Here is a 54,947-nt window from a genome sequence, read left to right as displayed (position 1 = left end):
GCGGCTGCTCGACGAGCGGATGATCACCCTGCAGCGGCAGGGGCGCATCGGCTTCTACGTCGGCTCCATCGGCGAGGAGGCCACCGTCTTCGGGACCGCCGCCGCCATGGCGCCGCAGGACTGGATCTTCCCCTCCTACCGCGAGCACGGCGCCGCCTTCCTGCGCGGCCTGCCGCTGGCCACCTTCATGTGCGGCCTCTTCGGCAACGCCGGCGACGCGGTCAAGGGGCGGCAGATGCCCTGCCACGAGAGCTGGGCGCCCGGCCACTTCGTCTCCATCAGCTCGCCCATCGCCACCCAGGTGCCGCAGGCGGTGGGGGCGGCCTGGGCGGCCCGCATCCAGGGGCACGACATGGTGCCGCTCTGCTTCTTCGGCGACGGCTCCACCAGCGCCAACGACTTCCACACCGGGCTGAACTTCGCCGCGGTGCAGCGGCTGCCGGTGGTCTTCGCCTGCCGCAACAACGGCTGGGCCATCAGCGTGCCGCGCGAGGCCCAGACCGCCTCCGAGACCATCGCCCAGAAGGCCATCGGCTACGGCATGCGCGGCGAGCGGGTGGACGGCAACGACCTGCTGGCGGTCTACAACGCCACCCGGCGGGCCCGGGCGCGCGCCGCCGCCGGCGAGGGGCCCACCCTGCTGGAGTGCGTCACCTACCGGATGGAGGGGCACTCCACCTCCGACGACCCGCGGGCCTACCGGCCGGCCAGCGTGGTGGAGCCCTGGAAGCAGCGCGACCCGCTGCTGCGCATCCGGCGGCTGCTGGGGCGCCGCGGGGTGCTCGACGAGGCCGGCGACCTGGCGCTGCGCGACGAGCTGCGCCGGCAGCTCCTGGCGGCGCTGCTGGAGGCCGAGGCCCAGCCGGCCAAGCCGCCGGTGGCGAGCCTCTTCGAGGACGTCTACGCCGCGCCGCTGCGGCAGCAGCGCGAGCAGCTGGCCGAGCTCACGGCCGCCCTGGCCGCCGACCCCCGCCTCGCCAACCCGCGCCACTCGGAAGGCTGAGGGAGCCCCCGCCATGCCGGTGATGAACGTCATCCAGGCGGTCAACGACGCCCTCCGGCTGGAGATGCGGCGGGACCCCTCGGTGGTGGTGCTGGGGGAGGACGTGGGCCGCTTCGGCGGGGTGTTCCGCGCCACCGCCGGCCTGCAGCAGGAGTTCGGGGAGGGGCGGGTCATCGACACGCCGCTGGCCGAGGGCGGCATCATCGGCGCGGCGGTGGGCATGGCGCTCTACGGCCTCCGGCCGGTCCCGGAGATCCAGTTCGCCGACTTCATCTACCCGGCCTTCGACCAGATCGTGAACGAGGTGGCCAAGTACCGCTACCGCTCCGGCGGGCAGTACCCGTGCCCCATCACCATCCGCACCCCCTACGGCGGGGGCATCAAGGGCGGCCACTACCACTCGCAGTCACCCGAGGCGCTCTTCATCCAGGTGCCCGGCCTCAAGGTGGTCTGCCCGGCCACCCCCCGCGACGCCAAGGGGCTGCTGACCGCCGCCATCCGCGACCCGGATCCGGTGCTCTTCCTGGAGCCGAAGCGGGTCTACCGGGCCGCCAAGGGCGAGGTGCCGGAGGGCGAGCTGGTGCTGCCGCTGGGGCAGGCGGCGGTGACCCGGCCGGGCGGCCAGGTGACGCTGATCGCCTGGGGCGCCATGTGGCACGAGGCCGACCAGGCGGCCCGCGAGGCCGAGGCCGAGGGGATCGACTGCGAGGTGCTGGACCTGCGCTCGCTGCAGCCGCTCGACCTCGAGGCCATCGTGGCCTCGGTGCGGAAGACCGGGAGGGCGGTGGTGGTGCACGAGGCGCCGCTCACCTGCGGCTTCGGGGCCGAGCTGTCGGCGCTCATCCAGGAGCGCTGCTTCCTCTCGCTGGAGGCCCCGGTGGCGCGGGTGACCGGCTGGGACACGCCCTTCCCCTACACCCTCGAGAACGAGTACCTGCCGCGCGCGCCGCGCATCCTCAAGGCGCTGCGCGAGACCGTGGCGTACTGAGTCGAGGGGACCCCCATGGCCTACCAGCTCGAGCTGCCCGACATCGGTGAAGGCGTGGTGGAGGCCGAGGTCCAGAAGTGGTTCGTGGCCGAGGGGGACCTGGTGTCCGAGGACCAGCCCCTGGTCGAGGTGATGACCGACAAGGCCACGGTGGTGATCCCGTCGCCGAAGCGGGGGCGGGTGCTGCGGCGGTTCTGGAAGGAGGGGCAGATCGCGCCGGTGCACTCGCCGCTCATCGAGCTCGACCTGGAGGTGGGGGATGGGCCGACCCCGACCTCGACCCCGACCTCGACCCCGACCTCGACCTCGACCTCGACCTCGACCTCGACCACGACCTCGACCACGACCCCGACCCCGACCCCGACCCCGACCCCGACCCCGGGTTCCGCTCTCCCTCTCCCCCCCGGGGAGAGGGCAGGGGCGAAGGGAAGTGCGCCTCGCAAGGCCCTCGCCACCCCGGCCGTCCGGGCCCTGGCCCGCGAGCTGGGGGTCGACCTCCAGCAGGTGGCCGGCACCGGCCCGGGGGGCCGGGTCAGCAAGGCCGACCTGGCGGCGCACCAGGCCGGCGGCACCGCAGACCCGCTGCACGCGCCGGGCGCCGCCGCACCCGCCGCCCGCCCCGACGAGCGGCTCCCGTTCCGCGGCCTGCGCCGCAAGATCGCCGAGAAGATGGCGCTGTCCACGCGCACCGCGGCCCACTTCACCTTCGTGGAGCAGTGCGACGCGACCGAGCTGGTGCGCCTCAAGGCGGCCATGGCGCCGGCCGCCCTGGCCGAGGGCGTCAAGCTGACCTTCCTGCCCTTCGTGGTGAAGGCGGTGGTGGCCGCCCTGAAGCGCCACCCCAAGCTCAACTCCATGCTCGACGAGGCGGCCGGCGAGCTGGTGCTGCGACGCCGCTACGATCTCGGCATCGCCTCCGCCACCGAGGGCGGGCTGCTGGTGCCGGTGGTGCGCGGCGCCGACGGCCGCTCGCTGCTCGACCTGGCCCGCGAGATCGAGCGGCTCTCGGCCGAGGCCAGGGCCGGCCGGGCCCGGCCGCAGGACCAGGGCGGCTCCACCTTCACCATCACCAGCCTCGGGGCGCTGGGAGGGCTGTTCGCCACGCCGGTGCTCAACCACCCGGAGGTGGGCATCCTGGGCGTGAACCGCATCCGGCCCACGCCGGTGGTGCGCGACGGCCAGGTGGTGGTGCGCGACGTGATGCACCTCTCGATCACCAGCGACCACCGGGTGGTGGACGGCCACGAGGCCGCCGCCTTCTGCCACGAGGTGATCCGCCTCCTGGAAGACCCCAACCAGCTGTTCATGCGGATGGTCTGATCCGCCCGTGATCGACACCCACTGCCACCTCGACGCGGCGGCCTTCGACGCCGACCGGGGGGCCGTGCTGGCCAGGGCCTGGGCCGCCGGGGTCACCGACGTGCTGGTGCCGGCGGTGCAGCCCGCCGGCTGGGGTCCGCTGGTCGAGCTGGTGCGCGCCACCCCCGGCCTGCACGCCGGGCTGGGCATCCACCCCCAGTTCCTGCCCGGGCTCGATCCGCGCGACGACGACCGCCACCTGGCCGACCTGGGCGCGGCCCTGGCCCGGGGCGGGGCCGTGATGGTCGGCGAGTGCGGCCTGGACGGCCCCACCGCCGCGGGCGGCGCCCCGCTCGACCGGCAGCTGGCGGTGCTGGCGGGCCACCTGGCCCTGGCGCGTGCCCACCACCTGCCGGTCTCGCTGCACGCCTTCCGGACCCTCGGCCCGCTGCTGGCGCTGCTCGAGCGGGACGGGCTGCCGGACGGCGGGGTGCTCCACTCCTTCAGCGGCTCGGCCGAGCAGGTGGCGCCCTACGTCCGCCTCGGGCTGCACTTCGCCTTCGCCGGCCCGCTCACCTGGGAGCGGGCGCGCAAGCCCCTGCTGGCGGCCCGGGCCGTCCCGGGGGACCGGCTCCTCCTGGAGACCGACGCGCCCGACCAGACCCCGCGGCCGCACCACGGCCGCTGCGAGCCGGCCCACCTGGCGGAGGTCTGCGCCGGGCTGGCCGCCGCCACGGGCCGGACCCCCGCCGAGGTGGACGCCCTCACCAGCGCCAGCGCCCGCCGGCTGTTCCGGCTGCCGGTGCGGGAGGCGGGACCGTGAGGCGCCGCCCGACCCCGACCTCGACCTCGACCTCGACCCCGACCTCGACCTCGACCTCGACCCCGACCTCGACCCCGACCTCGACCCCGACCTCGACCCCGACCCCGACCCCCCCCGACCTCGACCTCGACCTCGACCCCGACCCCGACCCCGACCCCGACCCCGACCTCGACCTCGACCTCGACCCCGACCCGGGGTTCCGCGCGCCCTCTCCCCTCGGGGGAGAGGGCCGGGGCGAGGAGGCCCGGGGCCACAGGCGCGCTCAGCCCCCGCCTCGACCGCAACGCCCGGCTCCTCGGCCTGGAGGGGGTGGCCCGGCTGCAGGCGGCGCACGTGGTGGTGCTCGGCCTGGGGGGCGTCGGCTCCTACGCCGCCGAGGCGCTGGCGCGCGCCGGGGTGGGGCGGCTCACCCTGGTGGACGGCGAGCGGATCGACGAGACCAACGTCAACCGGCAGCTCCACGCCCTCGACGGCGAGCTGGGGCGCCCCAAGGCCGAGGTCATGGCCGAGCGGCTCGGGCGCATCGCGCCGACGGCCGCCCTGGCGCCGTGCTTCGGCCGCTACGACGAGGGCTCTGCGGCGCGCCTGGTGCCGGCGGCCGGGGTGGACTTCGTGCTGGACGCCATGGACACGGTGGTGGCCAAGCTGCACGTCATCGACCGCTGCCTCACGCTCGGCGTGCCGGTGGTCACGGCGCTGGGCGCGGCGCGCCGGCTCGACCCCACCGCCATCCAGGTCACCGACCTCTGCGAGACCCACACGGACCAGCTCGCCAAGGACGTGCGCAAGTACCTGCGCAAGCGCTTCGGGGTGGCCGCCACCGCGCCCACCGGCGTGCTGGCGGTCTGGTCCGTGGAGCCGCCGCGCCCGGCGCGCCGCCTGCCGGGCGACGAGGAGGGCCCGCCAGGCGCCCGGGCGGCCGCCGCGGGGGCGAGGCGGCGCGAGCCCAGGTGCCACGGCTCGGTGGCCTTCGTCACCGCCGCCTTCGGGCTGGCGGCGGCCGCGGCCGTGGTGCAGCGGCTCTCCGGCCAGCTCCCGGCCACCCCGCGGGTCCTCGACCCGGTCGAGGCCCGCCGCCGCCTCAAGCGGCCAGCCCGCTGAGCGCCGCCCCGGGGCCCACGCGCCGGCGGGGCGCCCTGGAGGGGAGCGCCGGCACACCTGCTTGTGGGGGGCCCGCCTCGCCACTAGAGTCCCCGCGTCCTTCACGCGGAGACACCATGACCACCATCACCTTCGACGCCGTCGTCATCGGGGCGGGCCCCGGCGGCTACGTCGCCGCCATCCGGCTGGCCCAGCTCGGGAAGCGGACCGCCCTGGTGGAGAAGGAGTCGCTGGGCGGGGTCTGCCTCAACTGGGGCTGCATCCCGTCCAAGGCCCTCATCTCGGCCGCCAACCTGGTGGAGGACGTGCGCGGCGCGGCCGAGCGCGGGGTGCTGGTGGACGACCCCCGCATCGACGTGGCCAAGCTGCGCGCCTACAAGGACGCGGTGGTGAAGAAGCTGGTGGGCGGGGTCGGGCAGCTGGAGAAGGGGAACGGCGTGGAGGTGCTGAAGGGCACCGCCACCTTCGTGGCACCCGGCGCCATCGAGGTGGTCGGCGCCTCCGGCACCACCCGGGTGGAGGCCGGCGCCTTCATCGTGGCCACCGGCGCGCGGCCGGTGCAGATCCCCGGGTTCACCTTCGACGGCGTGGACGTCTGGAGCGCCCGCGAGGCGGTGAACCTGCCCGAGGTGCCGGGGCGCCTGCTGGTGGTGGGCGGCGGGGTCATCGGCCTGGAGCTCGGCACGGTGTACGCCAAGCTCGGCTCGAAGGTGACCTTCCTCGAGGCCCTGCCGCAGATCCTCACCGGCATCGACCCCGAGGCGGTGCGCCTGGTGCAGAAGGGGCTGCGGCAGCGCGGCGCCACCGTCAACGTCGGGGCCAAGGCCAAGGGCTGGGAGCGGCGCGGCGCGGCGCTGGTGGTCAAGGCCGAGATCGACGGCGTCGAGGTCGACCTGGACTGCGACCGGATCCTGGTGGCGGTGGGCATGCGCCCCAACTCCGACGGCCTCGGGCTGGCCGAGGTGGGCGTGACCATCGGCCCCAAGGGCTTCGTCGAGGTGGACCCGCAGTACCGGACCAGCGTCCCCTCCATCTTCGCCATCGGCGACCTGGCCGGCCCGCCGCTGCTGGCCCACAAGGCCTCCAAGGAGGGCGAGATCGCCGCCGAGGCCATCGCCGGCCACAAGGTGGCGCGCGACTGGGTGGCCATGCCGGGCGCCATCTTCACCGACCCGGAGGTGGCCGCGGTGGGGCTCTCCGAGGAGCAGGCGCGCGCCGCCGGCTACGAGCCCATCATCGGCAAGTTCGCCTTCGCCGCGCTGGGGCGTGCCATCGCCATCGACCACACCGAGGGGTTCGTCAAGGTGGTGGGCGACAAGGCCTCCAAGCTCCTGCTGGGCGTCACCATCTGCGGCCCGGAGGCCAGCGACCTCATCGCCGAGGCGGCCCTGGCGCTGGAGATGGGGGCCTACCTGGAGGACGTGGCCCTGACCGTCCACGCCCACCCGACGCTGCCCGAGGCCTTCATGGAGGCCTGCAAGGCGGCGCTGGGCGAGGCCATCCACGCCCTCAACAAGCCGGAGCGGCCTCGCCGCGAGGCCAAGGCCTGACGCTCCCCGGCCGGCCGCCGGCCCGCGCCGCCGCCCAGGGCACCGGGGCGGGGCCGGTCGCCGCGGCGGCTCGAGGCCCCCGGGACGCCGATGCGCACGCTGCTGGTCCACCACCTCGGCCGGGTCGAGTACCAGGACGGCCTGGAGCTGATGCGCCTGGCCGGCCAGGCCGTGCGCGGCGCGCTGCCGCCCGGCACCGACCACCTCTTCCTGGTGGAGCACCCGCCGGTGCTCACCCTGGGGCGCTCGGCCGGGCGGGGCAACATCGTGGCGGCGCCGGAGTGGCTGGCCCGCCAGGGCTTCGAGCTCCACGAGACCGACCGCGGGGGCGACGTCACCTACCACGGCCCGGGGCAGCTGGTGGGCTACCCGGTGGTCGATCTGAGCGACCGCCCGGACGTGAAGAAGTACGTGGCGGCGCTGGAGGAGGCCATGATCCGCACCTGCGCCGACCACGGCGTGGTGGCCGGCCGCCACCCCGAGCACCGCGGGGCCTGGGTGGGCCGCCGCAAGATCGGGGCGGTGGGGGTCCACCTGGCCCGCTGGATCACCAGCCACGGGCTGGCCCTCAACGTGGCCCCAGACCTGGAGCACTTCCAGGTCATCGTGCCCTGCGGCATCGCCGATCCGCGGCTGGGGGTGACCAGCCTGGCCCAGGAGCTGGCCGCCCGGGGCCGCGTCGCCCCGCCGCTGCCCGAGGTGGCCGCGGCGCTGGCCGCGCACCTGGCCGGGGCGCTGGGGCGCAGCGCGGCGCCGGCCGCCGCGCCGCTCAGGACCGTCTCGGTGGTGGCCCTGGCCGAGGACGGCCGGGTGCTGCTGCTGCGCCGCACCCCGGCGCGCGGCGGCTTCTGGCAGCCTGTGACCGGGCGGCTCGAGCCGGGCGAGACGCCGCAGGAGGCGGCCCGGCGCGAGCTGCGGGAGGAGACCGGCGCCGACGTGCCGGTGGCGCCGCTCGGCTACCGCCACGGCTTCGGGATCGACCCAGCGGTGCTGGGCCTGCCTCCCGGGGCGCTGCGCACCGCCGACGAGGAGGCCTTCGTGGCCCGGCTGCCGGCCGGGTTCACGCCGAGGCTCTCGGAGGAGCACGTGGAGCTGGCGTTCCTGCCCGCGGCCGAGGCCGCGGAGGCGCTGCGGTTCGCGGGGCTCCGCCGGGCCGTCAGGCTCGCGGCTGGACTCGCGCCGGCGCAGGGCTGAGCCAGCCGAGCCCGCTCTCGGACGCCCCGCGCCGCGCCAGGCCGTCCGGCTCCGGCCAGAGTCGCTGGTTGGCCAGGGACCGGGCGCGAAGCCACCAGGTGATGGGCATGGCGCAGGCCAGCGAGATCGCCGTCCAGGCCAGCAGGAACTGGCCGACCGACAGGAGGAGGTCGAGGACGACGGTCATGGGAGCACCTGGGGGAGACGTCCAGTCGGTGTAGCGAGGGACAGAGGCGCGCGCCACGACAAGGTCAAGCTGGCTGCCACCGGGAGCGGGGTCACTCCGCGCAGGGACACTCGATCGTCGCAACCATCACGCATGGAGCCCCCCGAGCAGTACGACCCGTCACACCCGTAAGCCCACCTGACTTGCCCCCGAACCACAGCACACCCAGCGACAATAGGCACCTTTCATGCCGTCCGGAAGTGGGGCTCAGTCGGGGCGAACAGGCCACCCCATCCGGAGGTCGATCGAGCAATGACAGCTGGTTGCGCGATCGACGGGAGGACTGCCACGGCCGGTCGGTGGGTCGCCGCAGCCACCCGGCCACCGCGCTGACCCACCCTCCAGGTCCGCCCGCTGGCAGGTCGCGGCGCCCCGAACGGCGCGCGGGCGCAGGCGCACGCGCGTCCAATCGCCCTGGGTGAGGGTGTCACCAGGGAGCGTCGAAGGCCCAGACCACGTCGACCAGCGGCAGCGGCACCGAGAGCCGCTCCCCGTACGGGAACTGGCACCAGGACCACATGGCCCCGGCCCGCACCAGCAGCGTGGCGCGGGGCCGCCAGGTGGCGAGCAGGGCCCACTCGGCCGCCTGCTCCCCGTCGAGGCCGGGCATCAGGAAGCCGTCCAGCTCGACGCGGTAGCCGAGGGTCCGCCACAGCGGCCCCTCCGCGGCCAGGCCGGCGTCCACGCTCCAGCCGGTGAACCAGGCGGCGGTGCGCGGCCGGACCAGGTGCCACTCGACCTCGCTCCAGAAGCGCGGCCCGTCGAAGCGGGTCAGGTTCCAGGCCAGCCGCCCGCCGGCCCGGAGCGTCAGCAGGTGCCGGCCGGTCGGCCGGGAGGCGAGCAGGTGGTGGCTGGTGGCGAGGAGGTGCGGGTAGGTGACGTCGTGTGGGACCACGCCGCCGGTCCCCTCGCGGGAGAGGAGGCGCATGAGCGGCGTCGGGTAGAGCAGCCCGTGGCGGGAGGCCAGCTCCAGGCCGAGCGCCTCGCCCCAGGCCACGGTGGCGTCGAGGTGCGGGGCCACCAGGGCCAGCGCCGGGTGCAGCGAGAGCTCGACCTGCCCGGTGAGCCCCAGCCGCAGCGGGGCGAAGACGCCGAGCTCGGCCCGGCCCGGCGCCACGGTGCGGGCGGTGCCCGGCTGGAGCACGCCGTGCACCGGGCGGGCCGGGGAGGGGAGGAGCGCCAGGCCGGCCACCAGCAGGAGGAGCGCCGGGCGGGGGCGCGGGGGCGAGGCGGGCGCCACGATCAGGCCACGCGGCCACCCCCTCACGGCGCCACCTGGTAGTCGGCCACCAGCGGGACGTGGTCGGACAGCAGCCAGGCGGGCGCCTGCCCGGCCGGCAGCGGCCCCAGGTCCTGCAGCGCCCGCGCCGAGCCCTCCACCCATTGGCCGTTGGTGAACAGGTGGTCGAGCTTGCGGTTGAGCGGGAAGCGCTCGTCGCCCACGAAGGTGAACCACGGCGCGGGGTCGGCGGCGAAGGCCGCGGGCGTCACGTCGGGCCGGTAGGAGGCGTAGAGCCGGTCGAGCCAGGCCTCCTCGCCCAGGTAGCTGTCCGGCTCGAAGCGGCCGGTGGTGCAGCCCTGGTCCTCCGGGAAGCCCTGGCGGAGCGGCGAGCCCGGGGGGATGGCGTTGAGGTCGCCGCCGGCCACCACCCGCCGGCCCTCGGCCGAGAGGCCGTCCAGGACGTCGGCGAACCGCTCCAGGTGGAGCCGCTTGGTGCCGTCGGAGGAGAAGGCCTCGGCGTGCACGTTCACCACCACCACCTCGCCCAGGCCGGGCACCATCACGTGCGCCTCGAGCACGTTGCGGTGCAGGTAGAAGTACCGCTCCAGCGCCGACGACTCGGCCTTGAGCGGCAGGGCGTGGCGGGTGGCCGAGGTGATGGGCCAGCGAGACAGCACCGCGTTGCCGGAGTCCACCGGCCCGAGGCCGTCGGAGGGCACGTAGTCGGCGCGCCACTGCGAGGCGTAGGCCGCGTAGCCCAGCCCGGTGCGCCGGAGCAGGCCCTCCACCTGGTCGAGGTAGGCGGAGCGCTTGGAGCGCCAGGTGTCCACCTCCTGGAGCAGCACCAGGTCGGGGTCGTGGCGCCGGATCCGCTCCGCCAGGCCGTCCAGGTTCCCCTCCACCTCCGCCTCGGTCATCAGGGTGCGGGCGCCGTCGCACTCCCAGAAGAAGCGCAGCCGCGCCCCGGCGTACTTCACGTTCCAGGTCATCACCCGCAGGGCGCCGGCGGGCGTCGGCCCCGGCGGCGCGGCGGCGTTGCGGTAGAGGGCCGCGGCCTCCAGGTCGGGGAAGCCGGTGTTGAACGGGTCGCAGGAGGCCAGTCCGACCAGCGCCCCCAGGGCGGCGCAGGTCGCCAGCGCGGCGGCTCGAGCGGTGCGTGCCATGGCCCCCTCCTCCGGTCAGTCGTCCAGGTCCAGCGCCCCGTCGTCCACCAGGCGGCAGACCGCGGCGATGTCCCGCCCCAGCTCCCGGTCGCCGTCCAGGGTGGGCACCACGGCGCGCAGCCGGGCGTGGGCCTCGGCCACCCGGGCCGAGGGCTTGAGCGGCGCCGCCAGGTCGATGGCCTGGGCCGCCACCATCAGCTCGATGGCCAGGCAGGTGGAGACGTTCTCGACCACCTGGCGGGCCTTGAGCGCCGCCGTCATGCCCATGCTGACGTGGTCCTCGCGCCCGGCCGAGGAGGGGATGGAGTCCACGCTGGCCGGGTGGCACAGCACCTTGTTCTCGGAGACCAGGGCGGCGCTGGTGACCTGCACCATCATGAACCCCGAGTCGAGCCCGGGGTCCTTGGCCAGGAAGGGCGGCAGGTGGGAGAGGGAGGGGTTCACCAGCTGCTCCACCCGCCGCTCCGAGATGGTGGCCAGGTGCGAGGTGGCGATGGCCAGCACGTCGAGCGCCAGCGACACCGGCTGCCCGTGGAAGTTGCCGCCCGAGACGATCTCGCCCAGGTCCGGGAAGACCAGCGGGTTGTCGGTGGCGGCGTTGATCTCCCGCGCCAGCACCCCGCGGCAGAAGCCGACGCCGTCGCGGGCCGCGCCGTGCACCTGCGGCATGCAGCGCAGCGAGTAGGGGTCCTGCACCCTGTGGCAGCCCGGCCCCTGGTGGGCGGCGTTGATCTCGGAGCCGGCCAGCAGGGCGCGCAGCCGGGCCGCGCTGGCCACCTGGCCGGGCTGGCCGCGGGCCGCCTGGATCTCGGCGGCGAAGGGTCGGTGCGAGCCGGAGAGCCCCTCCAGCGTCATGGCGCCCGCCAGGTCGGCCAGGGCGCAGAGCCGCTCGGCCCGCCGCAGCGTCAGCGCGCCCACGGCCGACATGGCCTGCGTGCCGTTCACCAGGGCCAGCCCTTCCTTGGGCTCCAGCACCACCGGCGCCAGGCCGGCCCGCGCCAGCGCCTCCCGCCCCGGCAGGCGCTGGCCCTCCACCGTGGCCTGGCCCTCGCCGATCAGCACCAGCGCCAGGTGGGCCAGCGGCGCCAGGTCGCCCGAGGCGCCCACCGAGCCGCGCTCCGGCACCACCGGCACCACGCCGCGGTCGAGGCACGCCAGCAGGAGCTCCAGCGTCTCCAGCCGGATGCCCGAGAGCCCCTTGGCCATGCAGGCGGCCCTGAGCAGCATGAGCGCCCGCACCTCGGCGGCGGGCAGCGGATCGCCCACGCCCACCGAGTGGGACAGCACCAGGTTGCGCTGCAGGCGGCGCAGCGCGTCGCGCGGGATGCGCACCTCGGCCAGGGTGCCGAAGCCGGTGTTGATGCCGTAGTGGGCCTCGCCGTCGTCGAGGCGGGCCTCCACCAGGGCGCGGGCCCGCGCCACCTGGAGGCGCGCCGCCGGGGCCAGCCCGGCGCGGGCCCGGCCGCGGGCCACCAGCTCCACCTCCTCCAGGGTCAGCGTGGCGCCGTCGAGGAGCACGTGCTGCACGGTTCACCTCCGGCCCGGTGGCCGGTCGCGAGGGGCGGCGGCGCGCCGCGCCGGATCAGGCGCGGGCGCCCTGCAGGCAGAGCGCCTGGTTGAGCGCCGCGATGGCCTTCTTGTAGTCGGCCCGCTCGATGACGAACTGCATGTTGATCTGGCGGAGCGACTGGGAGACGCAGTTGACGTTGACGCCGTTCTCGGCGAGCACCTGCGCCGCGCGGGCCAGCACGCCCGGGATGGCGATGTTGGAGCCGATGACGCAGACCACCGCGGCGTTCTTCACCGTCACCTGCTCGTAGGTGTTCTCCAGCTCCTCGATGAAGGCGCTGGTGGCGGCCTTCTCCCAGATGACGTGGGTGATGGAGTTGGCGTTGGTGGCCTTGAGGATGTAGCTGATGCCGTAGCGCTTGAAGATCTCCATCAGGCCGAGGTCGAAGCCCACCGTCCCCACCATGTTGGGGTCGTGGATCTCCACGATGGTCACGCTGGGCGTGCCGGCGATGACCTCGATGCGCGCCTGCGTGCCCACGTGGTCCTTGGTGATGAGGGTGCCGGGGTGGGCCGGCTCGAAGGTGTTCTTGAGCCGGATGGCGATGCCCGCCAGCTCCATGGGCTTGGCGGCCTTGGGGTGGATGGCCTCCATGCCCACGTCGGCGAGCTGGTCGGCCACGTCGTAGTTGGTCTGGCCCACCACCACGGTGTTGCCGGCGCCCACGATGGCCGGGTCGGCCGAGGAGAGGTGGAACTCCTTGTGGATGACCGCCTCGTCGGCCTTGAGCTCCACCGCCACCTTGCTGAAGGTGACCTCCGAGTAGCCGCGGTCGAACTCCCGCATGATGCCCTCGACGCCCTTGGTGTAGCCCGTCACCACCACCACCATCTTGTGGGGGTCGACCCCCTTGAAGGACTCGTGGATGCGCTCGTCGATGGTGAGCGGCTCGTCGTCGTCGAAGCCGGACAGGTCCAGCAGGCGGGCGGTCACGCCCCTGGCCCGGAGGATCTCCACGCTGTTGAAGGCGCTGTGGGCCTCGCCGATGGCGGCCAGCATCTCGCGGCCGGCCAGCAGCACGCTCTCCCGCTTCAGGTAGCCGGAGGCCAGCACGTGGTGCATCGAGTCGAGGTAGGCCTTGAGCTCGGCCATGCGCTTCTCGATGAAGGCGTCCGCCGCGGCCAGCGGCAGGCCCAGCCCCGCGAAGCCCTGGTTGAGCGCCTTGAGCTTGACGGTCAGGCCGTCGAGCTGCTCGGCGTAGGCCCCGCCGGCGGCGAAGGTGGCGTAGACGCCCTTCTCCCCGGTCTTCTTGTGCTCCAGGAGCCAGTTGGTGACGCCGGCGTAGGCCGACACCACGTAGACGCGGCCGTAGATGCGGTCCGGCTCGCGCAGCATGATGTTGGCGAGGACCTCGCCGAACTGCGACATCGAGGTGCCGCCGATCTTCTCTACCGTGAGCATGAGGTGATCCCGTGGGGTGAGGTGGGGGCGTGCGGGGGAACTGAAGAAACCACATCTTCCGTGGGCTCGCCACCAGGCGATCCGCCGCGCCCGCTTCTTGCTTTCCCGCCCCGGGTGGCCCCCCGCCTCGCCCTGCTCGCGCTCCTGGCCGCCCTGGCGGCGCCCCCGCTGCTCAGGGCCACCGTGGCCCGCCCGCCGCCGCTCCACGCCTGCGCCCAGGAGGGGCGGGGGAGCCCCCCGCGCCACTGGCTGGGCTGCGCCGCGGACCCCGGTGCGCGGCGCGACCTGGCCGACGAGGAGCGGCTGCTGCTCGGCCTGCCGCTCGACCCCAACCTCGCCGGGGCGCGGGCGCTGGCCTTCGTGCCCGGGCTCTCCCGGCGGCTGGCCGAGGCGGTGGTGCGCGACCGGGCCGCGCGGGGCCCCTTCGGCACGGTGGAGGAGCTGGCGCGGGTGGACGGCATCGGCGAGCGGCGGCTGGCGCGAGCCCGGCCGGCGCTGCAGGTGAACGGTCCCGGCGAGTCCAGCGACGTGGCGCCAGGCCACCGCACGCGGTAACCTCCGCCGCGGGGGCGGGAGGCGCACCACGTGATCATTCGCTGTGAGCGGTGCTCGACGCTCTACGAGCTCGAGGAGACGCTCCTCGCGCCGGAGGGCTCGCAGGTCCAGTGCACCCGCTGCCAGGCGGTCTTCACCGCCGTCCCGCCGCGCTCGCAGGCCAGGCCCCTGGCGACCCCGCCGGGCGCGGCGACGCCGGCGGTGGTCCTGGCCCAGCCCGAGCACCCGACGGCCCAGGCCCGCGCCCCGGGCGGCGCGTCGTCCGAGCCTCCCGCAGCCGACCCGGTCCCCGCCTGGCCCCACGCCGCGCCGGCGCCCGCGCCGGAGGAGCCGGCGCTGGTGCACCAGGCCTCCCCACCGGAGGACCCGCCGGCCCACGGCAGGGCGGTCGAGGCGCCCCTCGCCGGTGGGCGCGCCGGCGGTCCGGCCGGTCCAGCCGCGTCGGCGGGCGCCCCTCGGTCGGGCGGCTCGGGCGCCTCCATCGCGCCCCGCCCCACCCGCACCGGCCCGAACGTCTACCGCCGCCCGGCCCCTTCGGGGCTGCCGATGGGCGGGGCCACCCGGCCAGCCGGCGCCGTCCGGCGCGGCACGGTGGGCGCCTTCGAGGCCCGGGCCCAGCTCTCCACGCTCTGGAAGAAGCTCCTCCTGCCGGCCCTGGGGCTGGCCCTGGCCGGGCTGGTGGTCGGCGCCTTCCTGCTGTGGCGCTCGCGCCCGGACCCGGAGGCGCTGCGGCTGCGCGCCGAGGCCAGCGCCCGCCTGGCCCAGGACGACGCCGAGAGCCTGGCCCGCGGCGTCCGGATCCTGGACGAGCTCCTGTCCCGCGGTCCGTCGGAGCCGGGGCTGGAGGTGGAGCGGGCCCTCGGCCGCCTGCTCCAGGCGGCGGCCCAGCTCGAGGAGGCCGAGCCCTTCGAGGCCCAGGCCACCGCGGCGGGCGCCGAGCGGGGCCGGCTGCTCCTGGAGCAGCCGCCCGGCTTCGAGGACGGGGCGCGGCTGCTGGCGGTGGAGGGCGCCCGGCTGGACGCCGAGGTGGCCCCGCGCCGCAAGGCGGCGGCCGCGCTGACCGCGCAGGCCACCGCCGAGCTCCAGCGCCTGGCCTCAGCGCCTGGCGGGGAGGCGCCGGCGGCCGGGGCCAGGGCCGTGGCCGCCGCCCTGGCGGGCGATCCCGCCGAGGTGGCGCGCCTGGCCGGCCTGGCGCGGCTCGCGGGCGGCGACCCCTGGGCCGAGCTGGCCGAGGGCTGGGTGGAGCTGCGGCCGGAGGGGGCGCGCGATCAGGCGCTGGCCCGCCTGGGCGCGCTGGCCCGGGCCCGCCCAGAGCTGCTGCGAGCCCGCTTCCTGCTGGCGCGCGCCCAGGCCGCCCAGGGGCGGCGGGAGGAGGCGCTCACCACGCTGGGCGGGCTGCTGGCGGCCAACCCGCGCCACGAGCGGGCCCAGCGGTTCAAGTCCCGGCTGGCCTCTCCCCCCCCGGCGCCGCCTCCGGCCGCGGCCGCTCCCGCTGCGCCGGTCCGCTCGCCGGTGCCGCGCCCCGCCGGCGCCGGCGCCGGCCAGGCCGTGACGCCGCGGCCCGCTGCGGACACCCCGCCGCCACCCGCGGCCGCCGCGGCCGCGGCCCCCGCGCCGGCGGCGCCGGCGGCGCCCACGCCTGAGCCCTCGGGGCTGGCGCCGCTGCCCGAGCCGACGCGCATCGTGATGCCGCCGCCCGGGCCGCCCAGACCGGCGCCGAGGGCGCCGGAGACGCCGGGCGGGGGCTGACGGCGAGGGAGCGCGGACGCGCGGGGGTCAGAGCAGGCTGGCGAAGGCCACCAGCAGGCGCCCCACCGGGACCCGGCCGCCGCCCACCACCAGCACGTCGTTGAGGATCTTCCCGTCGTCGCCGCGGGCCTTCCAGGGCTGGCCGGCGTTGACGCGCAGGCGCACCACCCCGCGCCCGGTGCGGTGGAACACGGTGGCGGTGCCGCCCTCGGTCACCCGCTCCACGATCCCCACGTGCTCGGGCGCACCGCCGGGGCGGTCCGCCAGGAACACCAGGTCGCCGGGCGCCGGCTTGCCCTTGCGCAGCGCCTTCTCGCGCCTGGCCAGGGCGTGCAGGGCGGCCACGTCGTCCACCCCGGCGGGCAGGGGCCGGCCGGCCTGCTGGTAGGCGGCGCGCACCAGCGCCGCGCAGCCGTCGCCGAAGCGGACCCCGTCCACCACGATGTCGCGCCGCCCCACCAGGCTGCGGGCGGAGTCGAGGGCCCGCTGCACCGCGGCGTCGCGGCCGCCGCGCGGCGGCGGACCGGGCGGGGGCGAGACAGCCACCGGGCCGGCACCCCGTTGGAGGGTGCCGGCCCGGCTCTCCCGGGCGGGCGGGGGCAGGTGGGTGGCGGCTGGCCTCGGCGCTCCTGTCGCGCAGCCAGCGGCGAGCGCGGCCACGACGAGGAGCTTCCGGTGCGGCGCCATCGGCAGGGGATGCTACCGGCGAACGGCGCGGCGTCCATTTTCCGGCCGCGCCGGCCCGCGCCCCGGCCGCCGCCCGGGCCTTGCGGGGTCGCGGCGCAGCCGGTATGACCTCGCGCCCTATGGTCCGAGATCGCGTGATGGAGCTGGTCCGCGCCGCGCTGGCCCGCGGCGCCGCGGAGGGGCGCTGGCCCGACGCGCCGGTGGCCTTCAGCGTCGATGCGCCGCGCGATCCCAGGCACGGCGACTTCGCGCTCAACGCCGCCATGGTGCTGGCCAAGGCGGCCGGGCAGCCGCCGCGCCAGCTGGCCGCCGCCATCGTGGAGCTGCTCCGCGCCGTGGACGTGGGCGGCGACCTCACCTCGCTGGAGATCGCCGGCCCCGGCTTCATCAACCTGCGGCTGGCGCCCGACCTGTGGCTGCGGGCCCTGGAGCGGGCCGTGGCCGAGGGGCCGGCCTACGGGCGCACCGCGGTGGGGCAGGGGAAGAAGGTCATCGTCGAGTACGTCTCGGCCAACCCGACCGGCCCCATGCACGTGGGCCACGGGCGCAACGCCGTGACCGGCGATGGGGTGCAGAGCCTGCTGCGGTGGGCCGGCTTCGACGTGACCCGCGAGTACTACGTCAACGACTACGGCGCCCAGGTGCAGACCCTGGCCCGCTCGGTCCACCTGCGCTACCAGGAGGCGCTGGGGCGCCAGGTGGTCTTCCCGCCCAAGGCCTACCCTGGCGAGTACGTGAAGGAGATCGCCGCCGGCCTGGCGGCCGAGCAGGGCGACCGCTGGCTCGACGCGCCCGAGGCCGCCTGGCTGGACCTGTTCCGCGATCGCGCCGTGGAGCACGTGCTCGGCATGATCCGGGGCGACCTGGCCGCCGTGGACATCACCTTCGACCGCTGGTCCAGCGAGAAGGCGCTCTACCAGTCCGGCACGGTGGACCGCTTCGTCAAGGACCTGGAGGCGCGCGACCTGGTGTACGTGGGCAAGCTGCCGCCCCCCAAGTCGAAGAAGGGGGCCCCCCCGCCGCCGCCGCAGCCCGAGGAGGACGGCGTCACCGTCGAGGACGACCTGACCCTGTTCCGCTCCTCCGCCTACGGCGACGAGGTGGACCGGCCGGTCAAGAAGGCCGACGGCACGCCCACCTACTTCTGCGCCGACATCGCCTACCACTGGGAGAAGCGGCAGCGCGCCGAGCTGCTCATCGACGTGCTGGGCGCCGACCACGGCGGCTACGTGCCGCGCCTGCACGCGGCGCTGCAGGCGCTGGGCTACGCCCGCACCGACCTGCACGTGGTGCTGATCCAGATGGTCAACCTGACCCGCGGCGGCGAGGCCGTGAAGATGGGCAAGCGGGCCGGCAACGTGGTCTGGCTGCGCGAGGTGCTCGACGAGGTGGGGCGCGACGCCACCCGCTTCGGCTTCTTCACCCGCCGCTCCGACGCGCCGCTGGACTTCGATCTGGACCTGATGAAGCAGCAGACCATGGACAACCCGGTCTACTACGTCCAGTACGGCCACGCCCGCCTGCACGCCATCTTCCGCAAGGCCGCGGAGTCCTCGGTGGCGCTGCCCGCCTTCGACCTCGGCGACGCCCGCGCGCTCGACTCGCCGGAGGAGCAGGACCTGATCCGGCGCATCGCCGCCTTCCCCGACCTGCTGGCCGGCGCGGCGCTGGCCTTCGAGCCGCACCGGGTGGCCTTCTACCTCCAGGAGACCATCGCGGCCTTCCACTCCTGGTACACGCACGGCGCCCGCACCGGCGAGAAGGTGGTGGGGTCCGACCCGGTCCGCACCAGGGCCCGCCTCTTCCTGTGCCGGGCCCTGGCCCAGGTGCTGGCCAACGGCCTGGCCGTGCTGGGCGTCTCGGCCCCCGAGCGGATGGACAGTCAGGAAACTGGCGATATCACCGCCGACGCCTAGACTCGCCGCAGCGCGCGGCCGGGGGCTGAGGGGCCCTTCCAGGGCCGCGGGATCGGTGGGGTCATGGACGGCGACAACGTGAAGGTCAGGGACCGGGTCGAGCTGGCGCTGGACGGCCGGCAGATCGCCTCGGTGGTGGTCGGGGCGCTGGTGCTGCTGGGCGTGGTGTTCGTGCTGGGCCTCAACATCGGCCGGCAGCTGGCGGTCAAGCAGCTGGAGGCCACCCGCGGAGACGCCCTGGCGGCGCTCGACGAGCCGCCGGCCACGCCGGCCGGGCGCGAGGACGCGCTCACCTTCCACGACCGGCTCACCAGGGATCGCGTCCCGCCGCCCGAGGAGCCCGTCCAGCAGGCCGCCCCGCCGGCGCCGGCCGCGGTGGCAGTGGCCGCGGTGGCGATGGCCCAGCCGGCCCCCGCGGCGGTCGAGCCCGCGCCGGCCGGCCCGCCGGCCGCGACGGCCGCCGCCCCGGCGGTGGCCAGCCCGGCCTCCAGGCCCGCGGCGCGGGGCGCCTTCGCCGTGCAGGTGGTGGCCACCCCGAGCAAGGTGGAGGCCGACCGCCTGGCCGGCAAGCTCAAGGCCTGGTCGCCGCGCGTCGAGGCCGCCGAGATCTCCGGCAAGGGGCGCCTCTACCGGGTCCGCGTCGGCGGCGCCTTCACCACCAAGCCCGAGGCCGAGAGGTTCCTCAAGGGCTTCACCGCCAGGAGCGGCGCCAAGGGGTTGGTGGTGGCCTCCCGCTAGGCTACAGTCCGCCGCCGCATGAGCACCTTCGACCAGCCGAAGCGCGTCGAGAAGCCCTGGGGCTACGAGCTGTGGTGGGCCCAGTCGGAGAAGTACGTGGGCAAGCTGCTCCACGTGAAGGCCGGCTTCCAGCTCTCGCTCCAGTACCACGTGCAGAAGGACGAGACGATCCACCTGGCCTCGGGCCAGATGGTGCTGGTGCTGCAGCAGGACGGCCGCCTGGTGGACCACCCCTGGCAGCCGGGCCAGAGCTTCCGGGTCCGGCCCGGCACCATCCACCGGATGCGCGCGGTCACCGACTGCGACGTCTGGGAGGTCTCCACCCCCGAGGTGGAGGACGTGGTGCGGGTGCAGGACGACTACGGCCGCTAGGCCGCCAGGACCTCACGGCCCCCGCGCCAGCCGCAGCAGCGCCAGCGCCGCCACCAGCGTGACGGCGGCGAAGAGCACCGCCACCACCCAGCGCAGGTCGCGGGTCCGCTGCCGCCCCCGGGTGGCGCCGAGCGCGGCCAGGTCGGCCACCCGCTCCCACCGGGCGGAGGTCTCGCGGCGCACCAGGTCCTCGTCGCCGAGGAACCCCTGGCGGTGCAGCGCGGCCAGGTCGGCCAGGGAGGGGACGGTGAGCTCGCGCCCGTCGCGATCGCGGACCAGGTAGCGCACCGTCGCCCTCAGGCCGGCCCGAGCTCGGCGCCGATGGCCTCGGCCACCCGCAGCCCGTCCACCGCCGAGGAGACGATGCCGCCGGCGTAGCCCGCCCCCTCGCCGCACGGGTAGACGCCGGGCAGGCCAGGCGAGACCAGGTCCTCGCCGCGCAGCAGGCGGCAGGGCGCGCTGGTGCGCGACTCGATGCCGATCAGCACCGCCTCGTCGGTGACGTAGCCGCGCATGCGCCGGTCGAAGGCGCGCAGCCCGGCCTTGAGCGCGTCGCGCACCGCCGCAGGGTAGAGCGGCGAGAGGTCGGCGTGGGTCAGGCCGGGCCGGTAGCTCGAGCGGCCCGGGGGCGCGCCCGGCGTGCCGGCCAGGTAGGCGGCCAGCCGCTGGGCCGGGGCCCGGAAGCCGCCGCCGCCCAGGGCGAAGGCGGCCCGCTCCCACTTGCGCTGCCACGCCAGGCCGGCCAGCGGGCCGGTGAAGCCCTCGGCGGCGTAGTCGGCCGGCGAGACCGCCACCACCACCCCGGCGTTGGCCAGGGGCGAGGAGCGGTGGCTGTTGGACATGCCGTTGGTGCAGAGCATGCCGGCCTCGGTGGGGGTGGGCACCACCACGCCGCCGGGGCACATGCAGAAGGAGAAGACCCCGCGGGCCCCGCCGTCCACCACCGGGTTGTCGGCCAGCTTGTAGTCGGCCGGCGGCAGGGTCTTCGGCCGCTCGGAGAGGCCGTACTGGATCCGGTCGATGAGCGGCTGGGGGTGTTCGGCGCGGAAGCCCACCGCGAAGGGCTTGGCCTCCAGCGGCCAGCCGCGCTCGGCGAAGAGCTCGAAGAGCTCGCGGGCGCTGTTGCCCGGCGCCAGCACCAGCCGGTCGGAGTCGAGGGTGCGGCCGTCGGCCAGGCGCAGGCCGGTGAAGCGCCCCTGGCGCAGCTCCAGGTCCACCGCCCGGGCGCCCCACAGGAACTCGCAGCCGCCGGCGGTCAGCTCCGCCACCATGGCCGAGATGGCCGACGGCAGGAGATCGGACCCCACGTGCGGCTTGCCCTCGGCCAGGATGCGCCCCACCCCGCCGAAGCGGGCGAACAGCTCCACCACCGTGCGCACCGCCGGGTGGTGGATGCGGGTGCCCAGCTTGCCGTCGGTGTAGGCGCCGGCGCCCCCCTCCCCGAAGTTCATGTTGGACTCGGGGTCGAGCGTGCCGTCGCGCATCAGGGCGGCCACGTCGCGGCGCCGCGGCGACACCTGCCGGCCGCGGTCGACCACCAGCGAGGGCACGCCGCGCTGAAGGAGCCCCCAGGCGCAGAAGAGCCCGGCCGGACCGGCGCCCAGGATGATGGGACGGGCCGCCGGGGGCCGGACCCGGGCCGGGGCGGGAGTCGCGGGGGGGGCCGGCACCACGTCGGCGGGCGCGCCGCGGACCGGCCCGGCCAGCGTCACCTCCAGGTTCACCAGCCAGCGAGGCCGGCCCTTCTTGCGGGCGTCGAGCGAGCGGCGCACCACCTGCGCCTCCGAGAGCGCGCCCGCCGCGACGCCCAGCCGCTCGGCGGCGCGGCGCACCAGCAGCGCCTCGTCCTCCTCCAGCCAGAGCGGGATGTTCTGCACTCGGTACCGCATGGCGATCAGCTCTCCGCTCTCCTGGTTACCGGCCGCGGCGCGGCTGCGCCCCGCTCCGGCCCTATCCCCCGTCGGCCTCGCCGGGGGCGCGAACCCAGGTACGCACCAGCCCGGCCGCACGGGCCATTCGCGAACCCGCCTACGCACCTCGACGCCTGCCCGCACGGCGGGCAATCCGGCTCAACTGCCTGCAACGCCTGGCGATATCGCCCCTGGGCCAGGATTGGCCCCCCGCTTGCTGTCCTCCGGACCACCGACAGAGCGGCCCACGCTTCACCGCCCCGGGGGAGAAACCCAATGGTACCAGCCATGCTCGACGTCAAGGGAACCAAGATCCTCGCCAAGTCGCTCTTCAAGGAGCTGCGCGGCAGCGGCTACACGCCGAACCAGATCTTGAGCCTCTCCACCGAGCTCATCGACCTCGTCACCCAGGACCTCAAGGCCGGGCACGATCTGCCGCCCGCGGCCGCCTCGCGAGGCGGCGACGCCGGCGGCTGGCGGGCCGCCCTGTAGGGCCGGACCCTTCGCAGCGCGCAGCACCGAGAGGAGGACGGCGCCCACCCGCGGCGCCGTCCTTTTTTTCCCTTTCGGGACGGGACCTTTCGTCACGTTGACACCCCCGTCCTCTGCAAGTAGTTTCTGGCCCCATTTCACCACCATCACCTGGGGAGGAGCCACCATGGCGCGCATTGCTATCAACGGTTTCGGTCGGATCGGGCGCTGCGTCCTTCGCGCCGCCATCAAGCGGGCGGAGAAGGACCTCGAGTTCGTCTCCATCAACGACCTCACCGACACCAAGACCCTGGCGCACCTCCTCAAGTACGACTCGGTGCACGGCGTCCTCGACGCCGAGGTGAAGGCCACCGCCACCGGCATCCTGGTGAACGGCAAGGAGATCCAGGTCACCGCCATCAAGAACCCGGCCGAGCTCCCCCACGCCGCCAACAAGGTGGACCTGGTGATGGAGTGCACCGGCCTGTTCACGGCGCGCGAGAAGGCCGAGACCCACCTGGCCGCCGGCGCGCCGCGGGTGCTGATCTCCGCCCCCGCCACCGGCCCGGACATCACGGTGGCCTTCGGCATCAACCACACCAGCATCGACAAGGCGAAGCACAAGATCATCAGCAACGCCTCCTGCACCACCAACTGCCTGACCCCGGTGGCCAAGGTCCTGCTCGAGAACTTCGGCATCAAGCAGGGGCTGATGACCACCATCCACAGCTACACCAACGACCAGAACCTGCTCGACCTGCCGCACAAGGACCTGCGCCGGGCCCGCGCCGCCGCGCTGTCGATGATCCCGTCCTCCACCGGCGCCGCCAAGGCCGTGGCCGAGGTCATCCCGGCGCTCAAGGGCAAGCTCAACGGCTGCGCCGTGCGCGTGCCGACGCCCAACGTGTCGCTGGTGGACCTGACCGTGCAGCTGGAGAAGGCCACCACGGTGGAGGCCATCAACGCCGCCTTCAAGGCCGCCGCCGCCGGCCCGCTCAAGGGCGTGCTGCTCTACTCGGAGGAGCCGACCGTCTCCATCGACTACAACGGCAACCCCCACAGCTCGATCTTCGACGCCACCAACACCGCCGTCATCGGCGACGGGACGCTGGCCAAGGTCTTCGCCTGGTACGACAACGAGTGGGGCTTCTCGAACCGCATGCTCGACGTGGCCAAGTACCTGCTGTAGTCCGCGCCGCCAGGGGGAGGGGACGGCCATGCCCATCAAGACCATCGACACCTTGCAGCTCGCGGGGAAGCGGGTCTTCATCCGCGTGGACTTCAACGTCCCGCTCGACGAGCAGGGGCGGGTCACCGACGACGCGCGCATCCGCGCGGCGCTGCCGACCATCCAGTTCGCCATGGCCGCCAAGGCCAAGGTGATCCTGGCCTCCCACCTGGGCCGCCCCAAGGGCAAGCCGGAGGACAAGGAGAAGTTCACCCTCGAGCCGGCGGCCGTCCGGCTCTCCGAGCTCCTCTCCCAGGACGTCATCCTGGCCGACGACTGCGTCGGCGACGGGGTGAAGAAGCTGGTCAAGGACCTCAAGGAGGGCGGCGTCCTGCTGCTCGAGAACCTCCGCTTCCACCCCGAGGAGGAGAAGAACGACGAGGCCTTCTGCAAGGAGCTGGCGTCGCTCTGCGACGTCTGGGTCAACGACGCCTTCGGCACGGCCCACCGGGCCCACGCCTCGACGGCGGGCATGGCCCGCTTCGTCAAGGAGAAGGCGGCCGGCTTCCTCATCCAGAAGGAGGTCGAGTACCTCGGCAAGGCCCTCGGCAACCCCAAGCCGCCCTTCGTGGCGCTGGTGGGCGGCGCCAAGGTGTCCGACAAGATCAAGGTGCTCGAGAACCTGATGGCCAAGGCCAGCTGCATCTGCATCGGCGGCGCCATGGCCTACACCTTCCTGAAGGCCATGGAGATCCCGGTCGGCAAGAGCCTGGTGGAGGCCGACAAGCTGGAGCTGGCCCGCCAGATCATGGACAAGGCCAAGGCCAGGAAGGTCGACCTGCTCCTGCCGGTGGACCACGTCTGCGGCGCCGAGCCCAAGGAGTCGGCGCAGCGGGTGGTGGTGGCCGAGCGGGCCATCCCCGACGGCCTGATGGGGCTCGACATCGGCCCCCGGACCCTGGACGTCTACCGGCAGCGGGTCCTCTCGGCCGGCACGGTCTTCTGGAACGGCCCCATGGGGCTCTTCGAGCAGAAGCCCTGGTCGGAGGGGACCTTCGGCATCGCCCAGGCCATGGCCAAGAGCCCGGCCATCACCGTGGTGGGCGGCGGCGACAGCGCCGCGGCGGTGGAGCAGGCCGGGCTGGTCGATCAGATGAAGCACGTGTCCACCGGCGGCGGCGCCTCCCTCGAGTTCATCGAGGGCAAGGAGCTCCCCGGCGTGAAGGCTTGCGAGGAGTGACCGTGGCCCGTCAGAAGTTCGTCTGCGGCAACTGGAAGATGCACAAGACGGTGGCCGAGGCCACCGCCCTGGCGAGGGAGCTGGCCGAGGGGCTGGCCGGGGAGAGCCGCGTCCAGGTCGCGGTGGCGCCCACCTTCACCTCGCTGGGCCCGGTGGCGGCCGCGCTGCGCGGCACCCCCGTCGAGGTGGCGGCCCAGGACGTCCACTGGGAGGTCCAGGGGGCCTTCACCGGCGAGGTGTCGGCGGCCATGCTGGCCGACGTCGGCGTCCGGCACGGCATCGTGGGGCACAGCGAGCGGCGCCAGTTCTTCGGCGAGACCGACGAGTCGGTGCGCAAGAAGGTGGGCGCCCTGCTGGCGGCCGGCCTCGCGCCCATCGTCTGCGTCGGCGAGCTGCTGGCCGAGCGCGAGGCGGGCCGCACGCTGGAGGTGGTCGGCCGCCAGGTGCGCGGCGGCCTGGCCGGCCTGGGCGCCGAGGCGCTGGGCTCGCTCACGCTGGCCTACGAGCCGGTCTGGGCCATCGGCACCGGCAAGACCGCCACCACCGCCCAGGCGCAGGAGGTCCACGCGGCCATCCGCGCCATCCTGCGGGAGCTCGGCGGGCCGGTGGCCGAGGCCATCCGCATCCAGTACGGCGGCTCGGTGAAGCCCGAGAACGCCGCAGAGCTGCTCTCCCAGCCCGACGTCGACGGCGCGCTCGTCGGCGGGGCCAGCCTCAAGGCGAAGGACTTCATCGCCATCGTGAAAGGTGCACTCCGTTGATCACGCTCGTCACCATCCTCCACGTCTTCGTCTGCATCTTCCTGATCCTCGTCATCCTGCTGCAGGCCGGCAAGGGTGGCGGCATGGGCGCCGGCCTCGGCGGGGCCGGCTCGCAGACCGTCTTCGGCGGCCGCGGCGCCCAGACCTTCCTGGGCAAGGTCACCAGCGTGAGCGCCGGCATCTTCATGCTCACCTCGCTGACGCTGGCCTACAACTCGTCGCACTCCCAGTCGGTGGTGGACGCCCACCAGCCGGAGGCGCCGGCGGTGCCGCTCCAGCAGGGCACGCCGTTCGCGCCGCCCGCCCCGGGCCAGGCCGCGCCGGCCTCCACGCCCCCGGCGCCGGCGCCCGCGCCCGCGAAGTAGCGGGCTCGGCCTGGTCGCGCCCCACCGGGCCGACCGGGCGCGGCGGCGCCCATGGCTGGGCCGCCCTCCCGGGTGGCCCGGACCGGGCCGGCGGTGCGCCTCACCCGCCCGGGCGGCGCCACCAACGAGAAAGGGATCCGGCCAGCGCCGGATCCCTTTTCTTCGTCTCGAGTGCCCAGGGCGGGATTCGAACCCGCACGCCTTACGGCGCCACCCCCTCAAGATGGTGTGTCTACCAGTTTCACCACCTGGGCGTTTTGCGGCGTCGGTAAATAGCAGAGGCACGGGGTCCCTGCAAGCGCGGCCGCGCGGCCGTCACGAAATGGCAACGGCGCGGACGAGCGGTAGAATCGCCCGATGGCCGAGTCGCCCCAGCGTGAGCCGCGCGTCGCCACCGAGCTGCGCGTCCGCCTCTCCTCGGGGCAGGGGCTGGCCCTGGCGGAGCGCTCCACGGTGGACCTCTCGCGGGGCGGGGTCTTCGTGCGGACGCTGGAGCCGCAGACCCCGGGCACCCAGCTGCAGCTCGACCTCTCCCTGCCGGGCGGGTACGGCGCCATCCGCGCGCGCGGCGAGGTGATCTGGACCACGCCCCCGTCGGCTCCCGGCGAGCCGCCGCGGTCGCCCGGCATGGGGGTCCGGTTCCTGGCGATGGATCCGGCCAGCCGCGCCACCCTGGACCGCTTCGTGGGCCAGCTGGGCGGGGCGCCGGTGAGCGACGAGCCGCCCCGGCCGGCCGGCGAGGATATCCAGGGCGAGGACGTCTTCCTGGGCTTCGACAGCGAGCTCGACCTGGACGCGGCGCCGCCGCCCCCGCCCGTCGCCCCCGCCGTCGGCCCCCTGGCCCCCGTCGTCGCCGTGGCCCCGTCGGCCCCCACCGCCCCGGCGCTGGTGCGCCCCCGCTCGCAGCGCATGGTGGGCATCGACCTGGGCACCACCAACTCCTGCGTGGCGGTGGCCCGCAACGGCCGGGCCCAGGTGCTCACCTCGCGGCTGGGCCACCGCACCATCCCCTCGGTGGTGGCCTTCGACCCGCACGGCCGCTTCCTGGTGGGCCACGCGGCCAAGGCGCAGATGGTGGTCAACCCGCGCCACACCGTCTACGGGTCCAAGCGGCTGGTGGGGCGGCCCTTCCACAGCCCCACCGTGCAGGCCTGCCGCGATCGCTTCCACTACGACATCGTGGAGGGCGCCGGCGGGGTGGCGGCGGTGCGCTTCGCCGGGCGCGAGTTCTCGCTGCAGCAGGTGGCGGCCCTGATCCTCACCGACCTGCGCGACACCGCCAGCCTGGCGCTCGGCGAGGTGGTGGAGCGGGCGGTGGTGACCGTGCCGGCCTACTACAACGACCACCAGCGCAACGCCGTCCGCGAGGCCGGCCTGCTGGCCGGCCTGGTCGTCGAGCGCATCGTCAACGAGCCCACCGCGGCGGCGCTGGCCTTCGGCTACGGCAAGGGGCTCGACGAGCGGGTGCTGGTCTACGACCTGGGCGGCGGCACCTTCGACGCCTCGGTGCTGGAGATCCAGGGCGACGTCTACGAGGTGGTCTCCACCGGGGGCGACACCTTCCTGGGCGGGGTGGACTTCGACGCCCAGCTGCTCGACCACCTGGCCTGGGCCTTCATGCAGCAGCACGGCGTGGCGCTCCCGGATGACCGGGTGGTCTGGCAGCGGCTGCGCGACGCGGCCGAGGACCTCAAGGTGACGCTCTCGGAGCAGGAGCGGGCGGTGGCGCGGGTGCCGTTCCTGTTCCGCTCGGCCGACGGGAGGGACCTGGCGCTGGAGGTGGAGGTCACCCGCGCCGAGCTGGAGGAGCTGACCGGCCGGCTGGTGGAGCGCAGCCTGGAGACCTGCCGCGAGGTGCTGTCGGCGCGCGGGCTCGGGCCCCAGGACGTGCAGGAGGTCCTCCTGGTGGGCGGGCAGAGCCGCATGCCGCTGGTCTGGCAGGGGGTGCACCGGCTCTTCGGCCGCGAGCCGTCTCGCGGGGTCCACCCCGACGAGGCGGTGGCCATCGGCGCGGCGCTGCTGGCGGACTCGGCCGGGCGGGTCGACTCGGTGGTGCTCATCGACGCCCTGGCCATGGGGATCGGCGTGGGGCTGCCGGGCGGGCGCCTGGCGCCGGTGCTGCCGCGCAACACCCGCCTGCCGGCCCGCAAGACCTACGAGCTCGCCACCACCCACGACGGCCAGACCGAGCTCGAGCTGCAGGTGTTCCAGGGTGACTCGGCCCGGGTGACCGACTGCGAGTTCCTGGGCACGGTGCGGGTGGCCGGCCTCCCGCCGGCGCCTCGCGGGACCCACCGGGTGGCGGTGGAGTTCGCCATGGGACACGAGGGGATCCTCTCGATCACCAGCCAGAACCTCACCACCGGCGCGGTGGCCGCCACCGAGCTGGCCACCCGGGACACGCCCGAGGCCGCACGGGCCAAGCTCGGCGTGAGCGGACCGGCCGAGGCGCCCCGCGGCTCCCGGCCCATCGAGCCGGTGCACAAGGCAGGCAAGCCGGGCTTCCTGGCCCGGCTCTTCGGGTGGCGCCGGTGAGCCGGCCGCTGGTGGTCTTCCTGGCGCGGGCCGGCTGGGAGGCCCGCTACCAGGGGACCATGCTGGCGGTCACGGCGGCGGCGCTGGGAGACCCGGTCACGCTGGCGCTCTCCTTCGAGCCGCTGGTGGCGCTGGTGCAGGGCCGCTTCGACGAGGGGGCGCCCGCCACCGCCGCGGCGGCCCGCGTGCCGTCCCTCACCGCCACGCTGGACGAGGCCCGGCGCGAGCTCGGCCTGCGGCTGGTGGCCTGCGAGACCTCCGTCCGGCTGGCCGGACTGGAGGTGGAGGCGGCGCGCGCCGCCCTCGACGGCCTGGAGCCGCTCCCCTCGCTCTGGCGGCTCGGCCAGCAGGGGCGGGTGCTCTGTCCCTGAGGTGACCGCGGCGCCGCCGCCCTGGCGGCCCCGCCCGGCCGGGGGGCCGAGGGCCGCAGCCTCGCCTTGCCCGTCCCGCGGCTGCGGGCTATAGGCCCTGCCATCCCATGGACCTCGCCCAGAAGAGCGCCCTCGTCATCGGCGCCGGTGGCCTCGGCGGACCGGCGCTCCTGGTGCTGGCGGCCGGCGGGGTGGGGCGCCTCACGGTCATCGACGACGACGCCGTCGAGACCTCCAACCTGAACCGGCAGCCGCTCTTCGGCGAGGCCGACCTGGGGCGCCGCAAGGCCACCGCGGCCGCCGAGCGGCTGCGCGCCCTGCACCCGGGGCTGCGGGTGGAGGGGCTGGACCGGCGCTTCGACGCCGCCGGCGCCGAGGCGCTGGTCCGGGCGGTGGATCTGGTGGTGGACGGGTCCGACAACTTCGCCACCAAGTTCCTGGCCAGCGACGCGGCCACCCGCTGCGGCAAGACGCTGGTGCACGGCGGCGTGCTGCGCACCACCGCCCAGATCCTGACGGTCGTGCCCGGGCTGTCGGGCTGCGTGCGCTGCCTCTTCGAGGGCCCGCCGCCGCCCGGCCAGGTGCCGTCCTGCGCCGAGGCCGGCATCGTGGGGGCGCTGGCCGGCCACGCCGGCGCGCTCATGGGCGCCGAGGCCTTGCGCCTCCTCTCGGGCGAGCGGGGTGCCTACGCCGGGCGCCTGCTGGTCTTCGAGGCCCGCACCGGCCGCTCCCGCCTGGTGCTGGTGCGCCGCCGCCTCGGCTGCCCGGCCTGCGCCGGGACCCAGCCCCTGGCCGACGCCGCGGCGCCGGCCTGCGCCGCGCCCGCCGGCGGCCCCGGCGCCGGGGGAGCGGCGTGAGCGCCGCGGCGCGCCTCGACCTGCGGGACTCCTCCTGCCCCATCACCTGGGTCAAGACCCGCATCGCGCTGGAGCGGCTGGCCCTGGGCGAGGTCCTCGAGGTCTGGCTGGGCGAGGGCGAGCCGGCCGCGTCGGTGCCGCGCACCGCCGAGGAGGAGGGGCACCAGCTGGTGGCGCTCGAGCCGCTGGCCGCGGGGCCCGGCGCGGCCATCCGCCTGCTGGTCCGCAAGGGCGCGCCGCCGCCGGCGCTGCCGTGAGGGAGTCGACATGCCGGTGACGGTCTTCATCCCCACCCCGCTGCGCGGGCTGACCGGCAACCGCAGCCAGGTGGCCGCCGCCGGCGCCACCGTTCGCCAGGTGCTCGACGACCTCAGCCGGGCCCACCCCGGCCTGCGCGCCCGCCTGCTCACCGAGGACGGCGCGCCGCGCCGCCACCTGGGGCTCTTCCTCAACGACGAGGACGTGCGGGCCCTGGGCGGCCTCGACGCGGCGGTGCGGGAGGGCGACGAGCTCCAGCTGGTGCCGGCCATCGCCGGCGGCGCCCCGGAGCTCACCGAGCACCACATCGCCCGCTGGGCGCGGCAGCTGCTGGTGCCGGGCTTCGGCGCGGCGGGCCAGGAGCGGCTCATGGCCGCGCGGGTGCGGGTGGTGGGCGCCGACGCGGTGGCCGGGCCGGCCCTCGTCTACCTGGTGCAGGCCGGCGTCGGGAAGCTCTGGCTCGACGACCCGGACCTGGTCGGCCCCGCCGACCTGGGCGGCTGGCTCTACGGGCCAGAGGCGGCCGGCCGGCCGCGCGTCGAGGCGGCGGCGGAGGCCCTGGCCAGGCTGTCGCGGTTCGTGGTGGTGGAGCGCTACCCGGCGGGAGGGGTCCCCACCGCCACGCTGGTGGTGGCCTCCTCGGCCGCACAGGCCCTCGGCTCGGCCGAGCCGGCTCGCCGCGCCCGGGTGCCGCACGTGGTGCTGGAGGCGGACGGCGACGGCGGCGCCTTCGTGTCGGTGCCCCCCGGCGCCCCCTGCTACGCCTGCGGTCGACTCTCCACCGGCAGCGGCCGCCCCCCCTCGCCGGGCGCGGCGGCCCTGGCGGCCCTGGCCGCGCAGGAGCTGCTGCTGCTGATCGCCGACCCCGGGGCGGTGACCGGCCGGCGCGTCGAGATGATCCGCGGGATCTCGGCCCACCGGCCCACCGCCCGCCTCCCCGGCTGCGCCTGCAACCCGCCGCCACCGCCCGGTGCAGCCGCCGGCCCCCCCGGTCCCGGCGAGGGAACCGCCGGGTCGGCAGGACCGGCCGGAGCCGGCCAGGGAGCCGTCCCGGGTGGACCGGCTGCCTGAGGAGCCGCTGCAGGCGGCCGTGCCCCGGCTGGTGGCGCTGGCCGAGGCGGAGCCCGGGCGCGAGGCCTGCGGGCTGGTGGTGGCGCTCCCTGGCCGACCCCCCGAACCGTGGCCGTTCGCCAACGCCGCCCCGGACCCGAGCCGCCGCTTCGAGCTGGCCCCGCGCGACCTTCTGACCGCCCTGACCCGCCTGGATGAGCTGGGCGGGGCGCTCCTGGCCATCTACCACTCCCACCTGTCCGGAGGTCCCGGCCTGTCGGCGGCCGATCTGGACGCCGCCCTGGCTGGGGGGCAGCCGCTCTGGCCTGGGGTGGCGCAGCTGGTGGTGGCGCTGGAGCAGGGGCGGGCGGTGGCGGTGCGCTGCCACCGATGGGCCGGTGCGTCCTTTGAGGGGCGAGACCTCTGGCGCGCCCCGGGCGGGGCGTGCGTCCGCGACCCTCCACCGTAAGCGGCTGCCATCAGGCTGGAAAATGATCGGTGAGGGGCTGCGGCGATTTGGCAAGAGGCGTGGCGACCTGTATACTTTGGGTTCACACTCGTGCGAGGTTCGAATGGAACTGCAGCAGAGCCCTGGGTTCGTCCTCTGGCTCACCGGCATGAAGAAGGCCGGCAAGACCACCCTCGCGACCCAGGTCGCCCAGCGCCTGGCCCTGGCGGGCCGCCCGACCCAGCTGCTCGACGAGGACGGTGAGGCCAAGTTCCTGCTCGAAGGGGTCGGCGGGGGCAAGGACGGCCACGCCGAGGTGGTGAAGCGGTTCGGCTACGTCGCCAAGGCGGTCGCCAAGGCCGGCGGCATCGCCGTCTGCGCCGCGCTCTCGCCCTACCGCGACGCCCGCGAGGCCCTGCGCAAGGAGTCCCGGCGCTTCGTCGAGGTCTTCGTCGACGCGCCCATGGAGACCCTGCTGCAGCGCGACGGCAAGGAGGGGCTCTACCGCAAGGCCCTGGCCAGCGAGATCCAGGGGGTGGCCGGCGTGGACCTGCCCTACGAGCCCCCGGCGCACGCCGAGCTGATCGTCCGCACCGACCTCGAGCCCCTCGACGCCTGCGTCACCCGCGTCTTCCAGTCGCTGGTCGACGGCAAGTTCATCGGGCCCACCGAGTTCGGTCGGCTCACCGGCGGGCTGAAGCCGAAGCGCAAGTCCACCCGGCAGCCGCCGGCGCCGAAGACCGCGCCGGCCGCCAAGGGCGCCAGGCCGGCCGCCAAGGCCGCCCCCGCCAAGGCCGCCCCCGCCAAGGCCGCCAAGGCCGCCAAGGCCGCGCCGGCCAAGGGAGCCAGGCCGGCCGCCAAGGCTGCAGCCAAGCCGGCCGCGGCCGCCCGCAAGGCGCCCAAGAAGGCCGCCGCGCGCACCGCGCGGCGCTGAGCCAGCGCGGGGCTATAAGCAGGGCGTCATGGAGCCCTCCCTCGACGCGCTGCGGAGCGACTCCGCGCCGAAGCTGGCGGCGCTGCGGGTCTCCCTGCGGGGCGGCGGCGGCGCGCTGGTGGCCTTCTCGGGAGGCGTCGACTCGACCTTCCTCCTGGCGGTGGCGCGCCAGGAGCTGGGTGACCAGGTGGTGGCCCTCACCAGCCACTCGCCCAGCGTCCCGGCCAGCGAGCGGCTCGAGGCCAGGGCCCTGGCGCGGCGCCTCGGCGCCCGCCACCTCGAGGTGGAGAGCCGCGAGGGCGACGACCCGCGCTACGTCGAGAACTCGGACCAGCGCTGCTACTTCTGCAAGGCCGAGCTCTACCGCCTGTGCCGCGAGGCGGCCGCGGGGCTCGGGCTCGGCGCCGTGCTCGACGGCTTCAACGCCGACGATCGCCGGGACCACCGCCCCGGTCACCGCGCGGCCGGCGAGGCGGGGGTGCGCTCGCCGCTGGCCGAGGCCGGCCTCGGCAAGGCCGAGATCCGGGCCTGGAGCCAGGCCCTGGACCTGCCCACCTGGGACAAGCCGCAGCAGGCCTGCCTGGCCTCCCGCCTCCCGTACGGCACCCCGGTGACCCCGGCCCGGCTGGCCCAGGTGGAGCGGGCCGAGGCGGCGCTCCGGACCCTCGGGCTGCGCCAGTTCCGGGTGCGTCACCACGGCGAGGTCGGGCGGGTGGAGGTGGCCGAGGAGGAGCTGGAGGCGGCCTTCGCCCGGCGCGCCGCCCTGGCCGCGGCGGTGAAGGCCGCGGGCTTCAAGGCCGCCGCCCTCGACCTCGAGCCCTTCCGCTCCGGCCGCCTGAACGAGCTGGCCGGGCTCACCCTCCCGGTGGTGCCATGATGAGAACCCTCGCCGTCGTCGCCGCGCTCACCGGAACGCTCCTCGCCCTGGCGGCGCCGGGCCAGGCCGCCGCGCTCGAGCCGCGCTACGACCACCGCGACCAGCGGGGCGGCCTGGTGGCCCTGGAGTACTGGCGGGAGGCCGTCTCCGTGAGCGGGGAGGCCTCGCTCACCACGGTCAGCCCGCGGCTGCGGCTCGGCTGGGGCTTCGACGTCTCGGGGGAGGGCGATGAGCTCCTCTTCGGCGGCGCGGCCAGGCTGGACGGCTGGGACGATCCGGAGGGCAAGCGCTTCCTCTTCGGGCTGGACGGGCGCTACCGCGGGTACTTCGGGACCGAGGAGCTGAAGACCTTCTTCGAGGTCGGGCTGTGGGCCGAGCTGAAGAACCGGCTGGCGATCGGGCCTTTGGTCGGGGTGGGACTGGCGTACGACCCGTCGCGGGCCTGGGGCGGCTTCGTCTCGCTCGGCTTCGCGACGGCCATCGGCGAGGCCCGGATCGCGGCGCTCGGCCTGTCGGCCGGCGTCCAGCTCCGCTTCGACTAGCGCCGACGCTCAGGTCAACCTTCCTGCCCCCTTTAAGGGGTAGGCCTGTCAACTATTCTGCGGCTGGGAAACTTTCTTGCGAGGTGGCTATCGGGTGGTAGCGTGTGTGCAAACGTAATCATTTGTATCCAGGAGCCCACATGACCGCCCCGCTCGAGACCACCCAGATTCCCGCCGACAACCAGCCCCGACTGGAGCCCATGCTGGTTCGGCTTCCGCCCGCCTTCGCCGCCGAGCTCCGAAATCTCGCCAAGAAGACGCGGGTTCGGCAGTCCGACTACCTGCGCGAGGCGGTGGCCGACCTGCTCGCCAAGTACGGGCATCTTCCCGCAGTCGACGAGGCCGACGGCGCCCACTGAGCCAGACCGCATGGGGTGAATCAGCCCCATGGAACCATCCCGGGAGGGTAGCTCACGCGAGCCAGCGTGAGGCCCCATCCGGGAGCTCGGACCCCGCGGTATCGACCGCGGGCCGCCAGGAGGTCCGCCAGCTCGGTGGTCGGCGCGAGCCCCAGGCCGGCCGCCACGGCCGTCCCCACCAGGTTCCGCACCATGGCGCGAAGGAACCCGCGCCCCTCCAGCACCACCGCCACCAGCGGCGCCCCCTCGGAGACCAGCACCTCGGCGCGCGTCACCTCGCGCACCATGCTGCGCTGGTCGCCGGGCCGGGCGAAGGCGGTGAAGTCGTGCTGGCCCACCGCGTGGGCCAGCGCTGCCCGCATGGCCCCAGCGTCGAGCGGCCTGGACCCCACGCCGGGGAACCCCCGCTCGTCCGGCAGGGTCCAGGACCAGGGCGCCAGCTCGGGCGGTGGCGGGGTCCCCACCAGGTAGACGTAGCGCCGCCCCAGGGCCGAGGCCCTGGCGTGGAAGCTGGGCGGCACCCGCGCCGCCTCCAGGCACAGGAGCCCCTCGGGCGCCGCCTCGTTGATCGCCGATCGCAGGGCGTCCAGATCCAGCGCCGCCCGGGCCCCGAAGGTCACCACCTGGTCGAGGGCGCTGACCCCGGCGTCGGTGCGCGCCGCCACCTCGAGCTGGGCCTTCACGCCCAGCCGCAGCAGGCCGGCCTCCACCGCCTCCTGCACGGTGGGCAGGCCAGGCTGCCGCTGGAAGCCGCGGAAGGCCCGCCCGTCGTAGAGGAGGCGGAGTGCGTAGCGGCGTCGTTCCACGGCATGGTAACTTCAGCACGCTTCGGAGGCGGGCGCGAGCCGCGGCTCGAGGCGCTCCCTGGATGGCCCCCGACGCAAGAGCCCCGCCCGTGATCCTGGACCCCGCCCTCGACGGCGGCGAGTGGCTGTTCCAGCGCGACGGGCAGGTCTACGGGCCGGTGGAGGGGCGCCGCCTGGCCGAGCTCCTCTACCAGGGCGAGCTCTCGGCGGTCACCCTGGTCTCGAGCGGCGACGGCGCCTGGCGGCCGCTGGTGCAGGTGGACGTCTTCCTGGTCCACGTCCGCAAGGCCGAGGCGGCCGCGCGGGTGGAGCAGGAGGTGACGGGGCGGCGCGTGCTGCAGGTGCGGCGCCAGCGCACCCGGGTGGCCGGCCTGGCGGTGGGGGCGGTGGCGGTGGTGGTGGCCGCGGGCGGCGTGGCCTTCCTGGCGTCGCGCGGGCCGGCCAGGCGCGACCCGCTGCTCGACGACTTCGGCGCCGGCATCACCATCGCCGCGCCGGCGCGGGTCGGGGTGGCGCGCCGCGCCGATCCGGCCGAGGTGGAGGTGGCGCTCGATGGCCCTGGCCCGCGCGCCGCCCCACGGCCGGCGGGCGGGGGCGGGGCGGCCCGGGACGCCGCGGCGGCGCGAGGCCCCTTGGCCGCGGCGGAGGCCGGGCTGGTGGAGTCGCGCTTCGACGAGGGGCGCATCCAGTCGGCCGTGGCGGCGCAGCAGCGCTCGCTGGTCCCCTGCCTGCGCGCCCAGGCGGCGCGCAGCCCGGACGTGGAGGGCGAGGTGCCGCTGGAGTTCACCATCGGGAACGAGGGGCGGGTGGTGCGCGTGGCCGTGATGGATCCTCGCCTGCGGCAGGGGCCGCTGCGCGACTGCTTCGAGCAGGTGCTGGCCGGCTGGACCTTCGATCGGTTCCCCGGGGAGCGCCCCACCGTCTCGCTGACCTTCCGGGTCGGGCCGTGAGCGGCGCCGCCGACACGCTGGCGGCCCGCGCCGACGCGCTGCCGCAAGGCTCGCTGCGCCGCCGCGCCATGGAGGGCGCCCGCCGCTTCAAGGCCGCCTGGGTCGAGTTCGCCCGCCTGCTGGCCGAGGTGCGGCGGGACGAGTCCTGGCGGGAGTGGGGGTACCCCAGCTTCGATCGCTACTGCGCCGGGGAGCTCTTCATCAAGAAGGCCACCGCCGACAAGCTGACCGCCAGCTACGGCTTCCTGGAGCGGCACGAGCCCCGCATGGCCGAGGGGACGGGCGACGAGGCCGCGCCGGCCTTCGAGGTCATCGAGGTGCTGTCGCGTGCCGAGGCGGCCGGGCGGCTCTCCGAGTCGGGGTGGCGCGAGCTCCGCGAGGAGGTGCTGGAGCGGCCGCCGTCCGCGGCGGCGCTGGCCCGCACGCTCACCGAGCGGCTCGGGCCGGCCCCGGCGCCGCCCAGGCCGCCTCGCCAGGAGCGGCTGGCCCGCCTGGCCGCGGCGGCCCGCCGCCTGGCCGAGGCCTGCGCCGCCGAGGGGTCCCTGCCCAGGCCGGTGACCGCCCGGGCCGAGGCGCTGGCCGACGAGCTGGAGGCGCTGATCGGCAGGTCCTGAACCGGCATCGCCCGGGGGCGGCGCGCGGGTCCCGGCGCCCGCCCGTCGGGGCGGCGCGGGGCGGGCGCCCGCCCCGGCGCGGTGTTAAGAGGCTCCGGTCGGCCGGGTTTTCCGGCGGCCTCCAGATTCTGCTACCATCCGCCGGACGAGGGACCACGAGTGAGCCGCAAAGAGCACCACCACGGAAACCTCTCCTGCTCGTTCTGCGGCAAGGGCCAGCGCGAGGTGCGCAAGCTCATCGCCGGGCCGACCGTCTACATCTGCGACGAGTGCATCCGCCTCTGCAACGACATCATCGCGGAGGAGGCCGAGCGGGAGGAGGGGCGCCCCAGCGTGGCGCTGCCGACCCCGGCCGAGATCAAGAGCTTCCTCGACGACTACGTGGTCGGGCAGGACCGGGCCAAGAAGGTCCTCTCGGTGGCCGTCTACAACCACTACAAGCGCGTCTACTCGCGCAAGGCGCCCCGTCCGCCGCGCCCCGGCCAGGCCCGGGCCGCCAGCGACGACGTCGAGCTGCAGAAGTCCAACATCCTGCTCATCGGCCCCACCGGCTCGGGCAAGACCCTGCTGGCGCAGTCGCTGGCCCGCTTCCTCAACGTGCCCTTCACCATCGCCGACGCCACCTCGCTCACCGAGGCCGGCTACGTGGGCGAGGACGTCGAGAACATCATCCAGAACCTCCTCCACAACGCGGACTACGACGTGGAGAAGGCCGGCCGCGGCATCGTCTACATCGACGAGATCGACAAGATCGCCCGCAAGGGCGACTCGCCCAGCGCCACCCGCGACGTGGGCGGCGAGGGGGTGCAGCAGGCGCTCCTCAAGATCATCGAGGGCACCCGCGCCAACGTCACCCCGCGCGGCGGCAAGAAGTACAACCAGCAGGAGTACATCCAGGTCGACACCTCGAACGTGCTGTTCGTGGTGGGCGGGGCCTTCTGCGGGCTGGAGCAGGTCATCAAGCGCCGCGTCGGCGTGAAGGGGCTCGGCTTCGGGGCCAAGATCGAGCAGAAGGAGGAGGCCAGCCTCGGCGAGATCCTGGCGCGGGTCGAGCCGCAGGACCTGACCCGCTTCGGCATGATCCCGGAGTTCGTGGGGCGCCTGCCGGTCATCGCCACCCTCACCGACCTGTCCGAGGACGACCTGGTCACCATCCTCACCCAGCCCAAGAACGCGCTGGTGAAGCAGTACCAGAAGCTCTTCGACCTCGAGAAGGTGAAGCTCTCCTTCACGCGCGAGGCGCTCCGGGCCACGGCGCGCGAGGCGATGCGGCGCAAGTCGGGGGCGCGCGGCCTGCGCGCCATCCTCGAGAACGCCATGCTCGACATCATGTACGACGTGCCGTACCGGGAGGGCGTCAAGGAGTGCAAGATCACCGACGGCGTCATCCTGAACCGGGAGCCGCCGGTCCTCTCCTTCGAGAAGGAGAAGAAGCTGGCCTGAGGTGGCGGGGCCCGCGTGGCCCCGGGCGCGTCGCCGGTTCGCACACCGTGCCCCCCGGGCACCGCGACCCGGTGCGCAACCCTCCGGGATCAGGCCGCTTCGGTCCGGCATCGCTCTTGCTCTCCGGTGTGTGACGCCGCCTGCCCACCTCCCGGGAGGGAGCCTGGCCTGCGGCTGGAGGCACCATGACCAAGACCACCCTGACTGCGCTCACCCTGGCCGCCGCGGCGCTCCTCGCCGGGCCGGCCGACGCCCAGGACCGCGGCTGGGACGACGCCGGCGAGCTCGAGGAGGCCTGGCCCGACCAGGGCCGCAGCGCCGACGACGACGGCTTCGACGTCTCCATGGAGGACGAGGGCGGCGTCTCCCTCTCCACCTTCCAGGAGCCGCTCTCGCCCTACGGGGCCTGGCAGGACGTGCCGGGTCACGGCGAGGTCTGGCGCCCCAGCGTGCCGGCCGGCTGGCGCCCCTACTACTACGGCCGCTGGGAGTGGACCACCGAGGGCTGGCTGTGGGTCTCCGACGAGCCCTTCGGCTGGGCCACCTACCACTACGGCCGCTGGAGCTTCGACCGGGGGCTGGGCTGGTTCTGGGTGCCCGGCTACCAGTGGGCGCCGGCCTGGGTGAGCTGGCGGTACAGCGGCGACGTGGTGGGCTGGGCGCCGCTGGCGCCGGGCCTGTCGCTCTACGTCACCGACTTCGCCTTCGTGGACTTCCACTGGACCTTCGTGCCCACGGTGCGGTTCTGCGGCACCCCGGTGTACGGCATCGCCTACGCGCCCGGCCACGCCGGCCGCTGGTACCACGCCACCCGCCCGGCGCCGCCGCGGCCTGGGTACCGCCCCGAGCCGGGCCGTCCCCGCCCGCCGCAGCCGTCCTGGGGTGGACCAGCGCCGCGCTTCGTGGAGGATCGCTCCGGCCGACCGGTGCGGCCGGCCCGCATCGTGGCCGCCCCCGGTCCCGCTGGCGGCCGGGTCCGCCCCGGCGAGATCGGGGTCTACCGGCCCGAGGCCCGCCAGGACCGCGGCCGGGGTCGCGACGTCCTCCCCGGCGCCGCCGCGCGGCCGCGTGGCTTCGACGATGGCCGCGACCGCGGCGGCAGGTGGGAGGGTGGCGCGGTGCGGCCTCGCGGCGGCGACGAGCGCCGCGCGCCGGACCGGCGCGACGGCTCGCCCAACGGCCTCCTGCCCCGGCGCGGACAGGACGCCCGGCCGGCCCCGGCGCCACAGGGCGGGGAGCGGTTCGACCGCGGCGGGTCAGCCCGGCCGTGGGAGCGGCCGGCGCAGGCCGCTCCGGAGCGGGGCGGCAGCGCTCCGCCGGAGCGCCCGGCCCCGCGGCTGAGCCCGCCGCCGCAGCGGGAGCCCACGTCCACCCCGGCGCCGGCGCCGCAGCGCTTCGACGACCGGGGCGGGCGCAGCGGCGGTGACCGCAGCGGCGGTGACCGCGGCGGTGGTGGTCGCGGTGGCGGCGACCGCGGCGGTGGTCGCGGCCGCTGAGCGAGGACGGCGCTGCCCGAGGGCGGCGCCGAACCCTCGGCGCGGGAGGTGCGGCGCGGCCGAGGCCGAGGCCCGGCCGGCCGCTCAGGCCGAGGTCACCCGCACGGTGGTCTTCATCTGCCGCCCGGTGTCGAGGTCGCGGGCGCTCATGGTCAGGATGCCCTCGACGTTCACCTCGAAGAGGATCTCGAGCTGGGTGGTCCCGGTCCGGGCGGGCCGGACGCCGCTGAAGGTGAACTCGCCGAGCAGCTCGTTGTGCCGGGTGGCCGGCTGGTCCCCCTGGAAGATGCGCATCACCAGCTCGGTCTGCTGGTCCACCGAGTTGGTGGCCCGCACCGCGCGGGCGTTGGGGATGGCGGCGTTGCGCGGGAAGACCACGTGCATGGCCCCGCCGGCCTGCTCCAGGCCGATGGCCATGGGGATGACGTCGAGCAGCTGCAGCTTGAGGTCGCTGTTGTCCTGCAGCGAGCGGCCGTAGAGCGCCGCGCCGATGGCCACCGCCTCGTCCGGGTGGACGCCCTTGGAGGGCGGCTTGCCGAAGAAGCGGGTGAGCCGCTCCTGCACCGCCGGCATGCGGGTCTGGCCACCCACCAGCATGATCTCGTCGATGTCGGCGGCCGAGACCCCGGCGTCCACCATCACCGCGCCCAGGATCTTGAGGCTGCGATCCACCAGCGGCTGGGTCAGCTTCTCCAGCAGCTTGCGGTCGAACTTGACCTCCATGTTGAGCGGCTGGCCCTGCGGCGTCATGGTGATGAAGGGGATCGAGAAGGGCGCCTCGGCGCGCGCCGACAGGTCGATCTTGGTGCGCTCGGCCAGGTCCTTGATGCGCTGCATGGCCACCGGGTCGGTGGACAGGTCGATGCCGTGCTTCCGCTGGAAGTCGTCCAGCACGTGGCGGATCATGGCGTTGTCGAAGTCGATGCCGCCCAGGAAGATGTCGCCCCCGGTGGCCTTGACCTCGAAGACCCGGTCGCGGATCTCGATGATGGAGACGTCGAAGGTGCCGCCGCCCAGGTCGTAGACCAGCCTTAGCCTTCGATGCCGTGGTCCAGAACCCGCTGGTCGAGCCGCTTGCCGATGCCGTAGGCCATGGCGGCGGCGGTGGGCTCGTTGATGATGCGGACCACCTCGAGATCCACCAGGCCGCCGGCCTCCTTGACGGCCTGGCGCTGCCGGTCGGTGAAGTAGGCCGGCACCGTCACCACGGCCCGCCGCACCTTGAAGCCCAGGTGATCCGACGCCACGTCGCGGATCTTGGCCAGGATCTTGGCGCTCACCTCGTGGACGTGGAAGGCCTTGCCGTGGCAGTCCACCTCGACGTCGTTCTGGCTGCCGGCGTGGACCTGGTACTGGACCGAGCCCTGCACCGACTCCACCACCTCGTCGCGCGGGGCGCGGCCGATGAGCCGCTTGGTGGCGTAGAGGGTGTTGCGCGGGTTGAGCTGCCACTGGCGCTTGGCCTCGTGGCCGATGAGCTCGTTGCCCTTGTCGTCGATGGCGAAGATGGACGGGATGATGTAGTCGCCGCCCTTGTAGGGGACGAGCCTCACCTGACCGTCGCCCGAGGCCACGGCCGCGCAGGAGTTGGTGGTGCCGAGGTCGATCCCGATGATGGTGTCGGGGGGGAGCTTCTCCATGAGTGGACCGAGCGTACTACGGCGGCGCGTCGCGCGGGCGGGCGCGGCGCCGCGCCGCGGGGGCGGCGGTCACCGGGAAGGGGGGGGCGCCTGGTGGCCGGGCGGCGCCGGCGGATCGCCCGGCGGCGGCGGGAAGGCGCCGGGCGGGGCGGCGGTGGCCGGAGCCTGGTCGGGCGGCGCCCCGGTGCGGAGCATGATCCACCAGGCCACGCCGTCCGGGCCGAGGCCGGCCCGCAGCGCGCAGCCGGGCGCCAGGGCCAGCGGCGTGGTGGCACCCCCGGGGAGGTAGACGAGGGTGTTGCGGTCCCAGCGCACCTCGACCGGGCCGGCGGCGCCCGCCACCGAGGCGGCATGGCGCCGCTGGTCGACCGACAGCACCGTGCCGCCCACCACCCGGTCCGGCGCGGCGGGCGCGGGCGGGGCGGGGGCGGCCCCCCCCGACGGCGGCGTGGCCGCCTGGCCGGCCGGGGGCGCCGACGGCCGGACCGGCGCCGCCCCGGCGGCGGGCGCCTCGGCCCGCGCCCCGGCGAGCGTGAGCAGCGAGGCCACCAGCGTGGCGGGCCAGCGGCGGGCGGGCATGCCCGGCATGGTAGCCGGACCGACGGCCCGCGCGCCGCCTCCTTGGGGTACGATGCCGCCCCTTCGCCAACCCGCCGCCCCCGAGGAGGAGGCCCGATGGACTCGCGCGTCAGCTGGGACGAGTACTTCATGAACATCGCCCGGGTCGTCGCCACCCGCGCCACCTGCGATCGCAAGCACGTGGGCGCCGTGCTGGTGCGCCACAAGACCATCCTCTCCACGGGCTACAACGGCTCGATCCGGGGCCTGCCCCACTGCTCGGAGGCCGGCCACATGATGGAGGAGGGCCACTGCGTGCGGACGGTGCACGCCGAGGCCAACGCCATCATCCAGGCGGCCAAGAACGGGGTGGCCATCTCCGGGGCCACCATCTACACCACCGCCTCGCCCTGCTGGCCGTGCTTCAAGGTCATCGCCAACTCCGGGTGTGCCCGCATCGTCTTCGGCGAGTTCTACCGGGACAACCGGATCTTCGAGTACGCCCAGCAGATCGGCATCGAGCTGGTGTCGCTGGACGTGCCGGCCAAGCCGGACCTGCAGCCCGCCGACACCGGCGCCCCTCACCCGGTCACCGGCCCGAAGACCGCCGCTGGGAAGGCCGCTGGGAAGGCCGCTCCGCGGAAGGCCGCGCCGGCCCGGGCCCGCCCGGCCGGGGGGGGCAGGGCAGCTGCCAGGCGGCCGCCGCGGCGCTGACCGCCGCTCCCGTCAGAGCCTTGAATCCGGCCCGGCCTCGCCCCATCTCACGCCCCGTGCCTCCGACGACCCCCCCCGTGTGCTGGCCGAGCCGCGGCGCCGCCTTCATGGGCGCCGATCCGGCCACCCTCTGCGCCGACCGGGGCTTCGTCGCCGCCCTGGGGCTCGACGTGGCCGATCCGGCCGCGGCGCTGGCGACCAGGGCCGGCGCGGACGGCGGGCTGGCCCAGCTCCTGGCCGGGGACGGCGGCGGGGTGGCCGAGCTGGTGGGGGCCGGCGGCGACCGCCTGCTGCTGGAGTACCACCCTGTCCCCGGCGGGGCGCTGCTGGTGCTGAAGTCCCCGGGCGACGCGGCGCGTCTCGAGCTGGCCGGCCTGGCGCTCGGCCTGGCGGGCCTGGCGGGCGGGCTGGCGCACGACATCCGGAACCACCTGAACGGCATGGCCCTCCAGCTGGAGCTGCTGTCGGAGAAGCTCGGCGAGGCGGGAGCCGGGGTGGGGGGGCACCTGGCCGCCCTGCGGGACCAGGTGACCAGGGTCGGTGAGGTGGTGAGCCGCTACGCCGAGGTGGCCGACCCGGAGGCGCCGGAGGCGCCGCTCGACCTGGGGGGGGCGCTGGCGGGCCTGGCGGTGCTCTTCGGCGCGGTGGCCCGCCGCCGCCACGTCCGGCTGGAGCTGGCGGCGCCTCCCGGGCTGGCCGGCACCGCCGCGCCGACGGCGCGGACCCTGGCCCTGCTGGTGGGCCTGCTGGGGCGGGCGGTGGCCGAGGCACCCCACGGCGGCGTGGTGGCGGTGCGCACGGCGGGCGGGGCCGGCGTGGTGACCCTCTCGGTGGCCCACGCGGTGGGTGCCGAGGGTCCGGACCTCGGCTATGACAGCGGGATGGCCGCGCAGGCGGCCAGGGCGCTGGGCGGGGCGCTGTCCCGCCGGGTGGTGGACGGGCAGGCGCTGGTGACGCTGCAGCTGCCGGGGGTCGAGCGGTCATGAGGTACCGGGTGCTCATCGTCGACGACGACGCCGAGGGGCGGGAGGCGCTGGCCGAGCTGACGGCCCGCTGGGGCCACGACGTCCAGACGGCGGTGGACGGCTCGGAGGCGCTGCGCCGGGCCATCGAGTGGCACCCGGACGTGATCCTCTCCGACCTGGTCATGCCCAACATGGACGGGCTCTGGCTGCTGCGCGCCCTGCGCGCCGAGCTGCCCGACTGCCCGGTGGTGCTGCTGACCGGGCGCGGCTCCATCCAGATCGCCGTGCAGGCCATCAAGGAGGGCGCCTGGGACTTCATCGAGAAGCCGCTCGAGATCCCCCGGCTGCGCATCGTGCTGGAGCGGGCCCTGGAGAAGAAGGAGACCATGCGCGAGGTCCAGCTGCTGCGCCGGCGGCTGGCGGCGCTGGCCCCCGGCACCGACATGGTCGGGTCCGGCCCGGCCATGCAGAAGGTCTTCGAGCTGGTCAAGAAGGTGGCCCCCTCGGCCGCCAGCGTGGTCATCGGCGGCGAGAGCGGCACCGGCAAGGAGGTGGTGGCGCGGGCCATCCACAACCTCTCGCCGCGCAAGGACAAGGCCTTCGTGGCGCTCAACTGCTCGGCCATCCCGGCCACGCTCATCGAGTCCGAGCTCTTCGGGGCGGAGCGGGGGGCCTTCACGGGCGCCGACCAGCGGCGGCTGGGCTGCTTCGAGCTGGCCCACAACGGCACCCTGTTCCTCGACGAGATCGGCGAGCTGCCCTCCGAGCTGCAGGCCAAGTTCCTGCGGGTGCTGGAGGAGCGGCGCATCCGCCGGCTGGGCGGCCGCGCCGAGGTGGAGGTGGACGTGCGGGTGCTGTGCGCCTCCAACCGCGATCTGAAGGAGGAGATCCGCCGGGGCCGCTTCCGCGAGGACCTCTTCTTCCGGCTGGGGGTCTTCTCCATCGCGCTGCCGCCGCTCAAGGAGCGCCGCGAGGACATCCCGCTGCTGGTGCAGCACTTCATCGCCAAGTTCAACGCCGAGACCGGCAAGCACGTGCAGGGGCTGACGCCCCAGGCCCAGGAGGTGCTGCAGGGCTACGCCTGGCCGGGCAACATCCGCGAGCTGCGCAACACCGTGGAGCGGGCCATGATCCTGGCCGACGGCGAGCTGCTGGGCGAGGAGCACCTGCCGCCCGACATGTCCTCGAGCGGGCCGGAGGCGGCCGGGCTGCGCCTGGCCATGGGGCTGCCCCTCGACCTGGTGGAGAAGGACTACATCCTGGCCTCGCTGCAGCGGAACGGCGGCAACAAGGCGCGCACCGCGGAGCTGCTCGGCATCAGCGAGAAGACCCTCTACAACAAGCTGAACCGCTACACCGCCGAGGCCCGCGGCCGGGCCGGCGAGCCCGGGTCCGGGGGCTAGCGCCGGCGGCGGCGGAGGTCGGTCGAGGCGTCGCCGCGCAGGCGCGCCACCCCCAGCCGCACCGTGCCGCGCCCGGCCCGCTTGGCGGCGTAGAGGGCCCGGTCGGCCGCCTCCACCATGGCCTCGCCGTCGGCGTCGGCCCCGAGCGCCGCCACGCCGAGGGAGGCGCCCACCGCGGCCGCGGCGCGCCCCGGACCCAGCCGCACCGCCGCCAGGCCGCGCCGGACCCGCTCGGCCAGCAGGCAGGCCTCCTCGGCGGAGGTGTGGGGCAGGAGCAGCAGGAACTCGTCGCCGCCGGCGCGCGCCGCGAAGTCGGTGTCGCGCAGGCCGCCCCGCAGCACCGCCGCCATGCCCTGCAGCGCCTGGTCGCCGGCGGCGTGGCCCAGCGAGTCGTTGATGGCCTTGAGGTGGTCGAGGTCGGCCATGACGCAGGCCAGCGGCGTGCCGTAGCGGCGGGCGCGCCGCAGCTCCTCGTGCAGCCGGGCCTCCAGGGCGCGCCGGTTGGGCAGGCCGGTCAGGGGGTCGGTCTGGGCCTCGTCGCGCAGCGCCCGGGTGGCGCGCGCCAGGTGGATGGCCTGGTCGAGCCGGGCGGCCAGCTCGACGGGGGAGCAGGCCGGGGGGAGGAGGTCGGCGCCCAGCTCCAGGGTGCGGAGCCGGGCCGCCTCGCCCGCCGGCGCGGTCAAGAGCAGGGTGGGGAGCTCGGCCGACGCCACGTCGGCGCGCAGCCGCTCCAGCGTGGCCAGGGCGTCCGCGCCCGGGGCGGCCAGCGCCAGCAGCGCCGCGTCGAACCGGCCGGACCGCGCCGCCTCCAGGGCGGCCGCGGCGTCCTCGGCGTGGACCGGCTCGTGGCGCGGGGCCAGCGCCTGGGCCAGCGCCTGGCGGACCACCGGGTCCTCCGAGGCCACCAGCACGCGGGGGCGCCCGCGCGGGCCGGCGCGCCGCCCCGGCTCCAGCGGGTGGGTGCGGGCCCGGGCGAAGGCGTGGGCGCAGAGCGCCGCCACGCGGGCCAGGTCGAGGTGGCTGCCGCCCGAGAGCCGCAGCGCGCCGGCGCCCGGCGCGATGGGCACCAGCGCCACGCCGTCCTCCACGTGGGCGTGCTCGCCGGTGGCCAGCGGGGACGGGGAGGGCACCACCCGGACCCGCCACCCGAGCCCGGCCCGCAGGGCCCGTCCCAGGCTGCGCGAGGCGGACAGCGGCGAGAGGTCGGCGGCCTCGACGAGCGCGTCGAGCAGCGGGGCCAGGGTGTGCAGCGCGCGGGAGGTGGCTGGCGCGCCGCGCGGGACGCGACCACGGCGGGCCTGGCCGGCGCCACCGCTGCGCCCGCCCCCCGTCCTGGTCCCGGCACGCCGCCCCGGCGCGGTCGCCACGATCCACCCCCTCGTCGAAGTCTAGGGCCGTTCCGGCGCGGAGCGGAACCTCCCGGGCGGTACCGCCCCGTCGGCCCGCGGCGTGTCCCGCGGGCGCGGGGTGCGGCGCCGTGGCGCAATCGCGGCTATCCTCTCCCCTGGAGGAGGGCGGCAGCATGACGACGCGAGAGCCGGTCGAGATCTTCGGGAAGGACGCCTGCCCCTACACCTCGGCGGCGCTGGCCGACTACCGGGCGCGCGGCGTCCCGGTGACCTACCACGACGTCACGCGCGACCCGGAGGCCATGCGCCGCTTCCTCGAGCTGTCGGGCGGCGAGCGGCAGGTGCCCCTGATCCTCGAGCGGGGCCGGACCTGCGCCGGCTTCGGGGGATCCTGAAGGGTCTAGGTGGCCCTCGGTCGAGGGCCAGGGACGACGGGCAGGCCGGCCGCTCAGCGGCGGCGGAACAGCTGGCGGCGGCTCCGGTTGGCGGCCGGATCCATCTGCGCCGGCGGCGCCTCCAGCCGGAACTGGTACCACTGCATGTCGTAGAGCTTCCAGAGCCGGAGCTTCTTGCCGTTCTGGAGCGACTGCAGCGAGTCCTTCAGCTTCTCGTCCTTGGGGCTGGCGGCCACGGCGCGCCCGAGCACGCGGATGGCCTCGTCGTGCCGCCCCTCCTTCTCGAGCACCCAGGCGTAGATCGACCAGGGCAGCCCCTCCTTGGGCCCCACCCCGACCGCCTGCTCCAGCAGGTCGAGCGCGGCCGGCACGTCGCGCTTGCGGTAGCGGGCGCAGGCCAGCACGGCGCGGATGGTCCAGTCGCGGTTGAGCAGCTTGCCGACCGCGCCGACGGGGCAGCCCCGCTCCAGGTCCGGGAGCGAGGCGTCCAGGTCGCCGGCGAAGTAGCGGTAGATGCCCATGCCGCCGTACACCTGCGAGGCCACGCCGAACTGCCAGGGGGCGAAGGCCAGCCCGCCCTTGAGGACCTGGATGGCCGGCTCGATGCGCCCGGACTTGAGCTCCTCCATGAGCCGCCCCTGCAGCTCGTCGAACTTCTTCCGGATCCGGAAGGCGATGAAGACGTAGAGCGCCGTGGCGACCACGAAGCCGGGGAACACGGCGGCCACCCAGCCGTAGCTGGTGCCGAAGGCGACGGCCACGGCGACCAGCGCGCCGGCGGCCAGGCTCAGGATGAGGTTGTACATGGGGGCTCCGGGGTTCGGCGCGGAGCCATACACGCCGGCTCCGCCCGCCGGCAAGGGGAAAAGGCGCGGTTGGCCCTCCCCGGGCTCGAACCGGGACGGGGGGTTGCCCCACTCGATTTTGAGTCGAGCGCGTCTACCGTTCCGCCAGAGGGCCGCTCGCGCCTGGCATCTCGGGGCACCCTAGCAAGAAATTGAGATTGACGCAGCGAGAAATGGGATACCATTGCATTCGCCGGATTTGCCGATCGACTCAATCCCGAACCAATCCGAGCCGGAGAGACCCCATGGCCCGCGCACCCGTCTCGCTCGACGACATCGTGAAGAACGCCGTGGAGGGCGTGGTGCAACGCACCGCCACCGCCATCGCCCGGACCATCGCCGACCTGGTGGCCGCCCGCCTGGAGGCGGAGCTGAAGAAGGGGGCCGGCAAGGCCGTCCGGGGGCGGGCCGCCAAGGGCCGGGTGGCCCGGCCGCGCGCCGAGCTGACCCGCTGGGCGGCCGACAAGCGGGCCCGCCGCGTGCCGACCTTCGTCATCGAGCAGACCGGCCTGAAGACCAAGAAGGCCATCGTGGCCAAGTACGGCGAGAACGCCACCTTCGAGAAGGGCAAGCCGGCGCCCAAGCCCCGGTAGCCGTCCGCCGCCGCGGCCGTCGCGGGCGCGGCAGCCTTGCGCGCTAGGTGCTGGACGCGCCGCCGCTCGAGCCCGAGCCGGCGGCGCCGCCTGAGGGGGCGCTGGGCGCGGGCGCGGCCTTCGGCGCGGGCGCCGGCGAGGCCGGTGCCGCCGTCGAGGCCGGCGAGGCCGGCGAGGCCGAGTCAGCCTTGGCGGGAGCGGCCGGGGTGGCCCCGGCGTCGCCGGGGGTCTCCGGCTTGACAGCGGCCGGCTTCTCCTTCGGCGACGAGTAGAGGTCGGCGTACCAGCCGCCCCCCTTCAGCTGGAAGCTGGTGCGCGAGACCATGCGCGCCACCCGGCCGCCGCACTCGGTGCAGGCGCCGGGGGGTGGATCGCTCACCTTCTGCATCACCTCGGTGAGGCGACCACAGGACTCGCAGACGAACTCGTAGATGGGCACGATGGGGATCCTAGGTGAGGGCGGCTGGCCGGGCCAGCGCCGCTCAGGGGGTGCGAGGAGGGCGGCCGCCGGGCGGGCGGGAGCCGCGCGCGGCCGGGCGGCCCGGTGGCCGGGTGGGCCGCCCGGTCCCGCCGCGGCCCGGGGGCGGCCTGGCGCCGGCAGGTCGGGCGGTGGGGGCGCCGCGCCCCGCCGATGGACCGGCGCCGCCGCTCCGGCCGGGGCCGGCAGCGCTGGTCGGCCGGGCGGAGGGCGGCCGCGGAGCCGAGGAGCGGCTGGCCCCCGTGCCGGGGCCGCCTCGCGGGGCTGGACGGCCCCGGCCGGCGGGTCCGCCGGCGCGCGGGTCGCGCGGCCGGCGGTCGGCCGTGCCGGCGCCGCCCGGGGGGCGGGTGGACGAGCCGGTGGACGGGCGCCGCGCCTGGACCTCGCCGCCGCGGGGCCCCGCGCCGGGGCGGGACGGACCGCCGCGCGCGCCGCCAGCCGCCCGGGCCGGGCGGGGGCCGCGGGCCACCTGCCCCTCGCGGAAGCGCGGCGGGGCCCGGCTCCCGGCGGCGGGCCGCGGGGCGTCGCCGCCGGCCGGCGGAGGTGCCCGCCCCAGGTCCATGCCGAGCCGGGTGGCCAGGTCCGCCACCCCGCCGTCGGGCAAGGAGAGGCTGCGGGCCAGCGCCAGCGGCAGCGGCTCGCGAGAGGCGCCCAGGGCGCGCAGGTGCTCGGGGAGGCGGGCGCGCAGGTCCGCGGTGACGGCCTCCAGCAGCCCGAGATCGGCCAGCCGCTCGCCCTCGGTGAGCAGCAGGTGGGCCCGCTCGGAGAGCGTGCCACGCCCCGCCAGGTCGGCCCGCCGCGCGGCGCGGTAGGTCTCCACCTCGGCGGTGGCCTCGAGGCGCGCCAGGGCGGCCGCCAGGCCGGCGGCGTCGTGGCCCAGGGCGGCGGCGGCCCGGGCCAGGATACCGCCGGCGGCGCGGACGGCGTGCAGCACCTCGTCGCGCTCGCGCCGGCGGTAGGCGCGATCCAGGCCGTGGTGAGCCAGCAGGCGATCGAGGTCGGCGTCGGCCAGCGGCGCCGCGTCCGGGCGGCGGTGGCTGGCCGCCAGCGCCGCCAGCAGCGCCGGGCGCCGGCCGCCGTGGCGGCGGATGAGCTGCTCCAGGGTGTTGCGGCCCGGCGGGAGCAGGAGCTCGTCGAGGAGCGGCAGCGCGGGCCGCGGCGGGGCCGCCGCGCTGGCCGGCGCGGACGGCTTGCGGACCACCAGCACCGGGCGGGCCGCGGCGGCGCGGGCGCCGGCCCGCGCCCTGACGGGTCGGGGCGGCGGCGCGGCCTGCGCCGGTGGGGCGGCCGGGCCGCCCTCCGGCGCCGCCGGAGAGCGGCCCTCCCGCTCGCGCTCGATCACCTGGTCCACCGTGCCGCCGCGGGCCAGGTCGGCCAGCGCCTGGGGTCCGAGCGGCCGCCCCGGCGGCGGATCCGCCAGCAGCGCCCGCGCCGCCAGGAGCTCGTCCCACGTCAGGCCGCCGAGCGCCGCCCGGATGCCGGCCGGCGTGGTCTGCCGCCCCGCCTCGGCGCACCAGCGCGCCACCCGCTCGAGGAGCTCCAGGTCCAGGTCCGCCATAGGGGGCGCACCCTGCGATGGCGCCGCCGGGGAGTCAAGCGCGGGCCGCCGGCGGTTGCCGCACGCTGGTCCGCGTGGTTCACTGCCGCGCATGCCTCCCGTGCCGCGCCCGCGCGCCGCCATCCCGGGCGCCATCGGCGTCCTCCGCTGGGTCCTGCTGGCGCTCCTCATCGCGGCCGCGGCCGCCGCGCTGCTGGGCCTCCCCCGCGCCTTCCAGTCCGGTGGCTCGAGCCTGCTCCGGCTGGTGCCGGTGGCGCTGCTGGTGCTCTTCGTGGGCGGGTACGCGGCCTACCGGTTCGCCCTGGTGCGGGCCGGCCGCTACCCGGCCGGCAAGGCCCTGGTGCGGGTCGGCCTCATGCTGCTGCTGGTCGGAGTCATCGCCAGCATCGCCGTGGAGCGGCCGCCGCCCGCGCCGGTCGGGCCGGCGCTCGACCTGGCGGCGCCGCTCGCCTCGCCCGACCCGGCGCTGCGCGCGCTGGCGGCCGAGGTGCTGCGCGCCCGGCCGCGCGGCGAGGGGCTGCGCCACGCCGCCCGGCTGGCGGCGCTGGCCGAGGACGGCGCCCCGGAGGTGCGCCGCGAGGCGCGCGCCCTCGCTGGGCGCGCTGTCGGGCGTGGACGGCGGCGAGGGGCCCGGATCCGCGGCCCGCTGGCTCGTCCTGCTCGGCGAGCGTGGCCTCCTGCCGGGGCCCTGAGGCGAATCGGCGTCGCGCCGGTGTTTGGCCTTGCAGCCCCGGGCGGGGCTTGATAATGAGAACCGTTATCAAGATGCCGCGCCGCCCTGCCACCACCACCCCCGCCCCCGCGCGCCAGTCCGGACCCGCCCTGGCGCGGGCCGCGCTGCAGGCGCACCTGGCCAGGTCGGGGCTCAAGCACTCCCGCCAGCGCGAGCTGGTGGCCGAGGTCTTCTTCGCCACCGCCGGCCACGTGGCGGTGGAGGAGCTGATCCAGCAGGTCCGGCGCAGCGACCCCAGGATCAGCGTGGCCACCGTGTACCGGACCATGAAGCTGCTGGCCGAGTGTGGCCTGGCGGCGCCGCGCCAGTTCGACGGCGGCCAGACCCGCTACGAGCCGGCCGCCGGCCGCCCCCACCACGATCACCTCATCTGCACCGGCTGCGGGGAGATCGTGGAGTTCGCCAACGAGCAGATCGAGGCCCTGCAGGTGCGCGTGGCCGCCCGCCACGGCTTCCTGGTGGAGACCCACAAGCTGGAGCTCTACGGGCGCTGCCTGCGCTGCCGCCCGGCCCGCGCCGCGGGGGAGGGGCGATGACGCCGCCCGCCACGGCCCGCCAGGAGGAGGCCCTCGAGGCCAAGGAGGTGGTGAGCGCCTCCCGCTCGGTGATCCTGGTCGGCAACCCCAACGTGGGGAAGAGCGTGCTCTTCGGGGCGCTGACCGGCCGCTACGTCACCGTCTCCAACTACCCGGGCACCACCGTCGAGGTGACCCGCGGCCACGCCACCATCGAGGGTGAGCCCTGGCACGTGATGGACACGCCGGGCACCAACAACCTGCTGCCCATGTCGGAGGACGAGCAGGTCACCCGCGACATCCTGCTGGTCGAGCCTGGCTACGTCTGCCTGCAGGTCTGCGACGCCAAGAACCTGCGCCGCGGCCTGCTGCTGACGGCCCAGCTGGCCGAGGCCGGCGTGCCCTTCCTGCTGGCGCTCAACATGGCCGACGAGGCCCGCAGCCGCGGCTTCGCCATCGACCACGAGCGGCTGGCGGCCACCCTGGGCATCGAGGTGGTCCCCACCGTGGCGGTGGAGCGCCAGGGGCTGGCCACCCTGCAGGCCCGGCTCGGCCTGGCCCGCGCCTCCACCTTCCTGCCGCGCTACGACGTGCACATCGAGGCCGCGCTGGCCGAGGTGGCCCCGCTGGTGCCGCCGGGCGGCCTGGGGGCGCGCTCGGTGGCGCTGATGGCGCTGGTGGGTGACGACTCCCTGAGCGCCTACCTGACCACCCGCATGACCCCGGCGGCGCTGCAGCGGCTCGACGGCCTGCGCCGCGGCCTGGCCGCCCGCTACCCCGAGTCCCTGCGCTTCGTGGTGGCGCGGCAGCGGCTGGCGGCGGTGGACCGGCTGCACGACGCGGTGGTGTCGCGCGGCGACCGGTCGATCTCCAGCACCCTGGCGCGCCGCCTGGGCGCCTGGTCCACCCACCCGGTCTACGGCATCCCCATCCTGGTGGCGGTGCTGCTGGCCGCCTACCAGTTCGTCGGGGTGCTGGGCGCCGGCACCCTGGTGGACTTCCTCGAGGACACCGTCTTCCACGGCTGGCTGGTGCCCTGGGTGGAGGCCGGGCTGCGCTGGGCGCTGCCGGCGGGGGCGGTGCAGGAGTTCCTCATCGGCCCGGCCGGCGTGCCCTGGCTCTCGCACGGCGGCTTCGTGGTGGGGCGCTACGGCCTGGTCTCGATGGGGCTCTCCTACGCGGTGGCCATCGTGCTGCCCATCGTCACCACCTTCTTCATCGCCTTCTCCATCCTGGAGGACTCCGGCTACCTGCCGCGGCTGGCGGTGATGGTGAACCAGATCTTCAAGCGCATGGGGCTCAACGGCAAGGCGGTGCTGCCCATGGTGCTCGGCCTGGGCTGCGACACCATGGCCACCATGACGGCCCGCATCATGGAGACGCGCAAGGAGCGGGTCATCGTGACCTTGCTGCTGGCGCTGGCCGTGCCCTGCAGCGCCCAGCTGGCGGTCATCCTGGCCATGACCGCCGGGCTGCCCTTCTCGGCGCTGCTCTGGTTCGCCGGCACGCTGCTCATGGTGATCTTCCTGGTGGGCTGGCTGGCCGCCAAGGTCATCCCGGGCCGCGGCTCCGACTTCATGCTGGAGCTGCCGCCGCTGCGGGTGCCGCAGCTCTCCAACATCGCCGTGAAGACCCTGGCGCGCATCGAGTGGTACCTGCGCGAGGCCATGCCGCTCTTCCTGCTCGGCACGCTGCTGCTGTACGGGCTGGATCGCTTCCAGCTGCTGGCGGCGCTGGAGCGGACCTTCGAGCCCGTCATGAGCGGCCTGCTGGGGCTGCCCAAGGAGGCGGCCGGCGCCTTCATCCTGGGCTTCCTGCGCCGCGACTACGCGGCGGCCGGCCTGTTCCAGCACTACCAGCCCTTCCTCGAGGCCGGCACCATGACCCGGGCCATGGAGATCGAGGTGGTGGTGGCGCTGGTGACCATCACGCTCTTCATCCCCTGCATCGCCAACTTCTTCATGATCCTCAAGGAGCGCGGCTGGCGCACCGGCCTGGGGATGATGGCCTTCATCCTGCCGTTCGCCTTCGGCACCGGGGCGCTGATCAACCGCCTGATGGGGTGGCTCTACTGATGGCCTCGCTCCCGCAGGTCCAGGCCGCGCCGCCGGCCGCCCCCCCGGTGCTGGAGCGCTGCCCGCTCTGCGCCCTGGAGTTCGACGTCTCCGGCCAGGGCTGCCGACCCAGCTGCCCGATGTCGGGCGGCTGCAAGGTGGTGTGCTGCCCGTCCTGCGGCTACAGCTTCCCGCAGGAGAACGCCGGCCTGGCAGGCCGGCTCAAGCAGTTCTTCCAGCGCCGCCGCGCCACCGGGAGCGAGCCCTGAGCACCATGCAGCCGAGGCGGATCGAGGAGTTCCTGGAGACCGTGCTGACCGAGCGGGAGCAGGGGCGGGACGACGCGGCCTCCATCCTGGCCAACGCGGCGCCGGCCCACGCCCCCGGCGCCGCCGGCGCCGACCTCACCGCGCTGGCGGAGGCCGGGCTGGTGCGCCTGGAGGGCGACCGGGTGGCGCTCACCGAGGCCGGCGAGGCGCGGGCCCGCGACGTGGTGCGGCGCCACCGGCTCACCGAGCGGCTCTTCAAGGACCTGCTGGCGGTCTCCGAGACCACCATGGAGGCGCAGGCCTGCGAGCTCGAGCACATCCTCTCGCCCGAGGCCACCGAGTCGGTCTGCACGCTGCTGGGCCACCCGCCCACCTGCCCGCACGGACGGCCCATCCCGCCCGGGGCCTGCTGCGGCACCGCCCGCCAGGACCTGCGCCCGCTGGTGACCGGGCTGCGCCACTTCACCCTGGGGGCGCGCGGCCGCATCGTCTTCATCGCGCCCAAGTTCCACGACCGGATGGACCGCCTGGCCGCCCTGGGGGTCATCCCGGGCAGCGAGGTGCGGCTGCACCAGCGCTCCCCCTCGTACGTCATCGAGATCGGGGAGACCACCATCGCCCTCGATCCCGAGATCGCGGGCGAGATCTTCGTCAAGCCCATCGGGGCCGCCTAGGTCCCTGTCACCCGCCGCCCCGCCCCGGGGTCAGGCAGCGAGGAGCCGCGAGCACAAGATGAGAACCATTATCAAGATTGCCCTGGCCGTGCTGGCCACCGCCGCCCTGGTCCTCCACCCGCGCGCGCTGGCCCAGGAGCCGCGGCCGGCCGCCCCCGGCGACGGGGCCCCCCCGGCGCTCGCCCCGGCCACGCAGGACGACGTGCGGGCCCTCGCCGAGGAGCTGCGACGCCTCAAGCTGGAGCTCGGCCTGCGCGACGCGGAGGTCCAGTCGTTCGGCGGGCTCGGTCCGGCCGCCTCCAAGGTCTACTTCGCCCCCAAGGGGCTCTCCGTCGGCGGCTACGGCGAGGTGGTCTACCGGAACCAGCTGGCCGGCGGCGACGCCGACCAGAGCGACGCGCTGCGGCTGGTGCTCTACGTGGGCTACCGGTTCAGCGACCGGCTGGTCTTCAACTCGGAGGTGGAGTTCGAGCACGGCGGCGCGGAGACCGCGGTGGAGTTCGCCTACCTGGACTACCGCTTCACCGACGCGCTGCAGCTCCGGGTGGGGAACGTGCTGGTGCCGGTGGGCCTGGTCAACGAGCTGCACGAGCCGCCCTACTTCCACGGGGTGCTGCGCCCGGACCTGGAGCGCAACCTCATCCCGGCCACCTGGAACGAGAACGGGCTGGGCCTGCACGGCCAGCACGCCGGGCTGCGGTACCAGGCCTACCTGCTCACCGGCCTGGACGCCGCCAAGGGCGTGAGCGCCCCCACCTGGCTGCGCAACGCCCGCAGCGGCGGCGACCGCTCGCGGGCCCGCACCTTCGCCGGCGTGCTGGCGCTGGCCGCCGACCTCGGGCCGGTGACGCTGGGCGGCTCGGTCTACCGGGGCCGGGCCGGCCAGGGCGACGCGGGGGTGGCCGCCGACGTGACCCTGGCCGAGGTGCACGCCCGCGCCGCCTGGCGCGGCCTGGAGGCCAAGGCCCTCTACGCGGTGGGGACCCTCTCCGACGCGGCGCTGGTCGAGCCCGGTGAGGTGCTCGGGTCGCGGGTGCAGGGCGGCTCCCTCGAGCTGGCCTACGACGTGCTGGCCCTGCTGGCGCCCGGCGGCGAGGGGGCGCTGCTCCCCTTCGTGCGCTACGAGGCCATGGACCTCCACGCCGCGGTGCCGGCCGGCCAGGTCCGCGACCCGGCGCTCGACACCACCGTG

General features: G+C 75.5%; 55 protein-coding genes, 2 tRNA genes and 2 pseudogenes (2 of these 59 cut by a window edge). 42 read left to right on the top strand and 17 right to left on the bottom strand.

Annotated features, from left to right (window positions below; translation table 11 throughout):
• The 7 genes from IPO09_08275 to lipB form a co-directional block, all read left to right on the top strand.
• Nucleotides 1–1,003: the 3' portion of a thiamine pyrophosphate-dependent dehydrogenase E1 component subunit alpha gene (locus IPO09_08275; GenBank protein ID MBK9517333.1), read on the top strand. It extends 218 nt beyond the left edge of the window; the window shows 1,003 of its 1,221 coding nt (coding positions 219–1,221); the start codon falls outside the window, past its left edge; its stop codon occupies nucleotides 1,001–1,003.
• Nucleotides 1,004–1,016: 13 nt separating this feature from the next.
• Complete coding sequence (locus IPO09_08270) at nucleotides 1,017–1,991, top strand: alpha-ketoacid dehydrogenase subunit beta (GenBank protein MBK9517332.1); 975 nt, start codon at nucleotides 1,017–1,019, stop codon at nucleotides 1,989–1,991.
• Nucleotides 1,992–2,006: 15 nt separating this feature from the next.
• A complete protein-coding gene (locus IPO09_08265) occupies nucleotides 2,007–3,311 on the top strand; it encodes a 2-oxo acid dehydrogenase subunit E2 (GenBank protein MBK9517331.1) in 1,305 nt (434 codons plus the stop codon).
• A 7-nt stretch (nucleotides 3,312–3,318) separates the two neighbouring features.
• A complete protein-coding gene (locus tag IPO09_08260) occupies nucleotides 3,319–4,113 on the top strand; it encodes a TatD family hydrolase (GenBank protein MBK9517330.1) in 795 nt (264 codons plus the stop codon).
• A gap of 300 nt (nucleotides 4,114–4,413) precedes the next feature.
• On the top strand, nucleotides 4,414–5,214 hold the full coding sequence (locus tag IPO09_08255; protein ID MBK9517329.1) for a ThiF family adenylyltransferase: 801 nt from the start codon (nucleotides 4,414–4,416) through the stop codon (nucleotides 5,212–5,214).
• Between the two features lie 116 nt (nucleotides 5,215–5,330).
• Nucleotides 5,331–6,764 (top strand): dihydrolipoyl dehydrogenase, encoded by a 1,434-nt coding sequence (lpdA, locus tag IPO09_08250; protein MBK9517328.1) that lies wholly within the window; start codon nucleotides 5,331–5,333, stop codon nucleotides 6,762–6,764.
• A gap of 90 nt (nucleotides 6,765–6,854) precedes the next feature.
• Nucleotides 6,855–7,958 carry a lipoyl(octanoyl) transferase LipB gene (lipB, locus tag IPO09_08245; protein MBK9517327.1) on the top strand — a complete coding sequence of 368 codons (1,104 nt, stop codon included), beginning with the start codon at nucleotides 6,855–6,857 and terminating at the stop codon, nucleotides 7,956–7,958.
• On the opposite strand, the gene IPO09_08240 is transcribed toward lipB, so the two are convergent.
• The 5 genes from IPO09_08240 to IPO09_08220 all read right to left on the bottom strand — a co-directional run bounded on the left by IPO09_08240 (nucleotide 7,921) and on the right by IPO09_08220 (nucleotide 13,540).
• Nucleotides 7,921–8,145, bottom strand: coding sequence for a hypothetical protein (locus tag IPO09_08240; GenBank protein ID MBK9517326.1), 225 nt, complete (start codon nucleotides 8,143–8,145; stop codon nucleotides 7,921–7,923). The genes lipB and IPO09_08240 overlap by 38 nt on opposite strands.
• Before the next feature lie 466 nt (nucleotides 8,146–8,611).
• Entirely contained in the window at nucleotides 8,612–9,451 is an 840-nt protein-coding gene (locus tag IPO09_08235) for a hypothetical protein (GenBank protein MBK9517325.1), read from the bottom strand.
• The gene (locus IPO09_08230) at nucleotides 9,448–10,569 is read right to left on the bottom strand and encodes an endonuclease/exonuclease/phosphatase family protein (protein ID MBK9517324.1); all 1,122 of its coding nucleotides are present in this window, start codon (nucleotides 10,567–10,569) and stop codon (nucleotides 9,448–9,450) included. Before IPO09_08230 ends, IPO09_08235 begins: the two co-directional genes overlap by 4 nt.
• A 15-nt stretch (nucleotides 10,570–10,584) precedes the next feature.
• On the bottom strand, nucleotides 10,585–12,096 hold the full coding sequence (gene hutH, locus IPO09_08225) for a histidine ammonia-lyase (GenBank protein ID MBK9517323.1): 1,512 nt from the start codon (nucleotides 12,094–12,096) through the stop codon (nucleotides 10,585–10,587).
• Nucleotides 12,097–12,151: 55 nt separating this feature from the next.
• Nucleotides 12,152–13,540: an aspartate kinase gene (locus IPO09_08220; protein ID MBK9517322.1), complete on the bottom strand. Its 1,389-nt coding sequence runs from the start codon at nucleotides 13,538–13,540 to the stop codon at nucleotides 12,152–12,154.
• A gap of 114 nt (nucleotides 13,541–13,654) precedes the next feature.
• Here IPO09_08220 and IPO09_08215 point away from each other — a divergent pair, with 114 nt between their 5' ends.
• Nucleotides 13,655–14,095 (top strand): helix-hairpin-helix domain-containing protein, encoded by a 441-nt coding sequence (locus IPO09_08215; GenBank protein ID MBK9517321.1) that lies wholly within the window; start codon nucleotides 13,655–13,657, stop codon nucleotides 14,093–14,095.
• 30 nt (nucleotides 14,096–14,125) lie between these two features.
• The gene (locus tag IPO09_08210; GenBank protein MBK9517320.1) at nucleotides 14,126–15,844 is read left to right on the top strand and encodes a zinc-ribbon domain-containing protein; all 1,719 of its coding nucleotides are present in this window, start codon (nucleotides 14,126–14,128) and stop codon (nucleotides 15,842–15,844) included.
• Nucleotides 15,845–15,871: 27 nt separating this feature from the next.
• Here the strand turns inward: IPO09_08210 and IPO09_08205 are convergent, their stop codons facing one another.
• Entirely contained in the window at nucleotides 15,872–16,531 is a 660-nt protein-coding gene (locus IPO09_08205; GenBank protein MBK9517319.1) for a C40 family peptidase, read from the bottom strand.
• 119 nt (nucleotides 16,532–16,650) lie between these two features.
• Here IPO09_08205 and IPO09_08200 point away from each other — a divergent pair, with 119 nt between their 5' ends.
• From IPO09_08200 to IPO09_08190, 3 genes are all read left to right on the top strand, one after another.
• The gene (locus IPO09_08200; GenBank protein ID MBK9517318.1) at nucleotides 16,651–18,447 is read left to right on the top strand and encodes an arginine--tRNA ligase; all 1,797 of its coding nucleotides are present in this window, start codon (nucleotides 16,651–16,653) and stop codon (nucleotides 18,445–18,447) included.
• A gap of 63 nt (nucleotides 18,448–18,510) precedes the next feature.
• Nucleotides 18,511–19,185: an SPOR domain-containing protein gene (locus IPO09_08195; protein ID MBK9517317.1), complete on the top strand. Its 675-nt coding sequence runs from the start codon at nucleotides 18,511–18,513 to the stop codon at nucleotides 19,183–19,185.
• A gap of 18 nt (nucleotides 19,186–19,203) precedes the next feature.
• A complete protein-coding gene (locus IPO09_08190; GenBank protein ID MBK9517316.1) occupies nucleotides 19,204–19,557 on the top strand; it encodes a cupin domain-containing protein in 354 nt (117 codons plus the stop codon).
• Nucleotides 19,558–19,569: 12 nt separating this feature from the next.
• Here the strand turns inward: IPO09_08190 and IPO09_08185 are convergent, their stop codons facing one another.
• Complete coding sequence (locus IPO09_08185) at nucleotides 19,570–19,845, bottom strand: hypothetical protein (protein MBK9517315.1); 276 nt, start codon at nucleotides 19,843–19,845, stop codon at nucleotides 19,570–19,572.
• Nucleotides 19,846–19,853: 8 nt separating this feature from the next.
• Nucleotides 19,854–21,446, bottom strand: a complete 1,593-nt coding sequence (locus IPO09_08180; GenBank protein ID MBK9517314.1) for an FAD-dependent oxidoreductase — start codon at nucleotides 21,444–21,446, stop codon at nucleotides 19,854–19,856.
• Nucleotides 21,447–21,743: 297 nt separating this feature from the next.
• Between IPO09_08180 and IPO09_08175 the strand changes: the two genes are divergently transcribed.
• The 5 genes from IPO09_08175 to secG all read left to right on the top strand — a co-directional run bounded on the left by IPO09_08175 (nucleotide 21,744) and on the right by secG (nucleotide 25,472).
• Nucleotides 21,744–21,959 carry a hypothetical protein gene (locus tag IPO09_08175; GenBank protein ID MBK9517313.1) on the top strand — a complete coding sequence of 72 codons (216 nt, stop codon included), beginning with the start codon at nucleotides 21,744–21,746 and terminating at the stop codon, nucleotides 21,957–21,959.
• Nucleotides 21,960–22,125: 166 nt separating this feature from the next.
• Nucleotides 22,126–23,127, top strand: coding sequence for a type I glyceraldehyde-3-phosphate dehydrogenase (gene gap, locus IPO09_08170; GenBank protein ID MBK9517312.1), 1,002 nt, complete (start codon nucleotides 22,126–22,128; stop codon nucleotides 23,125–23,127).
• Nucleotides 23,128–23,155: 28 nt separating this feature from the next.
• Nucleotides 23,156–24,346 (top strand): phosphoglycerate kinase, encoded by a 1,191-nt coding sequence (locus tag IPO09_08165; protein MBK9517311.1) that lies wholly within the window; start codon nucleotides 23,156–23,158, stop codon nucleotides 24,344–24,346.
• A 2-nt stretch (nucleotides 24,347–24,348) separates the two neighbouring features.
• Complete coding sequence (locus tag IPO09_08160; protein ID MBK9517310.1) at nucleotides 24,349–25,107, top strand: triose-phosphate isomerase; 759 nt, start codon at nucleotides 24,349–24,351, stop codon at nucleotides 25,105–25,107.
• Complete coding sequence (secG, locus tag IPO09_08155) at nucleotides 25,104–25,472, top strand: preprotein translocase subunit SecG (GenBank protein MBK9517309.1); 369 nt, start codon at nucleotides 25,104–25,106, stop codon at nucleotides 25,470–25,472. The genes IPO09_08160 and secG overlap by 4 nt, the downstream gene beginning before the upstream one ends.
• Nucleotides 25,473–25,644: 172 nt before the next feature.
• Here secG and IPO09_08150 read toward each other — a convergent pair.
• A tRNA-Leu gene (locus IPO09_08150) sits at nucleotides 25,645–25,726 on the bottom strand.
• A 103-nt stretch (nucleotides 25,727–25,829) separates the two neighbouring features.
• On the opposite strand from IPO09_08150, the gene IPO09_08145 reads away from it, so the two are divergent.
• The 10 genes from IPO09_08145 to IPO09_08100 all read left to right on the top strand — a co-directional run bounded on the left by IPO09_08145 (nucleotide 25,830) and on the right by IPO09_08100 (nucleotide 33,703).
• Entirely contained in the window at nucleotides 25,830–28,007 is a 2,178-nt protein-coding gene (locus tag IPO09_08145; GenBank protein MBK9517308.1) for a TIGR02266 family protein, read from the top strand.
• Entirely contained in the window at nucleotides 28,004–28,378 is a 375-nt protein-coding gene (locus IPO09_08140) for a hypothetical protein (GenBank protein MBK9517307.1), read from the top strand. The genes IPO09_08145 and IPO09_08140 overlap by 4 nt, the downstream gene beginning before the upstream one ends.
• 107 nt (nucleotides 28,379–28,485) lie before the next feature.
• Complete coding sequence (locus IPO09_08135; GenBank protein MBK9517306.1) at nucleotides 28,486–29,235, top strand: HesA/MoeB/ThiF family protein; 750 nt, start codon at nucleotides 28,486–28,488, stop codon at nucleotides 29,233–29,235.
• Nucleotides 29,232–29,492 (top strand): sulfurtransferase TusA family protein, encoded by a 261-nt coding sequence (locus IPO09_08130; protein MBK9517305.1) that lies wholly within the window; start codon nucleotides 29,232–29,234, stop codon nucleotides 29,490–29,492. The genes IPO09_08135 and IPO09_08130 overlap by 4 nt, the downstream gene beginning before the upstream one ends.
• Nucleotides 29,493–29,502: 10 nt before the next feature.
• Complete coding sequence (locus IPO09_08125; protein ID MBK9517304.1) at nucleotides 29,503–30,564, top strand: ThiF family adenylyltransferase; 1,062 nt, start codon at nucleotides 29,503–29,505, stop codon at nucleotides 30,562–30,564.
• A complete protein-coding gene (locus tag IPO09_08120) occupies nucleotides 30,548–31,012 on the top strand; it encodes a Mov34/MPN/PAD-1 family protein (GenBank protein ID MBK9517303.1) in 465 nt (154 codons plus the stop codon). Before IPO09_08125 ends, IPO09_08120 begins: the two co-directional genes overlap by 17 nt.
• A gap of 103 nt (nucleotides 31,013–31,115) precedes the next feature.
• Nucleotides 31,116–31,925, top strand: a complete 810-nt coding sequence (locus IPO09_08115) for an adenylyl-sulfate kinase (protein MBK9517302.1) — start codon at nucleotides 31,116–31,118, stop codon at nucleotides 31,923–31,925.
• Between the two features lie 28 nt (nucleotides 31,926–31,953).
• Entirely contained in the window at nucleotides 31,954–32,802 is an 849-nt protein-coding gene (larE, locus tag IPO09_08110) for an ATP-dependent sacrificial sulfur transferase LarE (protein ID MBK9517301.1), read from the top strand.
• Nucleotides 32,802–33,344 (top strand): hypothetical protein, encoded by a 543-nt coding sequence (locus IPO09_08105; GenBank protein MBK9517300.1) that lies wholly within the window; start codon nucleotides 32,802–32,804, stop codon nucleotides 33,342–33,344. Before larE ends, IPO09_08105 begins: the two co-directional genes overlap by 1 nt.
• Before the next feature lie 140 nt (nucleotides 33,345–33,484).
• Entirely contained in the window at nucleotides 33,485–33,703 is a 219-nt protein-coding gene (locus IPO09_08100) for a ribbon-helix-helix domain-containing protein (GenBank protein MBK9517299.1), read from the top strand.
• A gap of 20 nt (nucleotides 33,704–33,723) precedes the next feature.
• On the opposite strand, the gene truA is transcribed toward IPO09_08100, so the two are convergent.
• Entirely contained in the window at nucleotides 33,724–34,509 is a 786-nt protein-coding gene (truA, locus tag IPO09_08095) for a tRNA pseudouridine(38-40) synthase TruA (protein MBK9517298.1), read from the bottom strand.
• Between the two features lie 62 nt (nucleotides 34,510–34,571).
• Here truA and IPO09_08090 point away from each other — a divergent pair, with 62 nt between their 5' ends.
• From IPO09_08090 to IPO09_08075, 4 genes are all read left to right on the top strand, one after another.
• Nucleotides 34,572–35,459: an AgmX/PglI C-terminal domain-containing protein gene (locus tag IPO09_08090; protein MBK9517297.1), complete on the top strand. Its 888-nt coding sequence runs from the start codon at nucleotides 34,572–34,574 to the stop codon at nucleotides 35,457–35,459.
• Complete coding sequence (locus tag IPO09_08085; GenBank protein MBK9517296.1) at nucleotides 35,456–36,073, top strand: hypothetical protein; 618 nt, start codon at nucleotides 35,456–35,458, stop codon at nucleotides 36,071–36,073. The genes IPO09_08090 and IPO09_08085 overlap by 4 nt, the downstream gene beginning before the upstream one ends.
• 159 nt (nucleotides 36,074–36,232) lie before the next feature.
• The gene (gene clpX, locus IPO09_08080; protein MBK9517295.1) at nucleotides 36,233–37,516 is read left to right on the top strand and encodes an ATP-dependent Clp protease ATP-binding subunit ClpX; all 1,284 of its coding nucleotides are present in this window, start codon (nucleotides 36,233–36,235) and stop codon (nucleotides 37,514–37,516) included.
• 185 nt (nucleotides 37,517–37,701) lie between these two features.
• Nucleotides 37,702–39,012 (top strand): hypothetical protein, encoded by a 1,311-nt coding sequence (locus tag IPO09_08075; GenBank protein ID MBK9517294.1) that lies wholly within the window; start codon nucleotides 37,702–37,704, stop codon nucleotides 39,010–39,012.
• Nucleotides 39,013–39,096: 84 nt separating this feature from the next.
• On the opposite strand, the pseudogene IPO09_08070 reads toward IPO09_08075, so the two are convergent.
• Nucleotides 39,097–40,652: pseudogene (locus tag IPO09_08070) on the bottom strand (Hsp70 family protein).
• 69 nt (nucleotides 40,653–40,721) lie between these two features.
• Entirely contained in the window at nucleotides 40,722–41,231 is a 510-nt protein-coding gene (locus IPO09_08065) for a hypothetical protein (protein MBK9517293.1), read from the bottom strand.
• A 96-nt stretch (nucleotides 41,232–41,327) separates the two neighbouring features.
• On the opposite strand from IPO09_08065, the gene IPO09_08060 reads away from it, so the two are divergent.
• The 3 genes from IPO09_08060 to IPO09_08050 all read left to right on the top strand — a co-directional run bounded on the left by IPO09_08060 (nucleotide 41,328) and on the right by IPO09_08050 (nucleotide 44,292).
• Nucleotides 41,328–41,924, top strand: a complete 597-nt coding sequence (locus IPO09_08060) for a cytidine/deoxycytidylate deaminase family protein (protein MBK9517292.1) — start codon at nucleotides 41,328–41,330, stop codon at nucleotides 41,922–41,924.
• A 77-nt stretch (nucleotides 41,925–42,001) separates the two neighbouring features.
• Nucleotides 42,002–42,910, top strand: a complete 909-nt coding sequence (locus IPO09_08055; GenBank protein ID MBK9517291.1) for a HAMP domain-containing histidine kinase — start codon at nucleotides 42,002–42,004, stop codon at nucleotides 42,908–42,910.
• Nucleotides 42,907–44,292: a sigma-54-dependent Fis family transcriptional regulator gene (locus tag IPO09_08050; protein MBK9517290.1), complete on the top strand. Its 1,386-nt coding sequence runs from the start codon at nucleotides 42,907–42,909 to the stop codon at nucleotides 44,290–44,292. Before IPO09_08055 ends, IPO09_08050 begins: the two co-directional genes overlap by 4 nt.
• Here the strand turns inward: IPO09_08050 and IPO09_08045 are convergent.
• Nucleotides 44,289–45,659, bottom strand: coding sequence for a diguanylate cyclase (locus tag IPO09_08045; GenBank protein ID MBK9517289.1), 1,371 nt, complete (start codon nucleotides 45,657–45,659; stop codon nucleotides 44,289–44,291). The two genes, IPO09_08050 and IPO09_08045, sit on opposite strands and share 4 nt — an antisense overlap.
• A 155-nt stretch (nucleotides 45,660–45,814) precedes the next feature.
• Here IPO09_08045 and IPO09_08040 point away from each other — a divergent pair, with 155 nt between their 5' ends.
• A complete protein-coding gene (locus IPO09_08040; GenBank protein MBK9517288.1) occupies nucleotides 45,815–46,036 on the top strand; it encodes a glutaredoxin family protein in 222 nt (73 codons plus the stop codon).
• Between the two features lie 53 nt (nucleotides 46,037–46,089).
• Here IPO09_08040 and IPO09_08035 read toward each other — a convergent pair whose 3' ends face one another.
• Nucleotides 46,090–46,842: a tetratricopeptide repeat protein gene (locus IPO09_08035; GenBank protein MBK9517287.1), complete on the bottom strand. Its 753-nt coding sequence runs from the start codon at nucleotides 46,840–46,842 to the stop codon at nucleotides 46,090–46,092.
• Nucleotides 46,843–46,912: 70 nt separating this feature from the next.
• Nucleotides 46,913–46,996, bottom strand: a tRNA-Leu gene (locus IPO09_08030).
• 130 nt (nucleotides 46,997–47,126) lie between these two features.
• On the opposite strand from IPO09_08030, the gene IPO09_08025 reads away from it, so the two are divergent.
• Nucleotides 47,127–47,474 carry a hypothetical protein gene (locus IPO09_08025; protein MBK9517286.1) on the top strand — a complete coding sequence of 116 codons (348 nt, stop codon included), beginning with the start codon at nucleotides 47,127–47,129 and terminating at the stop codon, nucleotides 47,472–47,474.
• Between the two features lie 43 nt (nucleotides 47,475–47,517).
• Here IPO09_08025 and IPO09_08020 read toward each other — a convergent pair whose 3' ends face one another.
• Nucleotides 47,518–47,913 (bottom strand): zinc ribbon domain-containing protein, encoded by a 396-nt coding sequence (locus tag IPO09_08020; GenBank protein MBK9517285.1) that lies wholly within the window; start codon nucleotides 47,911–47,913, stop codon nucleotides 47,518–47,520.
• A 43-nt stretch (nucleotides 47,914–47,956) separates the two neighbouring features.
• On the bottom strand, nucleotides 47,957–49,510 hold the full coding sequence (locus IPO09_08015) for a Fis family transcriptional regulator (GenBank protein ID MBK9517284.1): 1,554 nt from the start codon (nucleotides 49,508–49,510) through the stop codon (nucleotides 47,957–47,959).
• A 91-nt stretch (nucleotides 49,511–49,601) separates the two neighbouring features.
• On the opposite strand from IPO09_08015, the pseudogene IPO09_08010 reads away from it, so the two are divergent.
• The 6 genes and pseudogenes from IPO09_08010 to IPO09_07985 form a co-directional block, all read left to right on the top strand.
• A pseudogene (locus IPO09_08010) lies at nucleotides 49,602–50,202 on the top strand (HEAT repeat domain-containing protein).
• Between the two features lie 73 nt (nucleotides 50,203–50,275).
• Complete coding sequence (locus IPO09_08005; protein ID MBK9517283.1) at nucleotides 50,276–50,779, top strand: transcriptional repressor; 504 nt, start codon at nucleotides 50,276–50,278, stop codon at nucleotides 50,777–50,779.
• A complete protein-coding gene (feoB, locus tag IPO09_08000; GenBank protein MBK9517282.1) occupies nucleotides 50,776–52,833 on the top strand; it encodes a ferrous iron transport protein B in 2,058 nt (685 codons plus the stop codon). The genes IPO09_08005 and feoB overlap by 4 nt, the downstream gene beginning before the upstream one ends.
• Nucleotides 52,833–53,081, top strand: coding sequence for a hypothetical protein (locus IPO09_07995; protein MBK9517281.1), 249 nt, complete (start codon nucleotides 52,833–52,835; stop codon nucleotides 53,079–53,081). Before feoB ends, IPO09_07995 begins: the two co-directional genes overlap by 1 nt.
• A gap of 5 nt (nucleotides 53,082–53,086) precedes the next feature.
• The gene (locus tag IPO09_07990; GenBank protein ID MBK9517280.1) at nucleotides 53,087–53,755 is read left to right on the top strand and encodes a metal-dependent transcriptional regulator; all 669 of its coding nucleotides are present in this window, start codon (nucleotides 53,087–53,089) and stop codon (nucleotides 53,753–53,755) included.
• Between the two features lie 58 nt (nucleotides 53,756–53,813).
• Nucleotides 53,814–54,947, top strand: the 5' portion of a protein-coding gene (locus IPO09_07985) for a hypothetical protein (protein MBK9517279.1). Its footprint extends 132 nt past the window's final position; the window shows 1,134 of its 1,266 coding nt (coding positions 1–1,134); its start codon is at nucleotides 53,814–53,816; its stop codon lies off the right edge, out of view.

The organism is Anaeromyxobacter sp. (assembly GCA_016718565.1).
Classification (GTDB): Bacteria; Myxococcota; Myxococcia; order Myxococcales; family Anaeromyxobacteraceae; genus JADKCZ01.
This window is presented reverse-complemented; position numbering and strand designations above follow the sequence as displayed.

Bases quoted from the DNA above. Each gene is read 5' to 3' on its own strand.
- IPO09_08100 (MBK9517299.1), top strand. From the start codon at position 33,485: ATGACCGCCCCGCTCGAGACCACCCAGATTCCCGCCGACAACCAGCCC.
- IPO09_08060 (MBK9517292.1), top strand. From the start codon at position 41,328: ATGGACTCGCGCGTCAGCTGGGACGAGTACTTCATGAACATCGCCCGG.
- lipB (MBK9517327.1), top strand. From the start codon at position 6,855: ATGCGCACGCTGCTGGTCCACCACCTCGGCCGGGTCGAGTACCAGGAC.
- IPO09_08005 (MBK9517283.1), top strand. From the start codon at position 50,276: ATGCCGCGCCGCCCTGCCACCACCACCCCCGCCCCCGCGCGCCAGTCC.
- IPO09_07995 (MBK9517281.1), top strand. From the start codon at position 52,833: ATGGCCTCGCTCCCGCAGGTCCAGGCCGCGCCGCCGGCCGCCCCCCCG.
- gap (MBK9517312.1), top strand. From the start codon at position 22,126: ATGGCGCGCATTGCTATCAACGGTTTCGGTCGGATCGGGCGCTGCGTC.
- IPO09_08115 (MBK9517302.1), top strand. From the start codon at position 31,116: ATGGAACTGCAGCAGAGCCCTGGGTTCGTCCTCTGGCTCACCGGCATG.
- IPO09_08050 (MBK9517290.1), top strand. From the start codon at position 42,907: ATGAGGTACCGGGTGCTCATCGTCGACGACGACGCCGAGGGGCGGGAG.
- IPO09_08135 (MBK9517306.1), top strand. From the start codon at position 28,486: ATGGACCTCGCCCAGAAGAGCGCCCTCGTCATCGGCGCCGGTGGCCTC.
- IPO09_08105 (MBK9517300.1), top strand. From the start codon at position 32,802: ATGAGAACCCTCGCCGTCGTCGCCGCGCTCACCGGAACGCTCCTCGCC.
- IPO09_08240 (MBK9517326.1), bottom strand. From the start codon at position 8,145: ATGACCGTCGTCCTCGACCTCCTCCTGTCGGTCGGCCAGTTCCTGCTG.
- IPO09_08040 (MBK9517288.1), top strand. From the start codon at position 45,815: ATGACGACGCGAGAGCCGGTCGAGATCTTCGGGAAGGACGCCTGCCCC.
- lpdA (MBK9517328.1), top strand. From the start codon at position 5,331: ATGACCACCATCACCTTCGACGCCGTCGTCATCGGGGCGGGCCCCGGC.
- IPO09_08195 (MBK9517317.1), top strand. From the start codon at position 18,511: ATGGACGGCGACAACGTGAAGGTCAGGGACCGGGTCGAGCTGGCGCTG.
- IPO09_08265 (MBK9517331.1), top strand. From the start codon at position 2,007: ATGGCCTACCAGCTCGAGCTGCCCGACATCGGTGAAGGCGTGGTGGAG.
- IPO09_08220 (MBK9517322.1), bottom strand. From the start codon at position 13,540: ATGCTCACGGTAGAGAAGATCGGCGGCACCTCGATGTCGCAGTTCGGC.
- IPO09_08165 (MBK9517311.1), top strand. From the start codon at position 23,156: ATGCCCATCAAGACCATCGACACCTTGCAGCTCGCGGGGAAGCGGGTC.
- IPO09_08190 (MBK9517316.1), top strand. From the start codon at position 19,204: ATGAGCACCTTCGACCAGCCGAAGCGCGTCGAGAAGCCCTGGGGCTAC.
- IPO09_08065 (MBK9517293.1), bottom strand. From the start codon at position 41,231: ATGCCCGCCCGCCGCTGGCCCGCCACGCTGGTGGCCTCGCTGCTCACG.
- feoB (MBK9517282.1), top strand. From the start codon at position 50,776: ATGACGCCGCCCGCCACGGCCCGCCAGGAGGAGGCCCTCGAGGCCAAG.
- larE (MBK9517301.1), top strand. From the start codon at position 31,954: ATGGAGCCCTCCCTCGACGCGCTGCGGAGCGACTCCGCGCCGAAGCTG.
- IPO09_08180 (MBK9517314.1), bottom strand. From the start codon at position 21,446: ATGCGGTACCGAGTGCAGAACATCCCGCTCTGGCTGGAGGAGGACGAG.
- IPO09_08230 (MBK9517324.1), bottom strand. From the start codon at position 10,569: ATGGCACGCACCGCTCGAGCCGCCGCGCTGGCGACCTGCGCCGCCCTG.
- IPO09_08015 (MBK9517284.1), bottom strand. From the start codon at position 49,510: ATGGCGGACCTGGACCTGGAGCTCCTCGAGCGGGTGGCGCGCTGGTGC.
- IPO09_08145 (MBK9517308.1), top strand. From the start codon at position 25,830: ATGGCCGAGTCGCCCCAGCGTGAGCCGCGCGTCGCCACCGAGCTGCGC.
- IPO09_08075 (MBK9517294.1), top strand. From the start codon at position 37,702: ATGACCAAGACCACCCTGACTGCGCTCACCCTGGCCGCCGCGGCGCTC.
- IPO09_08175 (MBK9517313.1), top strand. From the start codon at position 21,744: ATGGTACCAGCCATGCTCGACGTCAAGGGAACCAAGATCCTCGCCAAG.
- IPO09_07990 (MBK9517280.1), top strand. From the start codon at position 53,087: ATGCAGCCGAGGCGGATCGAGGAGTTCCTGGAGACCGTGCTGACCGAG.
- IPO09_08090 (MBK9517297.1), top strand. From the start codon at position 34,572: ATGGCCCCCGACGCAAGAGCCCCGCCCGTGATCCTGGACCCCGCCCTC.
- IPO09_08205 (MBK9517319.1), bottom strand. From the start codon at position 16,531: ATGGCGCCGCACCGGAAGCTCCTCGTCGTGGCCGCGCTCGCCGCTGGC.
- IPO09_08125 (MBK9517304.1), top strand. From the start codon at position 29,503: ATGCCGGTGACGGTCTTCATCCCCACCCCGCTGCGCGGGCTGACCGGC.
- IPO09_08025 (MBK9517286.1), top strand. From the start codon at position 47,127: ATGGCCCGCGCACCCGTCTCGCTCGACGACATCGTGAAGAACGCCGTG.
- IPO09_08200 (MBK9517318.1), top strand. From the start codon at position 16,651: ATGGTCCGAGATCGCGTGATGGAGCTGGTCCGCGCCGCGCTGGCCCGC.
- IPO09_08270 (MBK9517332.1), top strand. From the start codon at position 1,017: ATGCCGGTGATGAACGTCATCCAGGCGGTCAACGACGCCCTCCGGCTG.
- IPO09_08035 (MBK9517287.1), bottom strand. From the start codon at position 46,842: ATGTACAACCTCATCCTGAGCCTGGCCGCCGGCGCGCTGGTCGCCGTG.